This window comes from Arcobacter sp. F155, assembly GCF_004116455.1.
Taxonomy (GTDB): domain Bacteria; phylum Campylobacterota; class Campylobacteria; order Campylobacterales; family Arcobacteraceae; genus Halarcobacter.
This window is the reverse complement of record NZ_PDJU01000014.1, coordinates 1-57,671: the sequence shown is the minus strand read 5'-3', so window position 1 is coordinate 57,671 and position 57,671 is coordinate 1. Positions and strand designations below refer to the sequence as shown.

General features: G+C 28.3%; 61 protein-coding genes and 1 tRNA gene (1 of these 62 running past the window's edge). 38 read left to right on the top strand and 24 right to left on the bottom strand.

Going from position 1 to position 57,671, the window contains the following annotated elements; genetic code table 11:
* The 7 genes from nhaA to CRV03_RS13055 all read left to right on the top strand — a co-directional run.
* Positions 1-718 carry the 3' portion of a Na+/H+ antiporter NhaA gene (gene nhaA / locus CRV03_RS13085; protein ID WP_129085585.1) on the top strand. The gene continues 563 nt to the left of window position 1, outside the view, so 718 of the gene's 1,281 nt are visible here — the last part of the coding sequence; the start codon falls outside the window, past its left edge; it ends in the stop codon at positions 716-718.
* A gap of 55 nt (positions 719-773) precedes the next feature.
* On the top strand, positions 774-1,238 hold the full coding sequence (locus tag CRV03_RS13080; RefSeq protein WP_129085584.1) for a copper chaperone PCu(A)C: 465 nt from the start codon (positions 774-776) through the stop codon (positions 1,236-1,238).
* Positions 1,239-1,242: 4 nt separating this feature from the next.
* Positions 1,243-1,731, top strand: a complete 489-nt coding sequence (locus tag CRV03_RS13075; protein ID WP_129085583.1) for a hypothetical protein — start codon at positions 1,243-1,245, stop codon at positions 1,729-1,731.
* Complete coding sequence (locus CRV03_RS13070; RefSeq protein ID WP_129085582.1) at positions 1,731-2,303, top strand: SCO family protein; 573 nt, start codon at positions 1,731-1,733, stop codon at positions 2,301-2,303. The genes CRV03_RS13075 and CRV03_RS13070 overlap by 1 nt, the downstream gene beginning before the upstream one ends.
* Positions 2,304-2,348: 45 nt before the next feature.
* Positions 2,349-3,122: an AraC family transcriptional regulator gene (locus CRV03_RS13065; protein WP_129085581.1), complete on the top strand. Its 774-nt coding sequence runs from the start codon at positions 2,349-2,351 to the stop codon at positions 3,120-3,122.
* Between the two features lie 75 nt (positions 3,123-3,197).
* Positions 3,198-4,097 (top strand): DMT family transporter, encoded by a 900-nt coding sequence (locus CRV03_RS13060; RefSeq protein WP_129085580.1) that lies wholly within the window; start codon positions 3,198-3,200, stop codon positions 4,095-4,097.
* Positions 4,087-5,289: an APC family permease gene (locus CRV03_RS13055; protein WP_164968665.1), complete on the top strand. Its 1,203-nt coding sequence runs from the start codon at positions 4,087-4,089 to the stop codon at positions 5,287-5,289. The genes CRV03_RS13060 and CRV03_RS13055 overlap by 11 nt, the downstream gene beginning before the upstream one ends.
* Before the next feature lie 9 nt (positions 5,290-5,298).
* Here CRV03_RS13055 and CRV03_RS13050 read toward each other — a convergent pair whose 3' ends face one another.
* Complete coding sequence (locus CRV03_RS13050) at positions 5,299-6,591, bottom strand: dicarboxylate/amino acid:cation symporter (RefSeq protein ID WP_129085578.1); 1,293 nt, start codon at positions 6,589-6,591, stop codon at positions 5,299-5,301.
* Positions 6,592-6,721: 130 nt separating this feature from the next.
* Here CRV03_RS13050 and CRV03_RS13045 point away from each other — a divergent pair, with 130 nt between their 5' ends.
* Positions 6,722-7,408, top strand: a complete 687-nt coding sequence (locus CRV03_RS13045; RefSeq protein WP_129085577.1) for a hypothetical protein — start codon at positions 6,722-6,724, stop codon at positions 7,406-7,408.
* Between the two features lie 22 nt (positions 7,409-7,430).
* On the opposite strand, the gene CRV03_RS13040 is transcribed toward CRV03_RS13045, so the two are convergent.
* Positions 7,431-8,135: an SDR family NAD(P)-dependent oxidoreductase gene (locus CRV03_RS13040; protein ID WP_129085576.1), complete on the bottom strand. Its 705-nt coding sequence runs from the start codon at positions 8,133-8,135 to the stop codon at positions 7,431-7,433.
* Positions 8,136-8,221: 86 nt separating this feature from the next.
* On the opposite strand from CRV03_RS13040, the gene CRV03_RS13035 reads away from it, so the two are divergent.
* Positions 8,222-8,917 carry a rhodanese-like domain-containing protein gene (locus CRV03_RS13035; protein WP_129085575.1) on the top strand — a complete coding sequence of 232 codons (696 nt, stop codon included), beginning with the start codon at positions 8,222-8,224 and terminating at the stop codon, positions 8,915-8,917.
* Positions 8,918-8,922: 5 nt separating this feature from the next.
* Here the strand turns inward: CRV03_RS13035 and CRV03_RS13030 are convergent, their stop codons facing one another.
* Positions 8,923-11,040 (bottom strand): hypothetical protein, encoded by a 2,118-nt coding sequence (locus CRV03_RS13030; protein ID WP_129085574.1) that lies wholly within the window; start codon positions 11,038-11,040, stop codon positions 8,923-8,925.
* A gap of 207 nt (positions 11,041-11,247) precedes the next feature.
* On the opposite strand from CRV03_RS13030, the gene CRV03_RS13025 reads away from it, so the two are divergent.
* The 4 genes from CRV03_RS13025 to CRV03_RS13010 all read left to right on the top strand — a co-directional run bounded on the left by CRV03_RS13025 (position 11,248) and on the right by CRV03_RS13010 (position 16,101).
* The gene (locus CRV03_RS13025; RefSeq protein WP_079579822.1) at positions 11,248-11,562 is read left to right on the top strand and encodes a F0F1 ATP synthase subunit C; all 315 of its coding nucleotides are present in this window, start codon (positions 11,248-11,250) and stop codon (positions 11,560-11,562) included.
* A 182-nt stretch (positions 11,563-11,744) separates the two neighbouring features.
* On the top strand, positions 11,745-13,865 hold the full coding sequence (locus tag CRV03_RS13020; RefSeq protein ID WP_129085573.1) for a methyl-accepting chemotaxis protein: 2,121 nt from the start codon (positions 11,745-11,747) through the stop codon (positions 13,863-13,865).
* Positions 13,866-13,961: 96 nt separating this feature from the next.
* Positions 13,962-14,046: transfer RNA gene (locus tag CRV03_RS13015), tRNA-Leu, on the top strand.
* Between the two features lie 102 nt (positions 14,047-14,148).
* Positions 14,149-16,101, top strand: coding sequence for a diguanylate cyclase (locus CRV03_RS13010; protein WP_129085572.1), 1,953 nt, complete (start codon positions 14,149-14,151; stop codon positions 16,099-16,101).
* 20 nt (positions 16,102-16,121) lie between these two features.
* On the opposite strand, the gene katG is transcribed toward CRV03_RS13010, so the two are convergent.
* The 4 genes from katG to CRV03_RS12990 all read right to left on the bottom strand — a co-directional run bounded on the left by katG (position 16,122) and on the right by CRV03_RS12990 (position 21,960).
* Positions 16,122-18,332, bottom strand: coding sequence for a catalase/peroxidase HPI (gene katG, locus CRV03_RS13005; RefSeq protein WP_129085571.1), 2,211 nt, complete (start codon positions 18,330-18,332; stop codon positions 16,122-16,124).
* 99 nt (positions 18,333-18,431) lie between these two features.
* Positions 18,432-19,595, bottom strand: a complete 1,164-nt coding sequence (locus tag CRV03_RS13000; protein WP_129085570.1) for a GGDEF domain-containing protein — start codon at positions 19,593-19,595, stop codon at positions 18,432-18,434.
* On the bottom strand, positions 19,592-20,053 hold the full coding sequence (locus tag CRV03_RS12995) for a hypothetical protein (protein WP_258239097.1): 462 nt from the start codon (positions 20,051-20,053) through the stop codon (positions 19,592-19,594). Before CRV03_RS12995 ends, CRV03_RS13000 begins: the two co-directional genes overlap by 4 nt.
* Positions 20,050-21,960 carry a TonB-dependent siderophore receptor gene (locus CRV03_RS12990; RefSeq protein WP_129085569.1) on the bottom strand — a complete coding sequence of 637 codons (1,911 nt, stop codon included), beginning with the start codon at positions 21,958-21,960 and terminating at the stop codon, positions 20,050-20,052. Before CRV03_RS12990 ends, CRV03_RS12995 begins: the two co-directional genes overlap by 4 nt.
* A 176-nt stretch (positions 21,961-22,136) precedes the next feature.
* Here CRV03_RS12990 and CRV03_RS12985 point away from each other — a divergent pair, with 176 nt between their 5' ends.
* Positions 22,137-23,147: a GGDEF domain-containing protein gene (locus CRV03_RS12985; RefSeq protein ID WP_129085568.1), complete on the top strand. Its 1,011-nt coding sequence runs from the start codon at positions 22,137-22,139 to the stop codon at positions 23,145-23,147.
* Here the strand turns inward: CRV03_RS12985 and CRV03_RS12980 are convergent.
* Complete coding sequence (locus CRV03_RS12980) at positions 23,129-24,559, bottom strand: sensor domain-containing diguanylate cyclase (RefSeq protein ID WP_129085567.1); 1,431 nt, start codon at positions 24,557-24,559, stop codon at positions 23,129-23,131. The genes CRV03_RS12985 and CRV03_RS12980 overlap by 19 nt on opposite strands.
* A gap of 131 nt (positions 24,560-24,690) precedes the next feature.
* Between CRV03_RS12980 and CRV03_RS12975 the strand changes: the two genes are divergently transcribed.
* The 3 genes from CRV03_RS12975 to CRV03_RS12965 are packed head-to-tail and all read left to right on the top strand — an operon-like array spanning position 24,691 to position 27,412.
* Positions 24,691-25,524 (top strand): ATP-binding cassette domain-containing protein, encoded by an 834-nt coding sequence (locus CRV03_RS12975; RefSeq protein WP_129085566.1) that lies wholly within the window; start codon positions 24,691-24,693, stop codon positions 25,522-25,524.
* A gap of 1 nt (position 25,525) precedes the next feature.
* Positions 25,526-27,136 carry a DUF4857 domain-containing protein gene (locus CRV03_RS12970; RefSeq protein WP_129085565.1) on the top strand — a complete coding sequence of 537 codons (1,611 nt, stop codon included), beginning with the start codon at positions 25,526-25,528 and terminating at the stop codon, positions 27,134-27,136.
* 21 nt (positions 27,137-27,157) lie between these two features.
* Positions 27,158-27,412 carry a hypothetical protein gene (locus tag CRV03_RS12965; RefSeq protein WP_258239096.1) on the top strand — a complete coding sequence of 85 codons (255 nt, stop codon included), beginning with the start codon at positions 27,158-27,160 and terminating at the stop codon, positions 27,410-27,412.
* A 22-nt stretch (positions 27,413-27,434) separates the two neighbouring features.
* On the opposite strand, the gene CRV03_RS12960 is transcribed toward CRV03_RS12965, so the two are convergent.
* The 9 genes from CRV03_RS12960 to CRV03_RS14265 all read right to left on the bottom strand — a co-directional run bounded on the left by CRV03_RS12960 (position 27,435) and on the right by CRV03_RS14265 (position 34,093).
* Positions 27,435-29,546 (bottom strand): heavy metal translocating P-type ATPase, encoded by a 2,112-nt coding sequence (locus CRV03_RS12960; RefSeq protein WP_129085564.1) that lies wholly within the window; start codon positions 29,544-29,546, stop codon positions 27,435-27,437.
* A 2-nt stretch (positions 29,547-29,548) separates the two neighbouring features.
* Positions 29,549-29,950, bottom strand: coding sequence for a YtxH domain-containing protein (locus tag CRV03_RS12955; RefSeq protein ID WP_258239095.1), 402 nt, complete (start codon positions 29,948-29,950; stop codon positions 29,549-29,551).
* The gene (locus tag CRV03_RS12950; protein ID WP_129085563.1) at positions 29,951-30,313 is read right to left on the bottom strand and encodes a hypothetical protein; all 363 of its coding nucleotides are present in this window, start codon (positions 30,311-30,313) and stop codon (positions 29,951-29,953) included.
* Positions 30,313-30,576 (bottom strand): hypothetical protein, encoded by a 264-nt coding sequence (locus CRV03_RS12945; RefSeq protein ID WP_129085562.1) that lies wholly within the window; start codon positions 30,574-30,576, stop codon positions 30,313-30,315. Before CRV03_RS12945 ends, CRV03_RS12950 begins: the two co-directional genes overlap by 1 nt.
* Before the next feature lie 3 nt (positions 30,577-30,579).
* Entirely contained in the window at positions 30,580-31,257 is a 678-nt protein-coding gene (locus tag CRV03_RS12940) for a DUF2202 domain-containing protein (RefSeq protein ID WP_129085561.1), read from the bottom strand.
* Positions 31,258-31,572: an HMA2 domain-containing protein gene (locus CRV03_RS12935; protein ID WP_129085560.1), complete on the bottom strand. Its 315-nt coding sequence runs from the start codon at positions 31,570-31,572 to the stop codon at positions 31,258-31,260.
* 84 nt (positions 31,573-31,656) lie between these two features.
* On the bottom strand, positions 31,657-33,510 hold the full coding sequence (locus tag CRV03_RS12930; RefSeq protein WP_129085559.1) for a GGDEF domain-containing protein: 1,854 nt from the start codon (positions 33,508-33,510) through the stop codon (positions 31,657-31,659).
* An 8-nt stretch (positions 33,511-33,518) separates the two neighbouring features.
* The gene (locus CRV03_RS12925; RefSeq protein ID WP_129085558.1) at positions 33,519-33,968 is read right to left on the bottom strand and encodes a Fur family transcriptional regulator; all 450 of its coding nucleotides are present in this window, start codon (positions 33,966-33,968) and stop codon (positions 33,519-33,521) included.
* A 2-nt stretch (positions 33,969-33,970) separates the two neighbouring features.
* Entirely contained in the window at positions 33,971-34,093 is a 123-nt protein-coding gene (locus CRV03_RS14265; RefSeq protein WP_258239094.1) for a hypothetical protein, read from the bottom strand.
* A gap of 142 nt (positions 34,094-34,235) precedes the next feature.
* Between CRV03_RS14265 and CRV03_RS12920 the strand changes: the two genes are divergently transcribed.
* The 9 genes from CRV03_RS12920 (at position 34,236) to CRV03_RS12880 (ending at position 43,015) form a co-directional block, all read left to right on the top strand.
* The gene (locus CRV03_RS12920; RefSeq protein WP_129085557.1) at positions 34,236-34,625 is read left to right on the top strand and encodes a hypothetical protein; all 390 of its coding nucleotides are present in this window, start codon (positions 34,236-34,238) and stop codon (positions 34,623-34,625) included.
* 105 nt (positions 34,626-34,730) lie between these two features.
* A complete protein-coding gene (locus CRV03_RS12915; protein ID WP_129085556.1) occupies positions 34,731-36,071 on the top strand; it encodes an imelysin family protein in 1,341 nt (446 codons plus the stop codon).
* The gene (locus CRV03_RS12910; RefSeq protein WP_129085555.1) at positions 36,040-37,440 is read left to right on the top strand and encodes a di-heme oxidoredictase family protein; all 1,401 of its coding nucleotides are present in this window, start codon (positions 36,040-36,042) and stop codon (positions 37,438-37,440) included. Before CRV03_RS12915 ends, CRV03_RS12910 begins: the two co-directional genes overlap by 32 nt.
* A 1-nt stretch (position 37,441) precedes the next feature.
* Entirely contained in the window at positions 37,442-38,443 is a 1,002-nt protein-coding gene (locus CRV03_RS12905) for an imelysin family protein (protein WP_129085554.1), read from the top strand.
* A 2-nt stretch (positions 38,444-38,445) separates the two neighbouring features.
* Positions 38,446-39,348: a sterol desaturase family protein gene (locus tag CRV03_RS12900; protein WP_258239093.1), complete on the top strand. Its 903-nt coding sequence runs from the start codon at positions 38,446-38,448 to the stop codon at positions 39,346-39,348.
* The gene (locus CRV03_RS12895) at positions 39,348-40,505 is read left to right on the top strand and encodes a cytochrome-c peroxidase (RefSeq protein WP_258239092.1); all 1,158 of its coding nucleotides are present in this window, start codon (positions 39,348-39,350) and stop codon (positions 40,503-40,505) included. Before CRV03_RS12900 ends, CRV03_RS12895 begins: the two co-directional genes overlap by 1 nt.
* Before the next feature lie 124 nt (positions 40,506-40,629).
* Positions 40,630-41,037 (top strand): RimK/LysX family protein, encoded by a 408-nt coding sequence (locus CRV03_RS12890; RefSeq protein WP_129085553.1) that lies wholly within the window; start codon positions 40,630-40,632, stop codon positions 41,035-41,037.
* Between the two features lie 10 nt (positions 41,038-41,047).
* Positions 41,048-41,971 (top strand): 30S ribosomal protein S6--L-glutamate ligase, encoded by a 924-nt coding sequence (gene rimK / locus CRV03_RS12885; protein WP_129085552.1) that lies wholly within the window; start codon positions 41,048-41,050, stop codon positions 41,969-41,971.
* Between the two features lie 3 nt (positions 41,972-41,974).
* Entirely contained in the window at positions 41,975-43,015 is a 1,041-nt protein-coding gene (locus tag CRV03_RS12880; protein WP_258239091.1) for a succinylglutamate desuccinylase/aspartoacylase family protein, read from the top strand.
* 56 nt (positions 43,016-43,071) lie between these two features.
* On the opposite strand, the gene CRV03_RS12875 is transcribed toward CRV03_RS12880, so the two are convergent.
* The 6 genes from CRV03_RS12875 to CRV03_RS12855 all read right to left on the bottom strand — a co-directional run bounded on the left by CRV03_RS12875 (position 43,072) and on the right by CRV03_RS12855 (position 46,253).
* Positions 43,072-44,187: an Opr family porin gene (locus tag CRV03_RS12875; protein WP_129085551.1), complete on the bottom strand. Its 1,116-nt coding sequence runs from the start codon at positions 44,185-44,187 to the stop codon at positions 43,072-43,074.
* Between the two features lie 99 nt (positions 44,188-44,286).
* Entirely contained in the window at positions 44,287-44,778 is a 492-nt protein-coding gene (locus CRV03_RS12870) for a flavodoxin (RefSeq protein ID WP_129085550.1), read from the bottom strand.
* Between the two features lie 20 nt (positions 44,779-44,798).
* Entirely contained in the window at positions 44,799-45,554 is a 756-nt protein-coding gene (locus tag CRV03_RS12865; protein ID WP_129085549.1) for a hypothetical protein, read from the bottom strand.
* On the bottom strand, positions 45,555-45,731 hold the full coding sequence (locus CRV03_RS14145; RefSeq protein WP_164968664.1) for a hypothetical protein: 177 nt from the start codon (positions 45,729-45,731) through the stop codon (positions 45,555-45,557).
* Positions 45,732-45,749: 18 nt separating this feature from the next.
* Positions 45,750-45,950, bottom strand: a complete 201-nt coding sequence (locus CRV03_RS12860; RefSeq protein ID WP_129085548.1) for a hypothetical protein — start codon at positions 45,948-45,950, stop codon at positions 45,750-45,752.
* Positions 45,951-46,253, bottom strand: a complete 303-nt coding sequence (locus CRV03_RS12855; RefSeq protein ID WP_129085547.1) for a DUF2325 domain-containing protein — start codon at positions 46,251-46,253, stop codon at positions 45,951-45,953.
* 149 nt (positions 46,254-46,402) lie between these two features.
* Between CRV03_RS12855 and CRV03_RS12850 the strand changes: the two genes are divergently transcribed.
* The 12 genes from CRV03_RS12850 (at position 46,403) to CRV03_RS12795 (ending at position 57,398) form a co-directional block, all read left to right on the top strand.
* Entirely contained in the window at positions 46,403-47,119 is a 717-nt protein-coding gene (locus tag CRV03_RS12850) for an ABC transporter substrate-binding protein (RefSeq protein ID WP_129085546.1), read from the top strand.
* 7 nt (positions 47,120-47,126) lie between these two features.
* Complete coding sequence (locus CRV03_RS12845) at positions 47,127-49,553, top strand: response regulator (RefSeq protein WP_129085545.1); 2,427 nt, start codon at positions 47,127-47,129, stop codon at positions 49,551-49,553.
* A gap of 70 nt (positions 49,554-49,623) precedes the next feature.
* On the top strand, positions 49,624-50,205 hold the full coding sequence (locus tag CRV03_RS12840; RefSeq protein WP_129085544.1) for a hypothetical protein: 582 nt from the start codon (positions 49,624-49,626) through the stop codon (positions 50,203-50,205).
* A 55-nt stretch (positions 50,206-50,260) separates the two neighbouring features.
* Complete coding sequence (locus CRV03_RS12835; RefSeq protein ID WP_129085543.1) at positions 50,261-50,872, top strand: ATP-binding cassette domain-containing protein; 612 nt, start codon at positions 50,261-50,263, stop codon at positions 50,870-50,872.
* A gap of 5 nt (positions 50,873-50,877) precedes the next feature.
* Complete coding sequence (gene hemH / locus CRV03_RS12830) at positions 50,878-51,822, top strand: ferrochelatase (RefSeq protein ID WP_129085542.1); 945 nt, start codon at positions 50,878-50,880, stop codon at positions 51,820-51,822.
* A gap of 32 nt (positions 51,823-51,854) precedes the next feature.
* Complete coding sequence (amrA, locus tag CRV03_RS12825) at positions 51,855-52,406, top strand: AmmeMemoRadiSam system protein A (RefSeq protein ID WP_258239090.1); 552 nt, start codon at positions 51,855-51,857, stop codon at positions 52,404-52,406.
* A gap of 1 nt (position 52,407) precedes the next feature.
* Entirely contained in the window at positions 52,408-53,403 is a 996-nt protein-coding gene (amrS, locus tag CRV03_RS12820; RefSeq protein ID WP_129085541.1) for an AmmeMemoRadiSam system radical SAM enzyme, read from the top strand.
* Positions 53,393-54,190, top strand: a complete 798-nt coding sequence (gene amrB, locus CRV03_RS12815; RefSeq protein ID WP_129085540.1) for an AmmeMemoRadiSam system protein B — start codon at positions 53,393-53,395, stop codon at positions 54,188-54,190. The genes amrS and amrB overlap by 11 nt, the downstream gene beginning before the upstream one ends.
* 4 nt (positions 54,191-54,194) lie before the next feature.
* Complete coding sequence (locus tag CRV03_RS12810; RefSeq protein WP_129085539.1) at positions 54,195-54,959, top strand: ElyC/SanA/YdcF family protein; 765 nt, start codon at positions 54,195-54,197, stop codon at positions 54,957-54,959.
* Positions 54,960-55,017: 58 nt separating this feature from the next.
* Positions 55,018-55,761, top strand: coding sequence for a metal ABC transporter ATP-binding protein (locus CRV03_RS12805; RefSeq protein ID WP_129085538.1), 744 nt, complete (start codon positions 55,018-55,020; stop codon positions 55,759-55,761).
* A gap of 9 nt (positions 55,762-55,770) precedes the next feature.
* Positions 55,771-56,568, top strand: a complete 798-nt coding sequence (locus CRV03_RS12800) for a metal ABC transporter permease (protein WP_129085537.1) — start codon at positions 55,771-55,773, stop codon at positions 56,566-56,568.
* Positions 56,565-57,398: a S1 RNA-binding domain-containing protein gene (locus CRV03_RS12795; RefSeq protein WP_129085536.1), complete on the top strand. Its 834-nt coding sequence runs from the start codon at positions 56,565-56,567 to the stop codon at positions 57,396-57,398. Before CRV03_RS12800 ends, CRV03_RS12795 begins: the two co-directional genes overlap by 4 nt.
* On the opposite strand, the gene CRV03_RS12790 is transcribed toward CRV03_RS12795, so the two are convergent.
* On the bottom strand, positions 57,391-57,671 hold a 281-nt coding region (locus tag CRV03_RS12790), incomplete at its 5' end, for an Hpt domain-containing protein (protein WP_164968663.1). The two genes, CRV03_RS12795 and CRV03_RS12790, sit on opposite strands and share 8 nt — an antisense overlap.

Below are 57,671 nucleotides of genomic sequence, written 5' to 3'. Positions count from 1 at the left end.
TATTATTTATGCACTTATTTGGCTTTTAAATAAAAGAGGTGTAACTAATCTTTTACCTTATCTTTTATTAGGTATTGCTCTTTGGGTTTATATTCATGCAATTGGTATTCACGCAACTATTGCTGGTGTTTTATTAGCTTTTGCTATTCCAATTAGTTCAAAGATTGATGAAAAAGAGTTTATCAATGATACAAGACAATCAGTAGATGAGTTTGAAAAAAATATGGATGAAGTTCCTGTTTTAAATCATCATCAAATTGATGCATTAGAAACTATTGGTTATGGATATGATAAAGTTCAAAATCCACTTGTAAGATTAGAGCATAACTTACATGGCTTATCAGCATTTTTTATTATGCCTTTATTCGCATTCTCAAATGCAGGGGTTTTAATTGACTTCTCAACGGTTCATGCAAACCTACCAATTGTTCTTGGTGTAGTAATTGGTCTTGTTATTGGTAAACCAGTTGGTATTTTAGGGTTCACTTATTTAGCGCACAAATTCAAAATTGTTAAGAAACCAGATACTATTTCTTGGAGTGAAATTTTAGCAGTTGGGTTTATTGCTGGTATTGGGTTTACGATGTCAATTTTTATTACTCATTTAGCCTTTGTTAGTGAAGAAGTAATTGCCGCAGTTAAACTTGGTGTATTTGCAGCTTCATTTGTTGCTGCTGTTATTGGTGTTATTTTACTACTTAGAGTTAAAAGAAATTAACAATTTTTTAACACAAGTAATATAAAATATTCCCAAAAATTATAAAAGGCATAAAATGAAAAAAACTCTACTTGGATTATTAGTAGCTGGTTCTACTTTATTTGCTTCATCTATTGAAGTAAAAGACTCTTATGTAAGAGCTACACCTCCAGGGTTACCAAACTCTGCTGCATTTATGACAGTTGTTAATACTAGTGATAAAGATGTTGCTATTGTTAAAGCATCATCAATAGTATCAAAAGTTGTTGAATTACATACTCATGATATGAAAGATGGTGTTATGAAAATGTATCAAGTTCCAAAAATTGATGTTGCTTCAAAATCTGAAACTGTTTTAAAACCAGGTGGTTTCCATATTATGTTAATTGGATTATATAATCCTTTAAAAGTGGGTGAAAATGTTGAGTTAACATTAGAACTATCTAATGGAGAAACAAAAACTATCACAGCTACTGTTAAAACTGTAATGGGTGGAATGAAACACCATGGGCACAAAATGAATCATGGAATGAAACACTAGTTTCATGGCTGATAAAAAACAAAGCAATCTTAAAAGTATAATACTACAACTTGGTGTTGTACTTTTAATTGTTGCAGGATACTTTACATTAGACTTCAATAAGATTTACCAATCTTTAAAGGGTGAAGTAAAATATATAACTCAAAACGAACAGTGTGATTTACATCAAACTTCTTGTACTGTAAAAATACAAGATGGAACAGAGTTCACTTTAAGTGTAGAACCAAAAACAATTCCACTAATGAAACCTCTTAAATTTACTATTAAAAGTAATAATAAAAAACTAGAGAATTTAACTCTAAGTATATATGCAACAAATATGTTTATGGGTGAATTTAACCTTCCAATTAAAAACTTAGGAAATGGAAACTATGAAGCTATAGGCACACTTCCTACTTGTCCAGTTGGAAATATGCAATGGAATGCAGATATAAAAATAGAAAAAGCCACTGAAAATATCGGTGCAAGATTTCAATTTAAAACGGATATATAATGAAAATATTTTTAAAACTAGGTATAACTTTTTTAGTTGCAGCAATTTTAATTTCTGTACTTAAACCTTTTGTAGATGATTATCAAGAAGAGCAAAAGTATAACTTCACAGTTAATACAATAGATGGTGAAGTATCAAAAGATGATTTTAAAGGAAAAGCCTTAGCTATCTACTTTGGATACACTTACTGCCCTGATGTTTGCCCAACTTCATTAAGCTCACTATCTCAAGCACTTAAATCTTTTGATAAAGAAAAAACAAAAGATTTTACAGGTTTATTTATAAGTGTAGACCCAGACAGAGACAAATTAGCAAACTTAAAAGAGTATGCAAAATACTTTCATCCAAACTTTATTGGTGCAACATCAAATAAAGAAAATATTGATGATATTACAAAAAGATATGAAACATATTATGAAAAAATAGATTTAGATGACTCTGCAATGGGTTATTCTGTTTCTCATACTTCTTATATCTATCTTTTTGATAAAGATGGAAAATTTAGTGCTAAAGTTGACCACTTCTCTGACCCAAGTAAAATCAAAGAGAGCTTAGAAGCTATTTTAAAATAGCAATATTATTCTAGTGTATTTCTAATAGTTTTGCTATAATGTAGCATGGGCAAACTATTAGAAAACATACTTTTTGAGAATGTAAAGTCTTCAAATGATAGCTTTACAAAACATTATCATGATACATATACAGTAGGTCTTACCTATGAAGGTGTATTAAAATCATATAATGCCTATCAATCTTATAACTCATATGAATACTCAATTAGAATCAATAACCCAGGTGAAGTTCATTGTGGTACATCTCAAGAGTGGTCTCATGTAAATTTTTATCCAACTATTGAGTTAGTTTCAAATATCTACGAACAGATATTTTATGAAAAAAAGATTCCAGTATTTGAAAGACATATAGTTGAAAATCGAACACTATTTATAAAACTACATAACTTTTTTACAGCTTACTTTAAAGATAATAATTCAATGATAATAGAAACACTACTTATTGATGCTTTATCTCAATTAATACTTTCTAATACTTTATATACAAAAGAGTATAAAAAAATATTTGAAGATAAGAAAATAGTAAAAGATACATACGAGTATATAAAAGACTCAATAGACACAAACTTTTCCCTTGATACCCTTGCTTCCAATGTAAACCTAAGTAAGTATCATTTCCTAAGGCTTTTTAAAAATGAGTTTGGATTAACTCCCCATGCTTTTATAGTAAATGAAAGACTAAATCAAGCAAATAGTCTCATAAAACAAGGTTTATCTATAAGTGAAGCAAGCGTTAAAGTAGGATTTAATGACCAATCTCATTTTGGAAGAAACTTCAAAAAATATTTTGGATACTCACCTTCATATTTGAAAAAGTAATTTTTACATTTCGCAATTTTATTCTAGACAAATAGTTTGACTAAATAGTATAATCCAATCAAAAAAGATTATACAATGACAGATTCGAATAAAAATATATTTTATATCCTAATGTTCTTTGCCATGATTGGATGGGGTGGCTCTTGGGTAAATGTAAAAGTATTAAGCTCTTATATAAACGAATATGATGTTATGTTTTTTAGATACATTATTACAGCAGTTACTATGATTCCTATTATGCTAGTACTTAGAAAATCTTTTAAAATTGATTTAAAAAGTTTTATTTTAGTAGTTGTAACTTCAGCAATACTTGTTGCATATATGAAATACTTTTATTTAGGTACTAAACTAGGAACTGCAAGTTTAGGTGGAGCTTTTGTAACAACGCTTATTCCTATAAATACTTTCTTAATCCTTGCAATCTTTGGAAGTAAAAAGATATTCAAAAAAGACTATTTTGCTTTAGCTCTTGGTGCATTGGGTGTTTTAACTATGCTAAATGTTTGGAGTGCAAACCTTGACGAAGTTTTTGTAATTCACAACTTATATTTTATCTTAGCTTCTATTCTTTGGCCACTTCTTACAATAACTAGTTCAAAAGCTACAAAGATATCACCAATTGTTTTTACTTTTTATATGTATATAGTAAGTAGTTTTATGGCTATTTTCTTTATGGATTTTACTACAATTGCTTATGATAAATTTGATTCAGTATTTTATATAAATCTTTTTGCAATCACTATTTTTGCTTCAACTTTTGCGAATACTATTTTCTTTTTAGGAATAGAAAAACTTGGAGCTGCTGATGTTAGTAGTTTTATATTTTTAGTTCCTTTTGCTGCAATTACACTTAGTGCAATATTTTTAAAAGAAAATATCACTATTTCAATTATTATTGGGACAATTATGACTATAATTGCAGTGAAAATATTAAATAATATAAAAATTTATAAAAAGAAAAAAGTTGAGCATTAATCTAAATACTAAAAAATTAAATACCTTTACCCTATCTGGACTAATTATTGGTCCTATTTTGGGTTCAGGAATAATCCTTCTGCCACCTCTTATTTATAATATGGTTGGTTCCTTTTCTCTTATTATTTGGGGAACTATTCTTATTTTAGGATTTATCTTTGCACTTATTTTTGGAAAACTTGCAATTCTTTTTCCAGGAGAAGGTGGAGTAAGTTTAGCTACAAAAGAAGCCATGGGAAAAAAGTATCAATTACTTACTTCCTTTTATCTTATTTGTGCAGTTTTTTTTGGTCCAGTTGCTGTACTAATTATTGCTGCAAAGTTTATACAAAATCTTTTTCCAGATGTTAGTATTGAGCTTCTAGCCTTCTTTATTTATATTATTACTTACCTCTTTTTACGTTCAAAGGTTAACTTTATTGGGAAAATGATGTTAATAGTTAGTTCAACTATTACGATTCTTTTTTTATTATCAAGTATTGTTGTTTTAGCAAATGTAGAAACCTATACTTTTTCATTACCAACTCTTAGTTTTAATGAATTTGGATATGCTTTATTAGTTGTATTTTGGTCGATAGTGGGATGGGAAGTAATTGGAAATTACTCTAAAGAAGTTGAAGATACAAAAACACTTACAAAATCAATTATTTTTTCTGCAACTATTATCTCTATAGTATATATCTTTTTAACTCTTGCAATTACACTTGGAGAGTTTCCCAAAGATGAAGAGTTTAAATTAGTTTGGCTTATTGAACCACTATTTGGAACATATTCAAGTTTTATTTTAGCTGTTATTTCAGTTATTCTTTGTATTGGTACTTTAATTTTATTTGTTGGAGCAGTTTCAAGATTAGTAGCCTCATTAAAACTAACTTCTTATACCTCAGCTCATTCAAGTAATAATGTTCCAGTAGGAGCTTTAAATGTATTGTCATCATTATATATTATCACTTTATTTTTAGTCTATTTAGACTATATAACTTTAGATGAACTTGTAGCTTATTCTGATGCATTTTTTATTGCAAATGCTCTAATAGGATTAGTTACTGCAATAATTCTTTTTGAAAAAGGTTTTTTAAGAACAGCTTCGATAGCTCTTAGTTTAGTATTTTTCTCTATATTAATCTTTTCAAATATAATTATTTTATCAGTAATATTTATTCTTTTCATTCTTGTATTTTTGAAAAAATAGTCTAAAGATTTATGCAGATTTTAAATCTTTAGATATCTTAGTTCCTACAGGATTGTAGTCCGTCAATCTTCTCATTACAATTGAAGCTGTTAAGTCTCCTGTAACATTTATAGTTGTTCTGCACATATCTAAAATCCTATCAACTCCTAAAATCAAAGCTATTCCCTCAACTGGTACACCAATTCCTTGTAAAATAGTTGCTAAGATTACAATACCAACACCAGGAGTACTTGGAGCTCCAATTGAAGCTCCAACAGTTGTAAGAGCTAAAACAACAACCTCTACTAATGATAACTCAACACCAAAAAGCTGTGTTAAAAATAGTGCTGCTATAACTTGATAAATTGCAGTTCCATCCATGTTAATTGTAGCTCCAAGAGGTATTACAAATTTTGATATTGGAGTTGGTATATTTAATTGTTCTTCTGCTGTTTTCATAGAAAGAGGCATAACAGCAGCTGATGAAGAAGTAGAAAAAGCCATAAGCTGAACTTCTCTAATTCGGCTTAAAAAATCTAAAGGTTTTACTTTCCCTACACTATAAACAATAATCAGATAAAAACATAAAAGAGAAAAAAGTCCAAGTAATACTGTAAATACATACATTGACATAGAAAAAATTGCATCAAATCCTATTTTGATAGTAATACTACATAACAAACCAAATACTGCATAAGGAGCTAATTTCATGGCCCATTGAACGATTGTCATAGAAAATGCTTGAAAAGATTTTGCTAAGTCTAGCATAGGTTTAGAGTCTTCATCTTTCATATTCATTAAAGCTATTCCTACAAAAATTGCTAAGATTACAAAGGCTAAAATATTTCCATCTAAATTTGCCTGTGCTGTATTTACAGGTATCAGTCCAACAATTAAATCAGGTAAAGATATTTCATTAAATGTAGTTACTTCTTTAATAGCAACAGTTGCAGTTGAAATAGTATTTAATATCTCTTTTGATACAAAATCACCTGGCATAATTACATATGAAATAATAATTCCTATAGTAACAGCAACCATAGTAGTAAAAACAAAATATGGGGCAATTTTTATTCCTAAGTTTTTTAAAGTATCCATATCTTGGGAACTTGTTATTCCTAAAATTATTGAACTCATAACAAGTGGAATTACAACCATTTTTATTAAAGCTAAAAAAATATTTCCTATTAATGCAACCCAAGGTGCAATATTCAGTGCAATATGTTCTGGTACTAATGCAAAAGCACTAGGTGAAAGTATAAGACCTAAAACAACACCAAATATCATTCCAAGAAGAACTTGAAACCAAAGTTTTTTCAACATAAATACTTGCCTTTTATATCTAAAATAATTATCTATTATACATAAACTTATTTTAATGACCTATATCAATAAATTAAAACTCTTTTTCTGATAAAATTTCATGAATAACTATTCAGTTAAAAGGACTAAAATGATTAAAAAATTATCACATGCATGTATTGGAACACTTTTTTTAGCAAGTAGTTTACTTGCAGCAGGAAAGCTACACAAAGGTGAAGTTTTAGAGTTACAAGACTCTGGTGCATATATTTATATTAAAGTAAAAAAACAAGATGAAGAGATTTGGGCAGCGATTCCTAAAACAGATGTAAAAGTAGGAGACAAAGTAACACTTAAAGAGTCAACATGGATGACAAACTTTAAAAGTAAAACTCTAGAAAAAACTTTTGATAAAGTTTTATTTGGTGAAATTGAAGGTCAAAAAAAGGCTATTCATGGAGTTGACAATGTACATGGAATTCATGGACAAGCTATGAAAAAAAAGCCAAATCCAAAATTTGATGATATCACTATTTCAAAAGAAAAAGCTATTAAAACTGATATTGCAACTATTCAAAAAGATATTAAAAAGTTTAAAAATAAAAATGTAACTGTTCAAGGAGAAGTAGTTCAAGTATCAAATAAAGTCATGGGAAATACTTGGATTAAAATCCAAAATAATGATAATGCAATCATTTTTAGGTCAACAAATGAAGATGAAAAAGTAAAAAAAGGTGACAAAATAAAAGTTACTGGAACAATCAATACAGATGTAGATTATGGATATGGCTTTAAATATAAAGTTATTGGAGTAAATGCAAAGGTTGAAAAAATCTAATTTCCAAAGATAGGTTTTAAACCTATCTTGGATAAAAGCAATTGTTTATATCAATTGTAATTCCATTTATATACTCTGGACAATCAGTTGCTAACCAAAAAATAGCTGCTGCTACTTCTTCAGGTTCTGCAAATCTATTTGTTACAACTGCTGCTTTAAATGCAGCTTTTCTAGCTTCATCATTATCTTTTTGCATATCTGTTTCAGCTGCACTTGGAGCAACACAATTTACAGTAATACCATCACTTCCTAAAAGCTTAGCATAAATTTTTGTAGCATTTATAAGCCCTGCTTTTGCAATCCCATACCAAACATCAGGGTGACCTATTTGTCCTGCGATTGAAGCTGTATTTACTATTCTTCCATAACCTTTTTTCTTCATACCTTCACTAAATAAGTTCATTAGCTCAACAGGAGCATGTAAATCTACATTCATAATATGCTCTTTTGCTTCTTTTGGATAGTTATTGTAAGTATATTTTGGTTGCATATAACCTGCATTGTTAATCAAAATATCAATATCCCCTACTTCTTTAGCTAAAGCACTCAGTCCATCTACATCAGATAAATCATACTCTATAGTTTTTACTTTTTCATTATCTTTATACGGAAAGTTATCATAGTTTCTAGCTAGTGTAATAACTTCATAATCAAGCTCTAAAAACTTTTCTACAACCTTTAGTCCTATTCCTTTATTTCCACCAGTTACTAATACTCTTTTAGACATAGTTTATCCTTGTAATTATTTCTTTAAATTAAATATAGATATTATTTAGCTATTAGCTTACAATAAAATAAATTTAGGAGTTCTTTATGAAAAAGCTTATTCTTGTATTTTTTCTTTCTATTTATTCATATGCAATAAATCCTATAATGCTACCTCTTAAAGGTGTAAAAGTAGAACATACATACTCAAATGGTAAAAAAGAAAACTATACAATCGAAAGACAAGACTACAAAGAGTGTTTAAATCTTGCAGTGGATGTAGAAACTTTTCAAAGTGAAAGTTTAGCTTCATCAAAAGTTCACAAAAAGTGCAAAAAGACTTTTATTACTACAAAAGGAACAATTCAACCTCTTTTTTTACATAAAGATATCAAAACATTTGCAGAGCTTGAAGTATTAGAATTTATTGAAAACAAATCAAGTAAAAAACCTGAAAACTTTATTTTAGTAGATAGTAGAACAAAGGATTGGTTTAACAAAGGAACTATTCCAAGTGCTGTAAATATTCCATATGATGAGTTAGAGTATGATGAGGATTTTGAACTTGAATATGAAAGAGCCTTTGAACTTTTAGGGGTAAAAATAGAAGATAAAAACAACTATGATTTTACAAATGCCAAAACTGCTCTATTTTTTTGTAATGGTTCATGGTGTGCTCAGTCACCAAGAGCTATAAAAACACTTATAAAAATAGGTTTTCCAAAAGAAAAAATTCTTTGGTATAGAGGAGGAATTGCTGCATGGGTAGGAGTTTCCCTACCTCTTACAGATGAATTAAAATAGAATATTTAGTTTTGACCAAACATCTCTTTAAAAGCTCTAGCTATCTCTTCATCAGTTGCTGGCTTTTTTATTTGGTCTTGAGGAGTTGGAGCTTTATTAAAAAGATCTTTTAAAATAGAGTCTTTTAATTTATCTTCTAACTTCTCTTTTACTTTATTTTTCAGTTTATCTTTTACAAACTTACTTGTATCTACATTAACTTTAGGGTTAGATAGATTTCCTTTAACTTTTGTATCAAACTCATACTTTTTGATTTTTGTTTTAACTAATGCATTAATTGTATTTGCTTTTGTATTTAATGTACTGTTTGGAACTTTGATTGTAGTATATTGACTTTCCATATTTACAATTGTATTTATGATATCTTTATTTATTTTACTATCAATATCTACTGTTTTATAAATCTCTTTTGTAATATCAAACTTAGCAAAAGTATTGATAATATTTGAGAATTCATTTTGAATAAATTGTCCGTTTATTAAACTTCCTTTGATATTACCAATTTTTGAAGTTGTATTATAGTTTACATCGATATTTGACTTAGAAGTGAAAATCTCAGGATAATACATCATATGAGTTAAGTCTTTAACTTCAACCCCATCTATTTTTGCAGTGAAGTTATCATTTACAAGGTTAAAGTTAATATCTCCACCAAATAGTTTTGTTTGACCATCTACATTTAACTCATCTTTGGCTTGTTTGATATTTCCTGTTAAACTTAGATTTCCTCTCATCTTTTGACCAGTTACATCTTTAAGTTTACTAAGGTCTGCTACTGTTAGTAAATAGTCACTTGTAAATATTAAATCTTTTAGATTGTAAACTGCTTTTTTCATATCAACATTTGCTAAAGTAGTGTTTACATCAACAATTGAACTAGCTAAAGTTTTTTCTAAAGAACTGTCAATTACAGCATCAAAATTGATTTTATCTTTTAATTTTTGTTCAAACTCTTTATTTACAATACTATTATTTACTAAACCATTTACAACTGTTGCAATAACCTTACCATCAAGATTATTTAAGTCTGCATTTTTAATATCTGCATCAATATTTAAAAGACCCGTTGCAAATTTAGGTTGGTCAACTAAATTTAAAACATATGCCAGTTGTGCATCATTCATATTCAGTTTTACTGTTTCTGGTTTATTGTTTTTAGTAGTTACTTTATATGTAGTATTTGATTTAAAAATATCAGTAGAACCTGATAAATCTAAATTATTGTTTTGAAACTTTACATCACCAATAGCTGTGAAGTTACCATTTAGTTTTTGGTTAATTAAAGGTTCTAACTTAGATAAACTCTTCACAAAAAGTTTATAATCACTCACTAATGAGTTTTCTTTTAAATTATAATCAGCTTTTTTAATATTTAAACTTGCAATTGTACTATCAAAATCAACTTGAGAAGATGCAGTTTCACTTGAAAGCTGAGTATGAGTTTTAGAACTAAAAGTTATAGGAGCATAAGCCTTTTTATTTGCTTTTGGCTGTATTGCAAGAGTATTTAAAATACCATTTGAAACAGAAGTATTTACGATACCATCAAGGTTATTTATATCTGCATTTTTAATATTTGCATCAATATTTAAAAGTCCTGTTGCATATTTTGGTTGATTTAACATATATAAAAGTTCATCAACTCTTACATTTGTCATTTCAAATAATATTTTCTTGGGTTGGAATTTTTCAAGTTTTATATCATAATCAGTTTTTCCTGAAGCAACTAAACTCTCTCCAATAACTTCTGAAAAAGCTTCATCTCCTCTTACTATACCTTTTGTAGAAAAAGAGCCATTAAGTTTTTGTTTTGTTATGTTTTGAAGTTTTGATAAATCTTTTATATTTATATTATAGTTTACGTCAATACTTTTAGCAAAAATATTTAAAGCACCAAAAACATTTATTTCTGAGTTGTCATCAATAGTTGCTTTAAATACAATTTTATCCATAGTTAGAACAAAGTTGTTTACTTTTAGATTGACATCTTTTTGCCCTTCATTTACTTTATCTTCAATAATTGAAGCAACAAATGAGTTACCTGGTGATGTAAATAATACCCCATATATAGTACCAATTGTTAAAACTATAATTAGAGTAAGAGAGAAAAAGAGTTTCTTCATATTTGATTCCTTATTAATAAAGCTCTATTATACTCCAATCAAATTGAACTTTTTATTATTTATTTTTTGTAATTTTTTTCTTAGAAATAAGCTTTTTCTAATGTAACTTTAAAGTTCATTGAGATAAAATCTTGCCAATCAAAGTGATAAGTAGGGATACGCAAGCCGAACGGACTTTGAAAACAAAAATATTATAAGGAATCTAGAATGAAAAAAATCGTTCTTTTAATGCTAGCTATTGCTGGTGCTGCATTCGCTGCTGATGGTGCAGTTGCAAACGAAACTTTAAAAGCTTACTCTGTAGTTGCTGCAGGTATCGGACTTGGTCTTGCTGCACTTGGTGGTGCTATCGGTATGGGTAACACTGCTGCTGCAACAATCGCTGGTACTGCTAGAAACCCAGGTTTAGGTGGAAAATTAATGACTACTATGTTCATTGCATTAGCGATGATCGAAGCACAAGTTATTTATGCATTAGTTATTGCGATGATCGCATTATATGCAAACCCATTCTTAGGGTAATCAGTACTTACTACAGAACTGATAACTTAAAAAGGTCAAGAGTTTTTCTCTTGGCCTTTTTTTTTGCTCTTTTTTTCTCTCCAATAATAAATTTATTATAAAGTTTATAAACTAATCATTTTTGTTACCATTTTGATATGTTTCTGTGTTATCATAACTTAATGTCATTTAAGGAAAGTCACATGAAAATAAATAGCATCAAAAGTAAAATCCTAACAGTTGTACTTTTAAGTACATTTATCTCTTTTGTAATACTTGGCTTTTATAATACCAAAAGTAGCTATACGTCCGAATATAACATGGTTAAGCAAGAAGAACTAAGTATAGCTATTGATACTTCTAATTTTATTAATAGTTATATCCAATCAAAAATTGATATTTTAGAAGCGATTGTTGATGAGCTACAAGATGTCACTATCACAGCTGACAATGATATAGTTATAGATAAACTAAGACTATCAACAAAGGCTGGTAAATTTGTTGATGTTTATATTGGTTTTGAAAATGATGGTTCACTAGTCTTATCAAATAAAGATATCTTAAATATAGAAAAAGATAATTATGATGCAAGAAAAAGACCATGGTATCAAGATGCAGTAAAAACAAGAAAATCTGGTGTATCAAACCCTTATGTAGATGTTTCTACAAAAAAATTGGTTGTTTCTGTTTATACGCCTTTACTTCAAGATGGAAAACTAATTGGTGTTGTAGGTTCTGATATTTTTATTGATACTATTGTTGATACAATTTTAAATATAAAAATTCCTGGTATTGGACTTGCATATTTAGTAAATGATGAAAATAATGTAATTATTCATAAAAATAAAGAGTTGCTAAATAAACCTGATGCCCTACTTCCTCAAGTTTTAACAAAAAACAAAGCAGATTTCAATGAAGCCCTTAGAAATGATGTAGATAAACTTGCTGCATATAGTACGATAGCAACAACAAACTGGAAACTAGTAGTTGAAGTAGAAAAAGACTCAATATATGAAGAGATAAACAATAATGTATTAAAAGAGATTATCCTTTATATTGTTTTATTACTTATTATTGTTGCTTTTATTTTCTTCTCCTTACTTAAAGTCCTTGCTCCTATAAAAAAAGTTGAAAGTGGTTTACAATTTTTCTTCAGATACTTAAAAGGAGAGGAATCAAATATCTCTAAACTAGATATAAAAACAAATGATGAGTTTGGAAACATGGCAAGCATGATTGACCAAGAAATGGTTTCTGTTGCAAGTAGTTTAGAAAAAGATAAAGAGTTAATCGAAGAAGTAAAACAAGTAGTAAATCATATAAATCATGGGAAACTAAATATCAAAGTAAACAAGAGTACTACAAACAAATCTCTTGATGAGTTAAAAGATATTTTAAACAGCATGATTAAAACTATTCAAGAAAATGTAAATGATGATATAAACCCTATTGTTCAACAACTTAAAGAGTACTCAAACTTCAACTTTGTAGATACAATTGACAATGCAAATGGTAATGTTGCAAAGGGATTAAACGACCTTTGTAATATCATCAATAAAATGCTTCAAGAAAATAAAGCAAACGGTTTAGAACTTCAACAAAGTTCAGATGTACTTTTAAGCAATGTTGATACTTTAAATAGGTCTTCAAATACAACAGCTGTATCCTTAGAAGAAACAGCTGCTTCGATTGAAGAAATCACAAGTACAGTAGTAAGTAATACAAATAGAATAGCTGAGATGACAGAACACTCAAATGAGTTATCAAACTCAATTTCTGAAGGTCAGAACTTAGCAACTTCTACTGTAAAATCAATGGATGAAATCAACGAGCAAACACAATCTATTGCAGAAGCTATTACTGTAATCGACCAAATTGCTTTCCAAACAAATATCCTTTCACTAAATGCAGCTGTTGAAGCAGCAACTGCTGGTGAAGCAGGAAAAGGTTTTGCTGTTGTTGCACAAGAAGTTAGAAACCTTGCAACAAGAAGTGCTGAAGCGGCAAGAGAGATAAAAACACTTGTAGAAAATGCAACAAGCAAAACAAACAATGGTAAACAAATAGCAGACCATATGATTGCAGGATATGAAAAACTAAATGAAAACATCGAAAAAACAACAAGAGCAATCAAAGATATTTCAGATGCTTCTAAAGAGCAAAAAACAAGTATTGAACAAATAAATGATGTAATCAATAAACTTGACCAACAGACACAAAACAATGCTTCCGTTGCAGCTCAAACACATGATATAGCTAAAAACACTTCAGATTTAGCTAACAAAATTCTCGACAATGTACACAAAAAGAAATTTAGAGAGTAAGCCCTTGGCTTCTCTTTAAATATACATCCCCTTAAAAGATATAACTAGTTAAGAAAATTTATAAGATGAACAAGCTATAATTTCACTTCTTAAATCGCGACCGTGGTGAAATTGGTAGACACGCTATCTTGAGGGGGTAGTGCCTTAGGGTGTACGAGTTCAAATCTCGTCGGTCGCACCAGATTACAAATTTAATACATTTTACTCTATCAAAGCATTTTATAATCATAGATTTTAATAACTTCTGTTAAAATAATAATATTATTATATTAAGAGAAAAATTATGTATTTTTTGTACAAATTTAAAACAAAACAAATATTCTTTACAGTGATTACATTAGAAGCAATCGCTATTTTCTTATTGATGAATACTATCTTTAAAACACTTTCATCACAAGCAAAAGAACAAGCATTAAATGATATGAATACTATGATTAGTCATGTTGCATATCAAGTTGATTCAGAATTACAAAGAATACAGAACTCCACAAAAATCATAGCTGATAGCTATATGAGAAACTACTATTTAAATAAACAAAACAAAAACTTAGATATCAATGAGTGGAAAAATAAAATGATTGAAAACAATCATGTTTTTAGTTTCTATCATGATGGAATAAACAATCCTAAAACTCCTCACTTTCAAAATATGTTAACAAGTTTTGTGGACAAAAAAACACCCTTTAACAAAGAAGTTTTATATAGTTTAGAAGCAGGTAAAAATATAAAAGAGCTAATGAGTGGTATCTATGAAAACTATAAATACTCTTTTGTCTATATTACTACAGCTAATAACATAGTTCATATTTATCCAAGTGTTAGTTTGGAGTATGAGTCTGCACCTGCAAATGCTACAACTAAACACTGGTATAAGGCAGCTGATTTTAAAAATAAAACTTATGGTTGGGAAGAACCATATAAAGACTTAGGTGGTATGGGACAAATGGTTACTGTATCCTATCCTTTTTATGACAATGAAGATATCCTAAAAGGTGTAGTTTCACACGATATAACGATACAACAAATACTTAGTAGATTTATGAAAAACATTGAGTTATACGAAAACTCAACTATTATTCTTGTTTCAAAAACAGGAAAAGCTATATCTACAAACAATCAAAAATATAATGATGAAATAGAATTAGAGAATGAAGACTCATATAGAGGAGTTCTTTATTATCTTTCAGATGAAAAGTTCAATAAACTAAAAAATAAAAATAATGAACTTACAAACTCTAAATATATAGAACTTAATGATTTATCAACAAATGCATTAAATAAGCTAAAACAACAAAATAAATATAGTTTTGAATACACAAAAAAATTAAATGACTCAGAAGAGATACTTCAAGTAGCTTCAACAAGAATTCCAACTACTGATTGGATTATTATACATGCCGTTCCTAATACACAAATATTAGGAAAACTAAGTGAAATAAATACAAAAATGCAATTTTCAATTGCTATATTATTGGCTATTCTTTATTTTATTGTAGGACTAATATATTACTTTAGATTTTTTCTTCCTATTTCAACTATCTCAAATCTTTCTGATAAAGTTGGTAAAGGTGAATTAAATCATAAGTTACCAACAAGATATGATGGAGAAATAGGACAACTTTTCTCAAACTTTTCAAAGATGATAGAAAATATAAAAAGAGCTAAGAAATTACTTGAAAAATATAATGAAAACCTAGAAAAAGAAGTTAAAAAAAGAACAAAAGAGATTGACGAAAAAAATAGACTTCTTGAAGATTTAGCTATAAAAGACAATCTAACAAAACTTTATAATAGAAATAAATTAGATGAAGTTTTAATAATTGAATCAAATAGAGCCAATAGATATAATCACTCTTTTGGTGTAATCTTAGTTGATATTGATAACTTTAAAAGTGTAAATGATGTCTATGGTCACCAAATGGGAGATAAAGTACTACAAGAGTTTGCAAACATTCTTCAATCAAACTCTAGAAAAACAGATACTGTAGGAAGATGGGGTGGTGAAGAATTCTTAATCATTTGTAGTGAAACAGAATTTGATGGTATTTTAACTCAAGCAGAAAAACTAAAAGAAAAAGTTGAAAACTTTGATTTTAGTGTAAAGGAACAAAAAACAGCTAGTTTTGGAGTTTCATTATATAATAAAAATGAGTCTGTAAAAGATATGATTAAAAGAGCAGATGATGCACTTTATGAAGCAAAAGTAGCAGGTAAAAATAGAGTTAAATATAAGTAAAAGGCAAAGCCTTTTACTTTTTATTTTATATCAAATCTATCTGCTTCCATAACTTTTACCCAAGCTGATACAAAGTCATTTACAAACTTCTCTTTTGCATCCTCTTGTGCATAAACTTCAGCAATAGCTCTTAACTGAGAATTTGAACCAAATACTAAATCAACTCTACTTGCAGTATATTTTACTTTTGTAGAACTTCTTGTTATACACTCAAACTCTTGTTCTTCATCATCTATGCTATTCCAAATATTTTCCATATCTAAAAGGTTTATGAAGAAATCATTTGTTAAAACTTCTTTTCTATATGTAAATACACCTTTTGCTGAGTTATTATAGTTGGCACCTAAAACTCTCATTCCACCAACTAAAGCTGTCATTTCAACAGCTGTTAATCCTAAAAGTTGAGCTTTATCTATAAGTAACTCTTCTTGGCTAACTGCATATTTCTTTTTTTGATAGTTTCTAAAACCATCAGCAATTGGCTCAAGATGAGAAAATGAGTCAATATGAGTTTGCTCTTGCGTTGCATCTGTTCTTCCAACATTAAAAGGTACAGTTACATCAACTCCTGCATCTTTTGCTGCTTTTTCAACTGCTGTATTACCTGATAGAACTATTAAATCAGCAAGTGAAACTTTTCTTGAAGATGAGCTATTAAATTGAGATTGTATCTTTTCAAGTTTTTCAATTACTACTTGTGTTCCTTGATTAGCTTCCCAATCTTTTTGAGGAGCAAGTCTTATTCTTGCACCATTTGCACCACCTCTTTTATCAGAGTCTCTATATGTTGAAGCCGATGCCCAAGCTGTATATACTAATTGTGAGATAGAAAGATTTGTATCAAATATCTCATTTTTTAAAGTTTGAATATCTTCTTCATTTATTGCTTCATAATCTGCAACAGGAACAGGGTCTTGCCAAATTAAATCTTCATTTGGTATTTCTGGTCCTAAATATTTAGATTTAGGGCCTAAGTCTCTATGTGTTAATTTAAACCAAGCTCTTGCAAATGCATCGGCAAACTCTTCTGGATTTTCATGGAATCTTTTTGAAATAGGTCCATAAATTGGATCCATTCTCATAGCCATATCTGCAGTTGTCATAATTGTTTTAACTTTTTTACTAGAATCATGTGCGGCTGGTGCTAAATGTTCTTCTTTTGGATCTACAGGAGTCCATTGCCAAGCTCCTGCAGGAGACTTTTCTAAGTTCCACTCATATCCAAATAATACATCAAAATAACCATTATCCCATTGAGTAGGATTTGCTGTCCATGCTCCTTCAATACCACTTGTTATAGTATCATCACCCTTACCACTTAAGAATTTACTTAACCACCCAAGACCTTGAGCAACTAAACCTTCTGCTTCTGGTTCTGGTCCTACATTTGAAGCATCCCCTGCTCCATGACATTTACCAAAGGTATGTCCCCCAGCAACAAGTGCTACAGTCTCTTCATCGCCCATTGCCATTCTTGCAAAAGTTTCTCTAATATCTTTTCCTGATTCTAAAACATTTGGTTCCCCATCAGGTCCTTCTGGGTTTACATAAATTAATCCCATCTGCACAGCAGCTAAAGGATTTTCTAAATCTCTATCACCTGAATATCTACTGTTTTCTTTATCACTTGTTGCTAACCACTCTTCTTCATTTCCCCAATAAATATCTTCTTCAGGTTCCCAAACATCTACTCTTCCACCTGCAAAACCAAATGTTTTAAAGCCCATTGATTCTAATGCAACATTTCCTGCTAAAATCATAAGATCAGCCCATGAAATTTTATTTCCATATTTTTGTTTTATAGGCCAAAGCAATCTTCGCGCTTTATCAAGGTTTCCATTATCAGGCCAAGAGTTTAAAGGTGCTAATCTTTGACTTCCTGTTGAAGCTCCACCTCTTCCATCACCTGTTCTATATGTACCTGCACTATGCCATGCCATTCTAATAAATAATGGACCATAATGACCATAATCAGCTGGCCACCACTCTTGAGAATCTGTCATAAGATTTGTTAAGTCATTTTTTAATGCTTCGTAATCAAGTTTTTCAAACTCTTTTGAATAATCAAACTCTTCACCTAAAGGATTTACCTTATTTGAGTGTTGAGATAAAATTTTTAAGTTAAGTTGATTTGGCCACCAATCTTTATTGTATGTTCCTCTATTTCCTGCTGCTGGATTTACAACTTCAGAACTTCCACCTAAACCAGTAATTGGACACTTCCCTCCCATGACATTCTCCTTAGTATTATTTATTAGATTTAAAACAATCTATATTTAAGTTTTACTAAAGTTTTATAAAGAGTTTATTAAGTGATATTTTTATTATTTTTAGTTTTGATAGATTTGGATTTGATTTCGACCTTCGTCTTTTGCTTTGTATAAAGCTGTATCAGCTAGTTTAAATGCTTCTTTGAAGTTTCTTGATTCATGGGGATGAAGATTAACTCCTATAGATACGGTTACATTAATTGTTTCACCCTTTGCACTTCTAAACTTTTTTCTTTGGATATTTTTATGAATTCTTTTTATTACACTAAGACTTTTAATATCATCACTTTGTTGCTTTTTAGCTAAGATAATAAACTCTTCTCCACCATATCTAATTACAATATCTTCTTTAGAACGTGTTGAAGCAAGCATTGTTTTTGCAACTTCTTTTAATACTAAATCCCCTGCATCATGCCCAAAAGTGTCATTTACTTTTTTAAAGTAGTCAATATCAATTGCTACTAAAATATAATCTTCAAGATTTATATCATCTTCATTTTCTTGAAGATAGTTTCTATTATATACATTTGTAAGCTTATCAACATAAGCAGTTTTCTTAACCATATAGTATTTAATAGTTTGAATAAGAAGTATTAAGATAAATATTACAACTACTATATTAATAGAGATAATAATATCTTTTACTAAAGTAATTACCTCATTTACATCTTTTGTCTTTTCAATGGAAAAATCAATCACAAGGATAAGTTCAACTTTGTCACCTTTTAAAATTGGTTCTAAGTAAGTAATTGAAAGTTGATGAAGCAAGGGTTGTTTTAATAAAATTGGTTTTTTTGTTTTGTAAATATCAAACCACTTTTCACTCTCTACATCAAACTTTTGATTTAAAAATGCTTTTTGCTCAGCTGGTGCTCCATCAGCTAAAAACCTAAACACATTGTTTTTATCTTTATAAAGTAAGTATGCATATTTAATATTTTCAGTTAAAAGAACAGATAGTTTATTTTCTAAATTTATTTGAGTCATTTCTGATTTTTTTATTGTTTCAACATAATTTTCACTTCCGTTAAGATTATCTGTAATTGAGTTTGCAGTATTTTTAATAATACCAATAATATCAGCAGTTACTACTTCTAAAACTTTATTTTCAAATTTTTGCTCAAATTTTGTTATTCCAGATAATAGAAGAAAAAGAGAAATAGAAACAAAAATTGAAAGAAAAATTAAAAAGAATCTATTAAAGAAAATGCTCTTTGTATTCACTGTAAGTCCTCAATATATCTATCATACTCTTTAGGTAAAGCTATTGATTTTTTTGTAAGTCTATTTTTTACTAAAACAATATTTGGTCTACTTTTACTCCAGAAAAATGCTCCTATAAAACTATTGTTTGATAATAGTTGTTTATAGTTGTTAGTTAAAACAAAAAGCTTTTTATTTTTTTGGCATTGAAATGATTTACTATATTTTACAAAAACAAAATTGGCTTTTTCACATGTTCTTACTATTTTTACTTTAGATGAATATACTTTATTATCAAGCTCTTTCATATTTGGAATGTATAGATTAATAGAAGCAGAACCTAAAATATCTCTCGCTATTTTTAAAACAATTTTTGCTTCTAATTCTGTCTCTTTTTGATACTCATCTAAAAGATAAGTATAGTTATTTGCATTTAAGAAACTAACAAAAAGAATGGCTGTGAATATTTTTTTAATCAAAACAGCCACCTTATAGAAAATAATACTTTTCTCTCATAGTCGTCTAAAGAGATATTGTTTCCACCTATTCCATTATTAAATAAAGAGGCAGTTGGTTCACTTAAAAGGTTTTCACCCTTTAAACTAAAGCTTAAGTTTCTTGTATGATAGTAAGTAAATCCTAGATTTAGGTTATAACTATCATCAACTTCTACATCTAAATATTCATATGAGTTTTTATATATCAATGAGGCAAAATAATCAATATTTTGATATTTACCCATATATTTCAAATACCCACCTCTATTTGAGTTTGTATAGTTTCTATTTAAATTGCTTGTGTAAAAATTTAATTTTACTTTATTGTTCTTATCGAATTTATATTCATAGTCAAAGATTATTCCACTTGTTTTTACTTGGTCTTGAATATTAATAAATCCAATAGGAGTAAGATATGCAAAATCATCTATCTTTACTTTATAGTAATCAATATTCAATTTTGAGTTACCTAAACTTAAAACCCCTTCAATATTATGATATTTATATTTTTGAGTGTTTATTGTAGAAAGTTTTTTATCTTTGAAATCTATATTATAAAAAGTTGGAGGAATATAACTTTTTGTATAAAAGGATTTAAAACCTAAATAATCAGTTGGAAGATAAATAGCACCTACTCTGTATAGACTTTGTGTTTCATCATCTAAGTCTTGTCCTGCTCTGTGGTATTTATCAATTTTATAATTTCCTATTAAATGAAAATTATCAAAAAGTTCATAATCATCTTGAATCATAAAAGAGTATATTTTTTCTTCATCATAGTCATTATATTGTCCAAGATTAGATTCTACATTAGCAAAGTTAACTCTTTTTCTGTTTTTAACTTTATATTTTTTATCTTTTAAACTTATTGCAGTAAATATTTCATGTTTACCCAAAGTAAAATCTTTTGATAATGAAGCGTTTATTTTTTCTAATTTTATATCTTCACTAAAAGACTTTGGCATTGTTCCCATTAAGTTTGGTAAATCAATTGTAGGGACAATAAATAAACCTTGGTCATTTTCTTCTTCATACTCAAAGTTATTTATATCATAAGAAAGTGTTGCTTTTAAAGAGTTATCTCTTAAAAAAGAACTACTAGCATGAATAAAAAAGTTGTCTGAGTTTAGTTTTCCATCATTTGGGACAAAATCAGAAGAGTATCCAGTGAAAATATCTTTTTTTATCTTTGAATACCCAATATCAATATTTGTTCTATGAGAGTTTAAATTTAAGAAAAAGTATTGAGAATCTAAATTATTCTCTACTTGTTGGAAATTAATTTCTTTATATGAATTATTATTGTTATTTGTAAAATGTAATAGATATCCCCACCCATTTTCTAAAATCGAAGAGTGAGTAAAACTTTGAGAGTTTGAGTTTTTATTTGAATGAATTGTTTTAATTTCATTTCCATTCTCTTTTTTTGCACTTTTTGTATAAACTCTAATAAACTGTATTCCTGTCTCATTACCTAAAGTAAAAGAACCTTCACCATAATAAACCTCAATATGATCAATCATAGACACAGGCATTTGAAGCCAAGTTAAAGAAGGAGATTGATTATATATTGAACTTACTTCATGGTCATTAATATATAATCTAAAGAACCCTGTTACATCTGTTTTACTTCCAGAAAGAGAGATAGTATTTAGACCAAACCTATTTATATTTGAATTACTTGATGGAATCTCTTTTAAAACATCAGCTAAGTTATTATATTGCATAAGTTCAAGTTCTTCTTTTGTATAAACAAGAACATATCCCATTTTTTCATTTAGTGTTTCAAGTGAATTTTTCGATGAACTTTCATACTCTTTTAACAGATTATCTAGCTCTTGAGAAAAAACTGTAACAGTAAAAAAAATAATAAATAAAAAAACTTTCATAAAACCTCGTATAACGATATTTGGAATAAAATTATTTTACCCTAAAAAACCTTTTTTATTATTAATTTAGCCAGTAAAATCATAAAATAATTAATAAAAATGAAAGTTACACTTAATTTTATTTTCATTATTTATAAGTTAATATTATTCAGATTAAATTTAAAAAGAGAATATTAATGGACACAATTTCTAAATTAGAAAAAGGGAAACTTGACCTATTTGAGCACTTTTGGAGCAATTCAAAAGACAATATGTTTCTAGCAACTTTAGATAAAGATGGAGATTTTATTGCTGAAGAAATGAATCCATCACAAATGCAAAACCTTGGACAAACTGAACAAATTATCAACAAAAAACTAAAAGAGTTTTTAGGTGAAGAAAATGCTTGTTTTTTAGAAGAAAAGTATTTAAAGTGTCTTGAAGAAAACAAACCTATCATGGAAGAAGAGACAGTAAGTATTGATGGGGAAGATAGATATTACAACACTATGATTATTCCAATAAATGATAAAGATAGTGGAGAAAAAAGAGTAATAGGTATCTCAAGGGAGATTACAGAATTAAAACTTGCAAAACAACGACTTGAAAAATTAAATCAAGACCTTGACTCTCTTTTAGTTCAAAAAAGTGAAGAACTAGAAGGTGCAAATACTAAACTTAAAACGTTAGCTTTTGATGATACTTTAACAGGTGTAGGAAATAGAAGATACCTAAATGATCACGCAAATAAAGCTATCTCTTTAGCTCATAGATATGATAGTTGCCTTACATTTATGGTATTAGACATTGATGGACTATCAAATATTAATGAGTCTTGTTCTCATACATTTGGAGATACTATTATAAAAAGTTTTGCCAACTTATTAAAAACTAGTATTAGGGATTCGGATATCTTAGCAAGATATAGTGGAGAAGAGTTTATTTTACTTCTGCCTATGACTTCACTAGAAGACTCTCAAATTCTTGCAAAAAGACTTCTTGAAGAGACAAGAGACATGAGCTTTGAGTATGAAGGTAAAGAAGTTACTATAACTACAAGTATTGGGCTTTCAACTATTGATAATCCACAAGATAACTTAGACACTTTACTTAGTAAAACTTACGATGCTTTAGCAAAAGCAAAAGAAGAAGGTAAAAATGTCTTAGTCTCTTATCTTGATAAAAACTCTTATAATATTGAAACTTGATTCTTTCCGTGATTTTTAGATAGATACATAGCTTTATCAGCTCTTGATATAGCTTCATCTATCGTATCATCTTCTTCTAGTTTTGTTACACCAAAACTTGCTGTTACATGAGTCTTAGCTATTTTATTTAACTTTGTATCACTCTCAATAAGAACTCTTAATTTTTCTGCTAAAAATTTAGTATCAGAAACACTTGAATCAATAAGAGAAATAAGAAACTCTTCTCCTCCCCATCTTGCTAATAAATCAGTTTTTCTAATCTCTGATTTTAATATCTTTGAGAATTGAACTAAGATTCTATCACCAACATGATGACCTAATTTGTCGTTTATCTCTTTAAAGTTATCTATATCTATAAAAATCAAACAAATATCATTTCTTTTTCTTTTCATCAGATTAAAATGAGTATTAAGCTTAAACTCAAAATCTCTTCTGTTTGAGATTTTCGTTAAAGCATCATTATGTGATAAAAACTCTAACTTTTTACTATAGTTTTTAATTATTAGATAAACTAAAAATGCTATTACAGATGTAATTAATAAAGAAGCAAATATATTAAAGTATAAGACATTTGTAACCTTATAGGTAAAATCTTTTAGATTTGCCTCAACGGTTAAATATAAATCTAATTCAGGAATATATCTAGAATTAAGCAGATAAGTATCGCCATCTTTTTCATACTCAATAATAGAAGACTCTTTACTTAAAAGTTTCTCTTTAAAGCTCTCCATATTATCTTTTTCGTATGATATATAGTCATAGTTTATATTTCTTTCTGATAGAACAATTTCACCATTTTTGTTATAAAAACTCACAATAAAGTGATTATGGGTTCTAAATGTTTTTAGTATGTCATTTATATAAGATGTTTTAAGAGCAACACCAGTTACTCCTAGAAGCTTTGAGTTTTCATCAAAGATTTTATAGTTTATAAACATAATTAAATTATTTGACATAAACTTATTCAAATCTAAATTTATCTCATGTTTTTTGTCACTTTTTATAAAATCAAAATACCACTCATTTAAAGGGTTTTCCTCTTTTAAAACTTCTAAAAGACCTTCTTGTGAATAATAGTTTTTTGTTTTTGCAGAAACAAGAAAAGTATTAAATAAAGCATACTCTTTTCTTGTTGTGAGTAAATATTTTTTTATCTTAGATATATCTTGTTCTTCTTTTAACCAATCCTTTAAAAAACTATTATTTGCCATAGTAGAAGAGAGTAAATGTGGTTTTATTATATATTTTTGAATATCAGAATAAATATTATCTAAAGAAAGAGGTAAAACTTGACTTTTTAATTGTTTTTGAACAGAAGAAAAAGAGATTGCATAGTTTAAAAAAGAGATGGAAATTGATAAAACAATTAATAAACTTGTGATTAAAAATACTACTTTATATTTTGATTTCATTTCTCTCTCATTTTAGTAAGTTATAAAATTATTATATCTTTATTATGTTTAATAAATAATCAATTTTTAATCTTTTTATCACTATAATTGATACCAATTATTAAAATTATAATTTATATTTAGGCTAATATTTGCAAGAAGAAATTATTAAAATAGAAAATCTATCTCATAAATATGAGAATAAAACAATTTACACTAATCTGAACCTTTCCATAAAAGAAGGTTCTGTTTATGGCATTTTAGGGAAAAATGGAGTAGGAAAGTCTACCTTAATTAATATCTTAATGGGTTATATAAAACCAAAAGAAGGAACATGCTCTATCCTTAATGAGTTTTCCCATAGTTTGTCCTCTGAAACAAAAAAGAAAATTGCCCTACTTCATGAAGGTTTTATAGCTTATGACTTTATGACTATTAAACAAAATGAAGAGTTTTATTCCTCTTTTTATGAAAACTGGGATAAAAATATATTTTATGAGTTAATTGATTTAATGAATCTATCTTATGAACAAAAAGTTTCAACTCTCTCTTTTGGTCAAAAATCTCAAGTAGTACTAGGAACTCTCTTTGCACAAAATGCAAAACTTCTAATACTTGATGACTACTCTATGGGATTAGATGCAGGATATAGAAGACTTTTTATTGATTACTTAAAAGAGTATATAAAAGAAAAAAAAGTAACTGTCTTAATAACTTCTCATGTAATGAAAGATTTAGTAGATTTAATTGATGATATTGCAATAGTACAAAAAGGTGGAGATGTTTATCAAGATAAAATGTCAAACTTTATAGATAAATTTAGATGTTATGAGATTGAAGATGAGAAGATAGATAAATCACAAATTCATAGAATAGAAGAGTTTAAAGGCAAAAAGAAAATATATAGTTTTGAAAAGTTTGAAAACCTAAAAGAGATTCAAACCAGCTTTGAGGATAAATTCTTAGGTTTTGTAGGAAAGTATTAAAATGATTTATTCCATTGTAAAAAAAGAGTGGCTAAAAATTAAATATCTAGTACTTTCTATGTTTGTCCTTAGTATATTTGTGTTGGCATACTTTTGGTTTAAAATAGACTTTCTTTTTTCAACTATAGAACCAAAGTCTATGATGTGGTATAGATTTATTACTTTAGAACAAAAGCCATATCAGTACTTTTCATACCTATTTTATGTAACTGCTATTTTAATATCTTGTTTTCAGTTTATACCTGAGAAAATGGGGAAGAAAATAAAAATTATGATTCATCTTCCTATTGATATGCATAAATCTTTATTTATGCACCTATTTGTAGGCTTTTTCTATCTCTTAGCAGTTTGCACACTTTTTACTATTTCAAGTTATTTTATTTTATTAAATTATTATCCATATGAACTGATTTTTATAGCACTAAAAGACTTAGGTTTTTATCTACTCTCTTCTATAATTTTATACCTTGGAATAAGTGCAACAATTATTGAAAGACAAACTTCTTTTAGTATGTTAAAACTATTTATTACGCTATTTATAAGTGTAATCTTTCACAAGAATATATATAACTCATTTGATTTATTTTGGCTTGTTTTACTAATTTCAATGTTCTTTATTACATTAGATAGTTTTTATAGTATAAAAGAGCAAAGAGTAAAAAGTAAGCTATTTAAACTCTTACTTCTTGTATCTTTTTTACTTGTTTCATATTTTGCATACAATACTTATATAAATAAATATAAACAAAGTTCAAATAAATACTATATCTTTTATTCTCCCATTAAAAAAGAGTTTGTTTATCAAAAAAACTTTGGAGGCCATCACTTTAAGTATGGAATAAAAAACAAAGGAAGCTTTGATAGAGAAACATATGAGTCTTATTTACCTTTTGTTTATTGGAGAAATCTTGATATTCAAAAAAAGCTTCCTATTATAATTGATAATGAAAGTTTTGATAAAAAAACTATCAAAGAATCAAGATTAAGTTTTTCATATAAACCAAAAGAGCTAAAAAAACAAGAACTAGACTTCTTTCCATTTATAAATCCAATAAGCAATATAGGAATGATTAGATTTCCTGAAGAGTTTATTTTGTTTAAAGACAAAGAGATAAGAGTATATAACTTTGAAGAAAAATTAGATTTAGCTCTTACTGATAAAATCAAAAACCTAGTAGATAAACATAATGTTTCATTTCCTATAAAAAATATTTGGGGAAAAGCAACAAATCTAAAACCATTTGATTTAGGCTACTTTTTTCTTGATGCAAAAGATAAACTTTTTAAAATAAATAAAGCTGATAATAAAATATATCTAAAAGAAGTTGTTTATCCTGAAAACATTGAAATAAAACATATAAAAATAAGTGAAAATAGACAACAAAAGCTTGCAGGATTTGCAATTTCAAAAAATAACAAATTTTATTTAATAGATTACAAAACCTTAGATTTTAGGGCATTACAGCTAGATAATTTTGATTATAAAACAATGAGATTGCAACTTATTTCAAATCCTAAATATTACCTAATAAGATATACAGATGAGAAAAGCTATCATGTCGCAATTTTTGACAAAAACTTTGAAAAAATTGATCAAGAAATTTTTAAATAAACCAAAAAAGAAAGGATATACTTGAAGAGTAAAGTTGAACCAGAAAGATATTTTGTAGTAAGTGATTTTGAAGATGGTTGGGGTATGGAAGATATCCAATGCGAAGAACAACTATTTAGTTACTGCACAGAAGCACTATTTATTCCAGAAGAATTCATTGAAGAGTTAAATGTAAATGATGCATATAATTTAGAGATAGTTCTATCAAGTATTGATTTGGAAACAGTTGATGAAGATTGGTATGTAAATTTAATGAAAATTTCTAAAGATAGTTAAAAGTAGAAGAAAACTTCTACTTTTATTTATTTACTTTTACACCTCTAATTGAGTTTAAAAGTAAACCTATAGTAGTACCATTATGAAGTACTGCTGTTTGTATTGGAGAAAATAATCCAAAAGTAGCTCCAGCTAAAATAGCTGAGTTAATCCCTACTGTTGCATTGAAGTTGTTGTTAATTAACTTCATTGTATTATTTGCTAACTCTTTTGCTTCTACAACTGCTGAAATATCATCTTTTAATAAACTTACATCAGCTGTCGCTTTTGCTATATCAGCTCCCCTACTCATAGAAATACCAACATGAGAAGAGATAAGTGCAGGAGCATCATTAATACCATCACCAACGAATGCAACTTTTTTTCCTTGATCCATAAGCTCTTTTACAATTCGTGCTTTGTCAGTTGGTAAAAGTTCTGCTCTAACTTCATCGATATCAAGTTCTTGAGCTATCATTGAAGCTTTTTTCTTAGTATCACCTGTTAGCATTACAATATTTTTAACACCAAGTTCTCTTAATCTTTTAATAGAAGATTTTGCATTTTTTCTTAAATTATCTGCTAAAGAGATTGTTCCAAGAAGTTTTCCATCAAACCCTATGTAAAGAAGTGTCTTTCCATTGTCTAGTGATTTTTGAATTCTTGATTTTGCATTTCCAAAATCAATTTTTTCATCATCTTCTAAAAAGTGTCTACTTCCAATAACAACTTGTTTTCCATCAACTTCTGTTTTTACACCATGGGCTACAATAAACTCAACCTCTTCATGGTGCATATGAACAAAACCTTTCTCTTTTGCCGCTTTTACAACAGCTTCAGCAACAGGATGGAAATAGTGTTCTTCAGTTGAAGCAGTAAGATTTAAAACATCCTCTTCAGTCCACTCATCATCATAAGACTCTACAGAGATAACTTCAAGCTCTCCTTCAGTTAAAGTTCCAGTCTTATCAAAAACAAAAGTATCTGCACTATTTAATGACTCAATAGATTTTGCACCTTTAATCATAATACCATTGTGCCCTGCTTTTGAAATCGTTGTTTTAAAAGCAACAGGAGTAGCAAGTTTTAAAGCACAAGAATAATCTGCTTGTAAAATAGATGCTGTTCTTTCAAAATCTCTTGTAAGAACATATGAAGTACCAGCAAGTCCAAGTGTTACAGGAACTAACTTATCAGCTAGTTTTGTAGCTTTTAACTGCACTGAAGACTTTTCATTTAATGAGTTTTCTATATAGTGCTTAATTCTTTGTGTTGCAGTATCAGCTCCAACATATTCAGCCCAAACTCGTAATCTACCATCTTCAATAATAGTTCCAGAGATAACTCTATCTCCTCTTCTTTTAATTACAGGTTCAGCTTCACCAGTCATAGAAACTTCATTTACACTTGCACTTCCATCTAAAATATGACCATCAACTGCAATTGTATTTCCAACTCCTACAACTACTACATCACCAGTTTTAATTTCACTACTTTTAACTAAAACTTCTGTGATTTTGCCATCAACTTCTTTTTCAATCCATGCTTCTTCAACATTTGGTTTAGCAAGTTCTTTTAATAAATCATCACTTTTATGAACAGTTGTTTCTTCGATATATTCACCAAGCTCTAACATAGCATTTGTAGAGTTAGCAGCTAAATAATCTTTTCTATATAAAGAGATACCAACTGCTGCACTTTCTAATACTTTTGAAGTAAGTCCTTCCTCAAAAAGTTCTTTACTTCCTTCAATTAATAAAGGTGCTGCAGCAACAGAAGAAACTGTAGCTTTTATTAAATCATTTTTTGTAAATCTTTCTGCCAGTAAAGCAGAACTAGCTCGTACAATTCCTTTTATGCTAGGGTCTTCATCACTAACGCAAGAAACACATACAGCTTCGTTTTTACATGATTCTAATAAATCATCAAGAGTTAAATCTTTTAATCTCTTTTCTACTGTTTCTAAAACTTTAGAATCTTCAAAGTTAACAACAACACTTTTTGCTAACTTATTAACTCTTACACTTTCTACACCTTCTAATTTCTCTAAATCTTTTTTTAATATATTTTCATCAATATATTTATCATCTAGTAAAGAGTATTTGTATCTAACCCTTGAATTAGTTTGGTGTACTATTTTAAATTTATTACTCATAACTATTGGTTTTGGTTTGCTTCCATTTGTGCTTTTGCATCTTCATATCGCTCTTTTAACTCTTCCATTCCAGCTTGAAATAGTTCAGTTCCTTTTGAAGCTGCTTTCATAATAGTCTCTTGAGCACCTTTATTTGTTAATAGAAAAGTTACAGCTGCTCCAACTAAAGCACCTTTTACAAAATCAGAGTTATTAAATAGTCCTTGATTTTGTGGGTTTTGTTGAGGGTTTCCAAACTGTTGATTTTGATTAATATATGGATTTTGATTTATATTCATAGAAGGAGTTGCTCCAACTCTTGTATTATCAATATTTGGGTCATACATATTTTGTTGATTCATATTATTCATTTGATTTTGATTTACATTCATATTTTGTGGGTTTTGATTTCCATTTTGATTCATCTATTGCTCCTTTGCAATTAATGTTGCTTCTTCACAACACTCATCTTCACTAGGTTTATTTAGTTTATCATCTAAAACTTCTAATGCATAAATTCCTGCCATTCCAATAGAAATAGTAGTCATTGCTTTAAAGAATCCACCCTTTTGAGATAAATAATCAGCAGTAGCAACAGCAGCTCCTGTTGCAATTGCTCCTTGAGAAGTTCTTTTTAAAGTATCTTTTACTGCTTCTTTTGTAGTAATTTCTTCATTTTTAACTTTTCTCATATTAATAGTACTTGATGCAACAGCTGAAGCGATTGCTCCAATTATTACACTTCTTAAAACAGGATTTGATGGATTATTAATTAAAGGTTGGTTCATTATTTAAAGTCCTCTTCTTTTTCTTTATTATTTTCTTTCTCTAACTTTTGCTGCTCTTTTTTCTCTTTAATACAAGCAGCTGTTGCGTTGATAGTATCTTTTACCTCATCAACAGTCTCTTTACTTTTTTCGATTGAAGTATTAGCTACATCCTTTGATTTTGAAAATAGTGATGTTGCTTTTTCTTTTAACTTATCTGATTTTGTAAAAGCATATACTGCCCCTGCTCCTACTGCTATTCCTAATACAAATGGTAAAGCCATGACTTACTCCTTATCTTTTTTATTCATGTAGTCATTAAAAAATGCAACCCCTGCTGCACCTAGTGCTGCTCCTGAAAGCATTGAAAGATTTAATTTAGAAAATAGGTTTGTTAATTTTGTTTCATCCATGTTTCCATTTAACATATCTTCTAATATCATTTGATACTCACCAATTTTTTCCATTACTTGTTCTTGGTTAAAACCTTGCACATCATTTGCTGTTGAGTAATGATTTAAAATACAGTTTCTAAAAGCTGGTAAATGATTGTTGTATGAGTGTGCTTGTAGTTGATAGAAAACATCTCTTATGTCTGCTTCTTGAACATGAGTTAAAAGATTATCATACATAGCGATATTTTGAATCTCACTTGCCACACCTAATTCACAAGCTTCAACAAAACTATTTGGTGCTTCAATTTTTAAATGCCAATCATTAACTGGCACTTCCACATTATACTTTTGTAATAAAAAGATTAAAGCTTGGTAATGCCTAGCTTCAGACTCTTTTATATGTACAAAAGGTTGAACTAAACCAAACTTCTCGATTATTCTTACATATGCTTCATATGCTTTACACTCATCATAAATTGCAATTCTAAGTGCTTGAGAAATTATTGGTTGAGGATCATTTACATCTATTCTTTGGCTTATTAATAAAGCCTCATCTAAATTTGCTGGCAATTACACAACCTCCTTTGCTAAACTATTTATTAACTCTGTGATTTCACTTAAGTTTCTATTTGCTATTAAATCATCCCATAGATTAGGAGGAAAAACAGTTGGGTCATAAGTGATAGTTACAGAAGCTATTATCTTCTTAACTTTTATACTGTTTATTCCATCAATCTTTTGTGGTAAGTTTTCAATATCTTCTAAAGTGATATTTCCACTTTCATTTTTAATCTTTGGATTTACTCTTACTCTTAGTCTTCCAGGAGTATGAGCTATAACAGTAAAATAGCTAGCTATTTTAATAATATCTTCAGTACTTATCATTTAATTCCTTTTTGTAATTATTGTATCTTATTCTTAATAATAACTTATTATAAATTTAGAATCACTATCAACAAATGTTATTTATTAATAGAATACAACTTTATTTCTTCCTGTTTTTTTCGCCTCATATAAAGCTTCATCTGCTCTTTTATATACAGTTTCAAACTTTTCATCGTATATACATACTGTACATCCCATTGAAATAGTAACTTGAATCTTATGTTCATCTATTTCAAAAATCTCTTTTTCTACGACTTTTCTTATTCTGTTTGCTATTTTTATAATATTTACACTTGAAGTATCGTCAATTAAAAGTAAAAACTCTTCACCACCAAATCTTCCTAAAATATCATCTTTTGATATCTCTTTAGAGATAAGTTTTGCCAGTTCTTTTAAAATGCAATCCCCAACATAGTGTCCATAAGTATCATTGATTTTTTTAAAGAAGTCAATATCAAAGATAATCATAGAGAAGTCTTTATCTTCAAGCCATCTTTTTGCATAGTTAGTTATTGTAGCTTTATTATAAACACTTGTTAGTTCATCTGTACTTGCTTTAAAAGTTAAATGATTTATTTTATGATTTAGTGTTGATACATCATTCATACAAATTAAATACTTTCTAATATCTAACTTAGAAACTTGAAAAGTAAAGTACTTCTCTTGGTCATCTATTAGTTTGAACTTCGCTGGCATATCTTTATTGTTGTACCTTTTTGCAACTGCCATAAAGTTTGCTTTTGTTTTATTATCTATTAATGCAATATTTTCTAAAAAATTGTCTGTATTAAAAAATATCTCTTTAAACTTTCTATTAACACTTTGTATCTCTTTTCCATCAGTTATCATAATAATATTTTGTTGGGTATCAAGAACAGACTGTAAGAAGTCTCTCTCTTTTTTTAAAGTTAAATCTTGTTGAGCATTTATCACACGGAACATCTCATTTATTTTTCTAATTAAATAGGAGATTTCATCATCATAGCTAACTCTTAACTGATATTTTAATGTCTCATTTAAAGATACTTTCTTTACGATATTTGCAATATAATTAATTCTATTTACAAAAAGTTTATTTATAAAAATAAAAAACACAATCATTGTTAGAAAAAACATTCCTAAAAACAAAAATAGAATATATTTTAGCTCTACAATCATATTATTGTAAACATCTCTACTATTTTGGAATCTTATATAGAAGTTTTCTTTTTCTAGAACATCATAAAACTTTAAATAGTAAAATAGCTTTTCATCATCTTGAACTTTTATCTTATAATCAATTACATCATTTTCAAAACTTATTTTACTAAAATCATCTACTTCATAATTGCTAACTAAACTTGCATAATCACCTATAGTATCACTTATTTTAGTCAAAAAAGAAGAATTAATAGCTCTACCGGTAAAGACATAACCCGCTACTTCGTTGTTTACTAAAACCTTTTCAAAACTAAATAATACTTTTTCAAAATTTAAGGTTAAATATCTATTTTTACTAGATAAAGAGAGTTCATCAAAACTTGTTTTATTTAAAAAAGAGAAAAGTTCTTCAGGAACAGCCATTTGCTCTTCTGAACTTAAATCATAATATTTTGATATTAGTGGTTTTTTATTTTCATCAAGCAAAATAAAATACGATAGATTTAGTTTTTTCATAAAGTCAGGTTTGTTTATAAAAAAACTATTTAATGATTGAGTATCATTGTTTTTTATATAGTTTAATAGTAAATCATGAGTTGAATACTCATAGCTTATATTTTCTACTTTTTCATAATAATTGTTTAATATACTTTGAACTTTTTTTACATTGTTAATAGTAATTTTCTCTTCTATACTTTCAATATTTACAACCCTACTTTTAACAATAAAAGAGATTAGAACAAAAGAGAAAATAAAGATTATTATAAAAAGAAGTGAAACTTTTTTATTTATATTCATTTTTTATTTTATTGACAATCTTCACACAGTCCATAAATTATCATTGCATGGTCTTTTAGAATAAAGTTATTATCTTTTGCAATTGATTCTTGTTTTTCTTCAATAATATCATCAGAAAACTCAATAATTTTATGGCAAGAAGTACAAACTAAATGATCATGGTGCTCTGAAATTTTAAGTTCATATCTTTTTACACTATCACCTACATCTAAACTATCAATAATATTTAAGTCCTCAAAAAACTTTACTGTTCTATAAACAGTTGCAATTCCTACATCAATGTTGTACTCTTCTTTTACCTTAAATGCTATTTGCTCAGCAGTTAAATGTTCATCTGAGTAAAAAAGAATCTTTAAAATATAATCCTTTTGAATTGAGTTTTTAAATCCTAATTTTGATACGTGTAGTTTGAAGTTCTTTAAAAATGCATCAAATGTCATTCCGTGTTTACTGTTCATTCTTATCCTCTTATATATATAATTACAAAACTAACTACTAATGCTAGTGTATAAACTTTCCAAAGCCTACCATGAATTTTGATATTTTTTTTATGTAAATTTGATTCTTGATACTCTTTTTTCATTTTCAACCTTAATAATCAGTATCAAAATACTATTCTAAATATTCTTAATTTAATATTAATGATAGTAATTATCATTTTAAACTACTTTTAAGACTTCTTCCCTTATAATTTTGATAGCTATTATCAAGTAAAGGATATAAAAATGATTGCACTACCTGCTATAAACACTCTTGCAAGCAATGCACTAGTTGGAACAATTGCTACAAAGTTAATTGATTCAGTAATTAGTTCTAAGATTTCTCAAAAACAAGATAGTAAAAAGTGGTTAAGAGAAAAGAAACTTAATACTTTTTCTGTATTAAGTGATGAGATTGTAACTATGACTTGTGAAAACTTATCAGAAAAAAAGGTAGCTATTAGGTCAATTATTTCTAAATTAGTATTGCTAACTAATGAAAAAGAATTAATTAATACATTAAACAACTATATGTTTATCTTAGAAGAGTATGAGTGCTATAAAGATGAGATTGACATGAAGTCAATTAATACTCAACTTATAAATACAATTAGAAAATCTATAAACAATTTATAATATTGATAAAGACTATCAATATTAAGTATGATTTAAGTGTAATTTTTTTAGAATACATCTTATTATTTGATAACGACTATCATTTAGAAAACTAAAAGGAAAAATATGAACAAAACAAAATTATTAGCAGCAAGTATTAGTTTTGCAGCGGCGCTAGCATTTTCTGGTTGTGCAGCATCGAATGCAGATTCTAAAGCACATTCTCACCATCATATGGAAAAAGGTGATATCTTAAGTTCTTATGCAAAAATTGCACATGATAACTACAATGATGCACTAAATGATGCAAAAGCATTACAAAATGCTATTAATAAATTTGCAGCAAATCCTACTGAAAAAACTTTACAAGCAGCAAAAGATGCTTGGTTAGTTTCAAGAGAATCTTATGGACAAACTGAAATCTTCAGACTTGCAAATGGTCCAATTGATGCAGAAGAAGGTTGGGTTGCTAATAAATATGGTGCATTAGAAGGGCAATTAAATGCTTGGCCATTAGATGAAAATATGATTGATTATACTATTGATGCTAATGGTGCTAAAACAAGTGGAAATATCATTGATACAAAAGGTAAGTTTAACCCAGGTGGTGAAGATTCATCTGTTGTTGATGTAACTTCTATTACTGTTGATGCTTTAACTGCTTTAAATGAAAATGGTGGAGAAGCAAATGTTTCTACAGGATACCATGCTGTTGAGTTCTTATTATGGGGACAAGACCAAGATTACTCAAACTTTGTAAAAGATTCAATCACAAATGGAGCTAAAACTGCTGGGCAAAGACCACTTTCTGATTTTACTTCTGATGTAAACTCTCAAAGAAGATTAGCTTACTTAAAAGCATCTGCACAAAAAATCGTTTCTGATTTAGAAGTTGTAACTTCTGCTTGGAATAAAGATGGTTTATATCAAGCTGCATTCCAAGGAAAATTAACAGGTGAAAATGCTTCTAAAAACTTAACAAGAGAAGAAGCTTTAAAACAAGTTATCGCTGGAATGGGTGTATTTATTAAATCAGAACTTGCAAATGAAAGAATTGCAGTTGCTGTTTTAACTCCATCAGAAGAAGATGAGCATTCTTGCTTCTCTGACAATACTCATAGAGATATTGTAACAAACTACTTAGGTTTCAAAAATATTTTAACTTCAACTTATAATGGTAAAGCATATGGTGCTGCATTATTAGATAAAGTTTCAAAAGAAGACAAAGCTAGAATTGTTGCATTAATGACTTCTATTGAAGAAAAAATTGCAAAAGTTGATGAAACTGCAAAGACAAAAGAGCACTTTGATTATCAAATTCAGCCAGATAACCCAATGGCAAAAGTTATTGTAAAACTTAAAAATGAAATGAGAAAACTTGGTGATGAAATGGTTACAGTTGCAAAAGCAAATGGAATTTCTTTAAGTACAGACGATGTTACAGATCCAGAAGAAACAAAAATCTAATTTCAAATCAATTTCAAAAACCCTTATAAATAAAAGCCTCGTAGCACTTTTTGCTACTGGGCTTTTTGCGGTTTTAGCAAATGGTTCTGAAATAACTCATACGCAAGATAAAAAAACTCTACTTAAACATGTAGAAAATCTAAGTGATGAAGAGTATGATAAGTTTATATTAGGAAGAAGTTTTTTTAAAATCCCTTGGGTTGAAGCTCCAAGTGCAACAACAGCAAGAGATGGATTAGGACCCCTTTTTAATGCAAACACATGTAATAGTTGTCACCCAAGTAATGGTAGAGGAAATCTTTACAACGAAAATGGAACACTTTCACGTGCAGTAATCCCTAAACTTTCAATTCCTTCTAAAGGATTAAAAGAAGAGATAGAGTTTCTTAAAACAAATGCTTTAATACCAGAACCAAGTTATGGTGGTCAAGTTGCTATAAATGGAACAGCTAAAGTAAAATATGAAGCAAAACCAGAAATAAAGTTTGATGAGATAGAAGTTAAGTTTCCCGATGGAGAAGTTGATACTATCTTAAAACCAAACTATGTATTAAATGATTTACAATATGGAGAACTTCACAAAGATACTATTATCACTTTTAGAATTGCACCATCACTAAATGGTTTAGGTCTTATAGAAGATATTCCAAATGAACAAATCTTAGCAAATGTTGATGAATTTGATAAAAATAAAGATGGTATTTCAGGACGAGTAAACTATGCTTATTCTCCTATTACAAAGAAAAAAGAGATAGGGAAATACTCTTGGAAAGCAGCGAATACAACAATCTTACATCAAAGTGCTGATGCAGCTATAAATGATATGGGACTAACAACTTCTATTTTTCCAAAAGATAAATGTACAGATAAACAAGTAGCTTGTAAGGAAGCTCCTAAAGCTAGACATCAAATAGATTTGCCTGATTTTAGACTTCAAGCTGTAGACTTTTATATTAAAAAAAGACAAACATATAGTGCAAAAAAAGATAAAGAGTATGAAGAAGGTTTAGCCCTATTTAAACAAATCTCTTGTGCAAAATGTCATATAGATTCATTTACTACAAAAAGTGGACTTAAGATTTCACCTTTTACAGATCTTTTATTACATGATATGGGTGAAGGTTTAGCAGATGGAAGAACAGAGTTTGATGCAAGTGGAAGTGAATGGAGAACTCCTGCTTTATGGGGTTTAAGTTTACATCAAAAAATCAATAATAAAAAGCCAAGACTACTACATGATGGAAGAGCAAGAAATTTCCAAGAAGCAATTCTTTGGCATGGTGGTGAGGCACAAGCTTCTAAAGAAGCTTTCATGCACTTAGACAAACAAAAAAGAGAAAAACTACTAAAATTTTTAGAGAGGTTATAAAATGAAAATATTTAAAATAGTTCTAACAATACTTTGTTTAACTTCTATATCTTTTGCAAATGAAAAAGTTGAAAATATAGATATTAAAAATAAAGAAATGTTAAATACAATCTATGAGCAAGTGATTTTAAAAGATTCACAAAAAGCCGTAGAGGATATTAAAGCTTTAGAAAAAGAAGTTAGAAATAGCAAAACTGAAGAGGCAAAACAAGAGTTTAAAAATCTTGTTAAGTCATGGAAAAGTGTGCAATCGACATATATTTTAGGTGAATTAAATGAAGACTATATTGACACTCCAAGATTAATTGATATTTATCACCACGGAAATGAAGATATCAAAGTTCAGTTAGACCGTGCAATAGAGAGTAAAGATGCAGCAAAAATTGCTCTATTTAAGAATTCACTTAAATCAATCAATGCTTTAGAGTACGTATTACATACAAAAGATATTAAAGACAAAAGAGTAAATGAAATCACACTTACTATTATAAAAAGAATTAAGTCTCATCTTGAAGATATTAATAATGAATATAAAGCCCTACACAAAACTTTTTTAAGTGATTTAAAAAAGGCAAATGGAATTCTAATCAATAAACTTATTCAAAACACTTATAAACTAAAAGAGTGGAGAATTGGAGATGTAGTTGGTTTAAGTAAAAAATACAAAGACAGTTTTGATAATAAAAGAGGAGAATATTTTATTAGTAAAAACTCTTCATTCGCTATTGATTCTATTTTAAATACTTACAAAAATGTTTTCAATAATAAAGCTTACTATGATTATGGAAACTACCTTGTGGACTTAACACATAATGAACAAGTTAATGTTTTAAGAAACTCAATTACTAAGGCAATCTCTTTAAATAAAAAAATTAAAAATGATAATTTTAAAGATGCAAAAGAGCTTTATGAAGTAACAAATACTATTCATGTTGTTCTATTTTTAGATTTAATTGAAGAGTTATCAATCAATGCAAAAATCATTGATGCAGATGGTGACTAAAATTGAACGACCTTTTACTCTTTGAGTATTTAATAAACCCAGATAAAAGAACTTTCTGGGTTTATATTATCTCATCAGTTGCTATTGCAATGGTTTATTTATACTTTAATAAGAAGTATATTAGAACAAATTTATCTAAAGCTTTGTGGCTTCATCCTAGTGCAAAACTTGATTATTACTACTTTGTTCTTTCATACTTTATTAAAATCGCAATAATTTTTCCAATAGTAATTAGTGCAAATAGTGTTGCTTTGTATATAAGAAAGCTTCTTTATTTAGAGTTTGGATTTAATCACATAAATTCTCTTTCTTATGAAGCGGTAATTATTTTATATACAGTAACCCTTTTTGTAATAAGTGACTTTACTAGATACTGGCTACATAGATTTTTACATACTATTCCTTTTCTTTGGGAGTTCCATAAGATACATCATAGTGCAAAAGTTTTAAACCCTTTAACTTTTTACAGAGTTCATCCAGTTGAAAATATTCTTTTTGGATTTCGATACTCATTAAGTATAGGTCTTACAACAGGTGTATTTTTATACTTTTTTGGTTCAAAAATTGGAATTATAGAAATAGTTGGAGCTAATATGTTTGTATTTGTTTTCTCTTTTTTAGGTTCAAATTTAAGACACTCACATATCCCCCTTGCTTATTTTAGCTTCTTAGAAAAGTGGCTTATTTCACCAAAACAACATCAAATTCACCATAGTAAAAAGTCTTTTGATAAAAACTATGGTGGATACTTAAGCATTTGGGATAGAGTTTTTGGAACGCTAAAACTATCCAATGAAGTTCAAGTATTAAAATTTGGACTTAGAAAAGAGCAAATGAAAGAGTACAGGTCAATAAAAAACTTATTACTATTACCATTTATAAATATTTTAAGAAGGAGAAGTTAGTGAAATATTTAAATTTAGTTGCCCTTGCAACTACTGCTTTACTTGTAACTGGTTGTACAAACTCTACTTTATCTAAAGAAGAAATTCAAAAGCAAATAAAACAAAAAGAACAATTAGGAAAGGTTTTATTTTTTGATAAAAATCTTTCAAAAAATAGAACTCAAGCTTGTGCTACTTGCCATAATCCAGAGAGAGGTTTTGCAGATGACAGAGACAATGGAGTAAAAGCTATGGCATCACTGGGTGATGATGGGAAGTCATTAGGTGATAGACAAGCTCCAAGTGCAGCATATGCTATGTTTAGTCCAAAGTTTCATTATGATAAAAAAAGTAAGCAATATATTGGTGGACAGTTTTGGGATGGAAGAGAAGATACTTTAGCAGGTCAAGCAGGAGGTCCTCCAACAAACCCTATTGAAATGGGAATGCCATCAAAAAAGGCTGTTGTAGATAGACTAAAAGAAAACCCTTATTATATAGAGACTTTCAAAACTATCTATGGAAAAGATATTTTCTCTTCAAATGAAAAAGCATACACAGCGATGACTGATTCAATTGAAAAATTTGAACAAACAAAAGAGTTTGCTCCCTTTGATTCAAAATATGATAGATTTTTAAGAGGAGAGTATGACTTAACACCCCTTGAAGACTTAGGTAGATCACTATTTTTCTCAAATGCAAACAACTCTTGTGCAAATTGTCACCTTAGTAAAGCAGAAGATTCAGAAGGTGAAACTTTTACAAACTTTGAGTATCACAATATTGGAACACCTATAAACCATGAGTTAAGAGCTAAAAATGGTGTAAAAGATATTGATAAAGGTTTATTAGCAAACCCAAAAGTTACTGATGAAAAACATTTAGGGAAACATAAAGTTCCAACACTTAGAAATGTAGCAGTAACTGGTCCATATATGCACAATGGTGTATTTAAAGATTTAAGAACTGTAGTTTTATTTTATGATAAATATAACAATAAAGAAAGAACTATTAATCCAGAGACTGGTAAGGCTTGGGATAAACCAGAAGTTGAAGGAACAATCTCTTTAGAAGACTTAAAAGCAAAAAAACAAAACGAAAGAAAAATAGATGCTTTAGTAGCATTTATGAAACTTTTAACTGACAAAAGATACGAACACTTATTAGAAGAGGAATAATCCTCTTCTTTTAATCTTATAAAATAAAAACTATATAGATTTTTGATTTACTTTTTTAATAATTTTATGATAGCATAATGTAATAAATTAAATTTATTACATCTTAATATGAGAGTATTTACTTGTGAAAATCGTAGGGAAAAAAGAGTTAATTTCCATAATTGATTTAGAACTTTTTGAATTAGATGCTAAAGTTGACACAGGAGCAGATTCTAATGCTTTACACTGTGATGATATTAAGATTGAAAACGATGTAGTACACTTTACACTACTTGATGATATTCATCCTTCTTATCATGGCAAAAGAATGAAAATGCCACTTTATAAACTAAAAAAAGTTAGAAGTTCAAATGGACAACTACAAACTAGACCATCTATAAAAGTTACTGTAGAGTTTATGGGTAAAAAGTACAAGAGTGTAATTACTCTTACAAATAGAGCTGATATGAAACTACCTATGCTAATAGGCAGAAGGTTTTTAAGTGAAAAATTTCTAGTTGATGTATCAAAAGAGTATTTATCTAAACAATAAGTGAGAAAAAATGAAAGTATATATTTTATCAAGAAATTCTAGTCTTTACTCAACACAAAGATTAGTAGAAGCTGGGGAACAAAGAGGTTGGGAGATAAGAGTAATCGACTATCTTAAATGTACAATTGAGATTATCAAAGGTGAACTTTTAATCAACTACTTAGGTAAAAAACTTCCTGTTCCAGATGCTATCATTCCAAGAATTGGTGCAAGTAGAACATTCTATGGAACTGCAATGGTTAGACACTTTGAGATGATGGATGTTTTTAGTACATCTGGAAACCTTGCTATTGCTAGAAGTAGAGATAAACTTAGAAGTTTACAAGTTTTATCAAAAAATAGTGTTGATATGCCAAGAACTGTTTTTGCCTCAAATAAATCTAGTGCAAAAGATGTTATTGCTTTAAGTGGTGGAGCACCTTTAGTTTTAAAAATTTTAGAAGGAACTCAAGGGGTTGGAGTAGTTTTAGTTGATAGTGAAAAAGCTGCAAAATCAGTTCTTGATGCCTTTTATGGAATGGATGTAAACTTATTAGTTCAAGAGTTTATTGAAGAAGCTGGAGGAGCTGATATTAGAGCTTTAGTTGTTGGTGGTGAAGTTGTTGGAGCAATGAGAAGACAAGGTGCAGAAGGTGACTTTAGATCAAACTTACACCAAGGTGGAAGTGCAACTTCTTATAAACTAAATAGAAAAGAGAAATCAACGGCTTTAGCAGCTGCAAAAGCTATGGGTCTTGGGGTTTGTGGAGTTGATATGATTCCATCTAGTCGTGGTCCTCTTGTGATGGAAGTGAATTCAAGTCCAGGATTAGAAGGAATAGAAAAATCAACTGGTATTGATATTGCTGGAAAAATTATGGACTATATTGAAAAAAGTGTACCAAACCCTGGAGATAAAAAAAGAAGAATTAAAAGAGATAGTATCGGAGCATAAACTATGAAGAAGCTAATAATAGCTGATACTGAAATAGAAGCAAATTCAAATATAACTTTGGATTTAAAGCTTCCAAAACTTTATCATTCTCCCATGAAACTACCCATTAGAATCATAAGAGGAAGAAAAGATGGTCCAACTATTTTTGTAAGTGCTGCAATTCATGGGGATGAATTAAATGGTATTGAAATTATTAGAAGACTAAGAAAATTAACTATTCTTAAAAAACTAAAAGGGACTTTGATTTTAATACCTATTGTAAATACCTATGGGGTTACAACCTTATCAAGATATATGCCAGATAGAAGAGACTTAAATCGCTCTTTTCCTGGTTCAAAAAAAGGTTCACTAGCTAGTAGAATTGCAAAAATATTTTTTGATGAAATCGTTACAAAATGTGATTTTGGAATAGATTTACATACAGCTTCTATTCATAAATCAAACTTACCACAAGTACGTACAGACTTGAATAATCCTTTTACATATAATCTTGCAAAAGCTTTTGAAGCACCTGTTGTTTTACACTCAGAGCTAAGAGATGGTTCTTTAAGAGAAGAAGCCCAAAATAAAGGAATTCCTGTTTTACTTTATGAAGCAGGAGAAGCCCTAAGATTTGATGAAAAATCAATTAGAATTGGAGTAAAAGGCATAGTAAATGTCTTAAGGGAGACTCAAATGCTTCCTAATACAACAAAGAGAAAAAAGTTTTCTCTTCCTATTATTGCAAGAACAAGCCAATGGATTAGGTCAACTGAAAGTGGAATTATAAGAACTATTAAAGGCTTAGGTGAAACAGTTAAAGAAGATGAAGTTATAGCTTATGTTGATGAACCTTTGGATGATATGAGTTATGAGATAAAAGCTGCCTTTGATGGAATAATAATTGGAAAATCAGAAATTCCTTTAATACAAGAAGGGGATGCTATTTTTCATATTGCAAAGTTTAAAAACTTAGAAACAGCAGAAAATAAAATTGAATACTTCCATGAAGATGCTATTGTAGATAATGAATTTTCAGAATTAGGAAAAGAAGAGATTATATAAAATAATCTTACAAGGAAGAGCTTAGGAGTCTCTTCCTTGTTTATTAATCATTTAGATTAGAATGAATACTCAACTGTTAAAGTTAATTTATCGTAATCATTGTCACTATCTTCAGCATCAAGATTTACATATAATGCACCAATAGATAAGTTATCAGTAATACCATAATCTACAGTAAAATCAAACTCTTTATCTTTGTCACTACCATATTCCATCTCACCATACATAGCTCCTAGTTCAACACCAGAAATCTCATAGTTTACATTTAAATAAGTTGTTTGTGCATCTGCTTCATAAACTTTTTCACCATCTCCACCTCTTAAGGCATCAAATGGATTAATGTTATCACCTAGTGCAGCCATAGAACCAACTCCACCATTATTGTCTGTAGTTACATATCCAAGGTTAAATCCAAATCCTGCAATATTTAATCTACCTTCAATGTGAGCGATATCTCCATCTTTAGTTCCAGAAACATCTTCATTTGAACTTGCACCATGTACAGTTACACCAAACATATCAGTATCATAATCAACTTTTAAACCATACCAGTTAGCTAAATTATCTGCATCATAATAGTAAGGGTTTACAACTAAACCTTTTACACCTTCATATTTTGCATCTAATACAGCAGCAAAGTCAATCTCTTTACCTTCTGATGTTTCACCAAAGTCAGCAAAGTCTTCTAAAGGAGCATCTACATCTGCAACTGCATTTCTATTTGTATATCCTAAAACAACTGTTGTATCAGGAATTGCTGTAACTCCAAGAACTGCTGCTTCATGGTAATCACCTAACCACTCTAAATCAATCTCTTGTCTACCAAGAGTTAATCCTAAATACTCATTTGCATATGAGATATTAGCAGTATGAACAATTGCTTCTTTTTCACTTCCATCAGAATAATCATCTTCTTCTACTTCTGAAAAATCATGATTTCCTCTAAATCCAACTGCTGCTTTAAAACCATTTAACTCACCAGTCTCATAAGAAAGTCCAATAGAACCCATTGAAAAACCAGAATCTTTGTTTCCACCACTATTATCTTGTTTTTCACCATATAATGTGATATCACCACTTACAGTTCCAGCTTTAAAAGCCTCATCAAAACTATTTGCAACTAAATTACTTGTTAATAGTAACGATGCTGCAATTAAACTTATTTTTTTCATTAAATTTCTCCTTGTGTGTAATTCAACCAGCTTGAATTGAATTAGAATAGTAACAAAATAAACTTTAATCTTTCTTGATTATAAGAACAATTATCAATACTATATTAAACTTTTTATTTCATTACACCAGTTTTCAACTCTTTCATCTGTTAAATCTTCTTGATTATCTTCATCAATTACTAATCCAACAAACTCTCCATCTACCTCAGCTTTTGAATAATCATACTCATAACCATCAGTTGATGTTTTTCCTATAATCTTTGCATTTTGTTCAATTAAAGTTTCATACATAATTCCTAAAGCATCTACAAACTCATGCCCATAACTCTCTTGATCACCTAAACCAAAAAGTGCTACTTTCTTATCTTTGAAATCAATTTCTTGAATATCATCAAAACAATCTTCCCAATCATCTTGTAGCTCACCCTCACCCCAAGTTGATACACCTAAAACAATTGATTCACAATCCTTCATCTTTTCTACACCATCACTTGAAATATCTATTAATTCAAATCCATCTAGTTTTTCATGTATTTTATTTGCAACCTCTTCTGTATTTCCTGTACTTGTTGCATAGAATATTGCTTTCATATTTTTCCTTTTTTATAAAATTATCTTAAAGTTGAACGCATAGAGTATGGAACTAACTTTATGTTGTACTCGCTGCTACTAATATCATTACATCTAACACTTACGTGTTTACAAAAATCATCATTTTTGGGATATACTAAATAAACTTGTTTGAAATCACTCTCTTTTATACATTTAATTGCTTTTTTAATATGTTTATCAATATCAAGTTTTTTGCTATTTATAAACTCCCAAAAAGTGAATATTTTTGTTTGAAACATCTGTTCATGAGAAATAATGTCAATTGAATCATCACTAACATTTACTTCTCTATTATGGGCAGAGTTAAGAATTTTATTAGATACAAATCTTTTAAAACAACTATTTCCATCTAAAAAGAAAGAGAAATCATTCTCTAAAAGAATTATTATTAAGTCAGTTGATTTTTTTAAATTATTAATGTTTTTGGTAAAAATAGAGTATTTTGTAGGAATAGATTCTGTTCTTAATCTAACTTTTTTTAGAAATTTATTTATTAATACTGTTTTTTCAATATCAATCTTAATATTTGAAGAGTAAGAAAAATTACATTGTAAATTAAAATATACTTTACTAATAAAAGTTTCAAATAAAGAGATTTTATTACATAAAGAGATTTCCTCTTTTGAAAATTTCAGTGAGCAAGGTACTTGTTCATTAAAAAGTTTTAAAAACATTAATCTTTGATTTACACTACTTTGAAATTTATCAAAAGAAGGAAGAAATTCATTCTTACTATTAAAGCCAAATCTTTTCATTTATGCTCTTGACTCAAAAAGTAATTCATTTGTTAATGTAACAACTCTTTGTTTATCTAAATCTTTATACCTCATATTCATTAGCTTTACAATTGAACATAGCATTTTTGAGTTTGCCTCTTGTCCTGAGTTTCTAATAACACTTCTTATCTCTTTTCTTAAAATTAAATTTGACATCTCTTCTCCTTTTGTCTTTTACTTTTTACCTAAGATTCTAATATCTATATTTGTTGTAAATTTATACTTAATATAATTTCTATCTAATATATGAGTTATAGCCAAGAACTCATCTAAATCAGCATCAGAAATATCCTTTAAGTTTACAACTCTACTTGTTGTTGACTCATACTTATAGTTTTTAAAACCATTAAGTTCATTTATTACTAATTCACTCATCTAAGCCTCACATTTTTTAATATTTAAAAACTTACAAACCTCACAATACACTGAGCTAGCACTTCTTTTTGTACAAATAACTGGAATATTTTTCTTCTTTGCTTCTTTTCTATATTTGTACATTGCATTATGATTTACAAAGTCTGTTAACATTAATACATAATCTGTATTTTGTGGAATATCTTTTCTACAAGCACTTGATTTTTTTCTTGTGTCCCAATGAGTTATTGAAAAGTTTCCTAACTGATCTAAAATACCTTTTATAGTATCTATCTTGTCTCCACCGATAATTAAAACTGACATCTCTCTATCCTTTAAATGATAATGAATATCAGTATATTAACAGCACTAAACTTAATCTTTCATTATATTGATAACCATTATCATAAATTATTTGAAAACTTTTATTACTTTTTTTATATAATTAAAAATATCCATATTTGAGGTCAATAATGAAACTTTTATTTACACTTTTATTATTTATAAACACAACACTACTTGCTAGTGAAATACAACCTCTTACTGAGCCATGGGTTCCATATCAAATAGAAAATAAAGATGGTTTATCTGGAATTAGTATAGACTTAGTAAAAGAGATACAAAAAAGAATAGGAAATAAAAAAGAGATAAAAGTCTTTCCATGGAAAAGAGCATATAATATAACATTGAGAAAAAAAGGTTATGCCCTATTTTTAACAACTAAATCAAAAGAAAGAGAAAATCTTTTTAAATGGGTTGGACCTGTTTCTTCTGTTAAAATCAGATTTTTCAAAAATGCCTCAAGAGAAGATTTAGATATAAAAACCCTTGAAGATGCAAAAAAAGTAAACTCTATTATTGTAGAAAGTGATACGGTTACAACAGAAGTACTTCAAAAGTTTGGTTTCACAAATCTTGATTTAAATACACTAACTAATCATAGACTAAATAAACTTTTAGAAAATAAAACAGATCTTTTTCCCACAGATGAAGTATCTTTTATCTATAATCTTAAACAACAAGGTTTAGATAAAAAAATCATTCCTGTAAAAATGGAAGCCTTTTTTGAATCAAAACTATACATTGCATTCAATAAAGAGACAAGTGATGATATAATAAATCGATGGAAAACAGCTTTTGAAGAGATTAAAGCTGATGGAACATACGACAAAATTTTAGAAAGATATTAATAATATTGTGAATAGAAGAAGTTTAAAAAGGTTTTCTTATACTTTTATCCCTGCCCTACTTATAGTATTAATTTACTTATTTGTAGATTTTGCTTTAAAAAAATATTTCTTAGAAACAAAACAACAATCTTCAGAAGATATAAAAACAAGAATAAACACTAGTCAAAACATAGATAAAACAGCAAAAATAATTGCAAAATCAAGTGTAATTTACCTTTCAAACTTTGCCATAGATGGCTTAAAAGATAAGATTGAATTAGACTTCCAAAATAACTTTATAGAAGCAATTGAAATAAAAGACATCTATTTAAATGAAAACCTTATATCTGCTTATAGAAATGAAAACAATCAAGTAGTTTTTACAAATAGACTTCCTGAAAAATACAAACTTTTTGACTCAATTAAAAAAGATATTATCGAAAAAAAAGAGTATACCTATAACAACCTAGGTGAATTAACAATATACTTTAAAGATAGCTCTTATTATAAACAAGTTATTCAATTCTCAGAACAAGAAAAAGAGTTTTTAGAAAAAAACAATAGTTTTAAAATATGTGTTGCTCCTAATTGGGCACCTTTTGAAAAAATTGAAGATGGCAAATATATAGGTATTGCCTCAGATATTTTAGATGTGATGGCAAAACAACTTAGTATTGAAATAAAACTAGTACATACAAACTCGTGGGCAGAATCATTAGAAAAAATAGAAGATAAAAGGTGTGATATTTTACCCCTTGCTTTTCCTTTAAAAGCAAGAGAAAAGTTTTTGAACTTTACAACTCCATATATTAGATCAAATATTGTTGTTGCAACAAAAGTAAATGTTCCTTTCTTTGATAATATTGCTCAGGTTAAAAATAGAAGTTTTGCTGTTTTAAAAGGACACTACTTATTTGAAATGCTTAAACAAAAATATCCAAAAGTAGATATTATCAAAGTTGATACTGTTGAAGAGGGATTAATTAAAGTTGAAACAGAAGAAGTTTTTGGCTTTATTGATAACTCTGTTGTTATTAATCATATTATTCAAAAAAACTTCATTGGTTCTGTTGCTGTATCAGGTAAACTAAATGGAGAAATGAACCTCTCTCTTGCTACTAGAAAAGACCTTCCTATTTTAAATAGTATTTTTGAAAAAGCACTAACAATCGTCTCAACAGAAACAAAAGAAGAGATACTTAATAAGTGGGTTAAAACAACTTATCAGATAAAAACAGACTATACTTTAGTTTGGCAACTTGCTTTAGTTTCTTTATTTATTATTCTAATAACTTTATACTGGAATAGAAAACTAACTCTTTTAAATAGACAACTACAAAAAGAGAGAAATAAAGCTTATGAAGCAACAAAAGCAAAGGCTAAATTTCTAGCAAATATGAGTCATGAAATTAGAACACCTATGAACTCTATAATAGGAATGAGCCACTTAGTTTTAGAAACTGATTTAAAAAATGAACAAAGAGAATATATAGAAAAAATTGATAAAGGTGCAAACTCTTTACTTCGAATCATCAATGATATTTTAGACTTTTCTAAAATTGAAGCAGGGAAAATCGAGTTCCATAATGCTCCTTTTAGATTACGAGAAGTAATTAGTGATTGTATTGACTATATTGATATTGACCTAGAAGAAAAAAATTTAGAATTTATTTTAGAGTATGATGAGAACTTAAGTGAATACTATTATGGAGATAAATTAAGAGTATCACAAGTCTTTACAAATATTTTACACAATGCAGTAAAGTTTACAAAAGAAGGTTTTATTAGGTTAAAAATTGAGCAAAAGGAAAATAGTATTATCTATATTGAAATAGAAGATAGTGGTATTGGACTTAATAAATATGAAGAAAAAAAGATATTTGAATCCTTTTCACAAGGGGATTTAAGTACCTCAAAAAAATATGAAGGTACAGGCTTAGGTCTTGCAATCTCTAAAGATTTAGTTCATCTAATGAATGGAAAAATTTGGCTAAAATCAAAAAAATCTGAAGGTACTACTTTCTTTGTAGAATTAGAATTAAGAGCTTGTTCAAAAGAAGATGAAAAGATAGAAAAAAGTATAAAGCCAGATTTCTCAAATAAAACAATTCTACTTGTTGAAGACAATAAACTAAACCAGCAAATTATTGCAGGTATCTTAAAAGGTACAAATGTAAATTTAGAGATTGTTTCTACAGGAAAAAGTGCAATAAAACTAGTAAGAAAACCTACTTTTATTGATTTAATTCTTATGGATATTCAAATGCCTGATTTAGATGGCTATGAAACAACTCAAATTATTAGAAAGAAAAATAAAAAGATTCCAATAATCGCACTTACAGCAAATAGTCAAGATGAAGATATTAAAAAATCTCATGAAAGTGGAATGAATGACCACTTAAAAAAACCAATTGAGATTCAAAAACTTTATGATACTATAAAAAAATATATATAAAAAATATCTTTTTTATATATTTTTTCTCAAAATGAGACACTTTTGAGACACTCTTTTAGTACAATACCCTATGAGAATTCTAATTTATGATAATAATAGACAAGACTTAGAAAAGTTTTGTAATATGATTAATCTTTACCCTATTGAAATTATAGTAGATAAGGCATCTGACTATAAAGATATTCTTTATTTTTTTGATAATCACTATTATGACAAAATATTTATAGACTACAACGATGATATAGGTAAAAAGCTTGTAAATAAAATTATAGAAAAGAATCCTTTACAAAAAATATTTCTTTTAAGTGATAAAGATGATTGTCCCTTAGAAAAAAACTGTGAACTCTGCAAAAATAAATTTAAAAAAAATATCATAATAAAACCTTTATCTCAAAATCAATTAACAAAAATCATAAGTAGAAAATTTACTTGTGAAAATGAGTTTTTATCTACAAAAGAGTTTAATTTAGAAAAAATAAAAAAAAGAGTACAACTTGAATATCCCTATTTAAAGTTCGAGTATTGTAAAGATAGAGACTCTTTTTTATCTGATAATATTCCAACCTCAGCTTTAGTTTTTGTAACAGACCTTTTAAATCAACATGAAATTCCTTTTCAAGTAACCCATAAAAACCAAATTGTTATTCAATAAAAATAAATCTTAATGATTTTTTTTATATAGTTACCTTCTAAAAATAGGATAGAAAATGAATAGTCAAGAAGCTGTATTAACTATAAAAAACTTATCTTTTGGATATTCAAAGGATAATCTTATATATAAAGACTTTAATTTAGAAGTTAAAAACAATGAGTTGATTTCAATTGTAGGAACAAGTGGAAGTGGTAAAAGTACTCTATTTGAACTTATATCAAAAAACTTAAAACCTATAAAAGGAACTATAACTTCAAAAAAAGTATCTTGTATTTACCAAGACCCCTACAGCTCTTTTCATCCATCATTTAAAGTTATTGATCAAATAAAAGATGTAATTGATACTTCAAAAAATTTAGAAGAAAAATTACAAACTCTTTTAGAAAAGTTAGACTTATCTGTAGAATTAATCAATAAAAAACCTCACGAACTAAGTGGTGGACAACTTCAAAGATGTTCTATTTTAAGAGCACTCCTTATGGAACCTAATTTATTATTAGTAGATGAACCTACCTCAGCTTTAGACAATATAGTTGCTATTGAAGTGATGAAACTATTAATAAATAATTTAGATAAATGTGGTATGCTTCTAATTACTCACGATAACAGTCTTGCCAACTGGAGCAGCGATAAAATTATTAATTTAAACGAATTACAAAAGGATTAAAACAAATGAACAAAACTCCTACAAAAGCACTAGTACTTTTAAATATGGGTGGGGCAAGAAATAAAAACGAATTAAAAATGTTTTTAACAAACATGTTCAATGACAAAAATATTTTAACTGTAAAAAGCAATTTACTTAGGTCATTTATTGCAAAGTTTATTGTTACTACAAGATTAAATTCAGCATGGGAAAACTATGAAGAGATAGGTGGATATTCACCGTTAAACCCTTTGACTGAACAACTTGTTGATAAATTAAATAAACAATTGCAAGAAGTAGAAACTTTCCAAGTTATGAGATATACACCTCCTTTTGCAAGTGAGTGTATAAAACAATTAAAAGAAAAAGGTATTAAAGATGTAGTATTACTGCCTTTATATCCTCAATACTCAACTACTACAACTAAGTCATCATTGGAAGATTTTGAAGAAGTAGCAAAAAATGAGTTTAATCTTACAGTTATAGAACCATTTTATGAAAATGAAATTTATAATGATGCAATTATTAACTCTATCACAAAAGAAGTATCAAATGCTAGAAGTGAAGATTTTAATTTAATTTTCTCAGCCCATGGTTTACCTCAAAAAATAGTTGATGCAGGTGACCCGTATGAGAAACAAGTAAATGACCATGTAGAAATACTATCAAAAAAATTAGAGCAAAAAGGTATCAAATTTAAATCTATCTCTTTAGCTTATCAATCAAAGGTTGGACCAATGAAATGGTTAGAACCCGCTTTAGATGATGAACTAAAAAAATATAAAGATGATAATGTACTAATCTACCCTATTGCCTTTATTGTTGATAACTCTGAAACAGACTTTGAATTAAGTATTGAATACAAAGAAGAAGCAGATGAAATAGGAATAGCTGATTATAGAGTTTGTAAATGTGTAAATGATGATGATATTTTCATTGAAGCAATAAAAGATATTACAAAACTTAATTGATATTTTAAGAATAAAAAAGACTAAGGGTACAAATGAAAATAGAAGATGTTCTTTTAAAACTAGCACACGATGCTATTAACTACGAGTTTGATAATACAATTTCAATTGACAACTCTTTAAAAGAACAATTTTCTATTCTTAATGAACAAAGAGCTACTTTTGTTACACTAAACCTAAACAATAATCTACGAGGTTGTATGGGCAGTTTAGTAGCCCATAGAACACTTTTTGAAGACATTATACATAATGCAAGGGCTGCAGCTTTCAGTGATTTTAGATTTAATAGATTATCACAAGAAGAGTTTCAAAATATTGAGATAGAAATTTCTATCTTAACTCCTGCACAAGTTTTAGAATATAAAAATTTAGAAGATTTAAAACAAAAACTTATTCCAAATAAACATGGTGTTATTTTAGAATTAGATGGTAAAAGAGCAACTTTTCTTCCACAAGTTTGGGAACAACTTCCTACCTTTGAAGCTTTTATTTCCAACCTTTGTAAAAAAGCAGCTCTTGACCCAAATAATCTGCCAGGCTATCCAAAAATTCAAACCTACGAAGTTGAAAAAATAAAGAAGTCTTAATATGAATTATTATGAGAGTTCAAAAAATGGAAAACTCAAATGTTTACTTTGCTCTTATTATTGTGATTTAAAAGATGGACAAATAGGTGTTTGTGGAGTTAACAAACATGTCGATGATAAGATTGAGTGTTTAGTTTATGGTCATATTAGTGCTTTTAATATTGACCCTATAGAAAAAAAACCTCTATATCACTTTTTACCAAAATCAAAATCCTTATCTTTAGGAACTGTAGGATGTAACTTTCATTGTAATTTCTGTCAAAATCATGGAATCTCACAAGAGAAGAAGATAGATAAATCAAACTATATTTCACCAAAAGATGTAGTGACTATTGCAAAACAAAGAGGATGTGAATCAATTTCATATACATATAATGAACCAACTATCTTTTATCCCTTTGCAAAAGACATTGCCCTTGAAGCAAAAAAATATGATATAAAATCAGTGTTTGTTAGTAATGGTTTTGAAAGCAAAGAAGTAATTGATGATATGAAAGGTATTATTGATGCAATAAATGTAGATTTAAAATCTTTTGATGAAAGCTATTATAAAAAAAGTCTAGGTGGAAATTTAAATCAAGTTTTAGAAAATCTAATTCATCTTAAAACAAATGGTATTCATACTGAAATCACAACTTTACTAGTCCCTACAAAAAATGACTCGAAAGAAGAGATAACAAATATTGTAAAGTTTATAAAAAACAATCTTGGTGAAAATACAGTTTGGCATATTTCTGCTTTTCATCCTGATTATAAAGAAACAAATCTTCCTAGAACTTCCTTTGAAAAACTAAAAGAAGCCTATGAAATAGCAAAAGAGTATGGATTAAAGTATGTATATATTGGAAATATAGGATATGAAAATAATACATACTGTTCAAACTGTCATGAACTTCTTATATCAAGAGAGTTTTTTGATGTAAAACAATATAATCTAAAAAATGGGGCATGTCCAAAATGTAAGAAAAAACTTGAAGGAGTCTTTGATGGATATTAGAAAAACAGTTGTAAGTGGAAGTTTTTATCCAGATACTAAAGAAGAAATAAAAAGATATATTGAACACTTTAACTCTAACTTTACACTTGAAAATGAACTTGAAATGGATATTAAGGCTTTAATAGTTCCCCACGCAGGATATATCTATAGTGGTTTTACTGCAAACTTAGCTTATAATATTGCTTCACGTAAACAGTTTGATAATATCATTGTAATAGGTCCTTCACATAGACACTATTTAAAAGGTGCTTCAATTGTATCTTATAGTGAATATGAAACTCCTCTTGGAAACATTGATATCAATATTATGCTAGTAAATAAACTTAGAGCAGAGTTTGACTTTTTATGTTTTGATGAAGATGCACATTTTGAACACTCAACTGAAACTCAAGCTCCATTTATAAAAAACTATTTCCCTAATTCTAAAATCATAGAGATAGTATATGGAGAGCTTGATTTTAAAGAGTTATCACTCTTAATTGATGAGTTAATAAAAGCTAAAAATAACTTAATAGTAATAAGTACAGATTTAAGTCATTTTTATGACTTGGAAACAGCAAAACGTCTTGACAATATTTGTCTAAATGGTATAATAAATAAAGACTTGTCACTACTAGATAACCCCTGTGAAGCCTGTGGAAAAGTAGGAGTAAAGGCAATTATCAATAGTGCCATAAAAAATAGTTTTATTACTAAGCATTTACACTATTGTACAAGTTATGACAGAACAAAAGATGATAAAAGTGTTGTTGGATATACTTCATTTTTAATTGGAGAAAAAACCTAAAATAATGTTATTTACACTAAAGAAACTAATTTCTGCTTTTTTAATGCCTTTATCTATTGGTCTTACCCTATTTATTATTGGACTATTTTATTTATTAATCCAAAAACAAAATAGAGCAAACTTTTTTATAATTGTTGCTTTTTTATGGACAGCACTTATTGCTTATTCACCCTTTTCAAATGCAATGATTCAACCATTAGAAAACAAATACCCTTCATATTTAAAAGTTGATAAATCAATAAACTATGTTTTAGTTTTAGGTTCAGGTCATATAAATAATGAAAATCTTTCTGATGTTTCACAACTTTCAAGAACAGCTTTAATGAGACTTTCTGAAGGAATAAGAATCTACAAAGAACTTGATAATGCTAAACTTATACTTTCTGGATATCAGGATAATCAAAAACTATCAAATGCACAAATGATGAAAAATGTTGCACTTAAATTTGGAGTAAATGAAGAAAATATTATTTTACATGAAAAAGCAAAAGATACAAAAGAGGAGTCTAACTATACAAAAGAGACTTTAGAAAAAGAGCCTTTTATTCTTGTAACTTCAGCTGCTCATATGCCAAGAGCTATGAAAATATTTGAAGCAAACTGGCTAAATCCAATTGCTGCACCTACTGATTACTTATCAAAAAATGAAGGTTCATATCTAAGTGTACCAAAAGCTTCAAATCTTAGAAAAACAGAATCTGCAATGCATGAATATCTTGGAATTATTTGGCATACAATAACAGAAAAAACTAAATTTCTTACTGATTGACTTTTCTTTACTTAATGTTGTATAATTGCGCCCTTAATAAGGGGTAATACAAATATAAATGAATAAAATTATTGAATTAAAAAATATCTATTTTTCATATGATAAACAAACTATCTTAGAAGATATTAATTTAGATATTTTAAAAGACGACTTTCTTGCTATTATTGGTCCAAATGGAGGAGGAAAGTCTACACTATTAAAACTTATCCTAAATCTTTTAGAACCTAAAGATGGTAAAATCAAAAACTTTTTGGATAAAAACCAAATAGGATATGTTCCTCAAAATACAAATTTAAATATTGATTTTCCAATTACTGCTTTAGAAGTAGTACTTATGGGACATACTCCAAAAAAGAAAAAGCTATTTGGCTACTCAAAAGAGGATATTGCTTGTGCTATGCACTCATTAAAGCAAGTTAGTATGGATAAATTTGCAAATAGTAAGATTGGTGATTTAAGTGGAGGACAAAGACAAAGAGTTTTTATCGCACGTGCTCTTTGCTCTGACCCCAAACTAATGCTTCTAGATGAACCCACAGCAAGTATTGATGTTAAGGGACAAAAAGAAGTTTATGATTTATTAAAAGAGTTGAACAAATCTATTGCAATTGTAGTTGTAAGCCATGATATTTCCGTACTATTAAACTATGCAAAAAATGTTGCACACATAAATAAAAACTTAGTCTATCATCATCTAAAAAATATAGAAGAAAAATACGATGACCATGAACACTTATGTGAAGTAGAACTACTTTCTGCCCTTGGTAAAAAACAAGTTTGTTGTAACTCAACACATGTATAAAGAGAGAAAATGTTAGAAGTTTTACAATATGATTTTATGCAAAATGCAATAATGGCAGGGATTCTTGTTTCTATTGCAGCAGGGATTATTGGTTCATTAATTATTGTTAATAGAATCACTTTTTTAGCAGGAGGAATTGCCCATAGTGCTTATGGAGGAATTGGTCTTGCCGTATATTTAGGTTTACCTATTTTATTTGGGGCAACTGTATTTGCAATTTTAACAGCTGTAATAATTGCAGCTATTACGCTAAGAAATAGACACAGAGTTGATTCTATTATCGGTATTATGTGGGCATTAGGTATGGCTGTGGGAATTATTTTAATAGATATAACCCCTGGATACAATGTAGATTTAATGTCTTATTTATTTGGTTCTATTATTGCTGTTTCACAAGAAGATGTTTATTATCTATTAGCTTTAAACACTTTTATAATAGTATCAGTATCACTATTTTATAAACAGATACTTGCAATCTCTTATGATAGTGAATTTGCAAGTTTAAGAGGTATTTCTGTTAAGTTTTTCTATACATTAATACTAATTCTTGCTGCACTAAGTGTTGTCGCAGCAATTAAGGTTGTAGGTTTAATTCTAGTAATAGCATTACTAACTATTCCTACTTTTTTAGCAGAGTTTTTTGCCAAGAAACTCTCTTCAATGATGATTATTAGTTCACTATTTGCAACATTTTTTACAATAAGTGGATTGTTTATTTCTTATCTATATGACATTAGTTCTGGGGCAAGTATCATTATTGTTGGTGTAATTACACTCTTATTGGTTAAACTATTAGGAAAAAAATGAATAAAGAAATAAACTTAGGTGAAATAAACAACCTTAAAGTATCAAGAGTTAGTGAACCTGGACTTTACTTAAAAGCCTTAAATGATGAAGAAGTACTACTTCCAAATGCTTATATAACTAAAGAGATGCAAATAGATTCTAACTTAGATGTATTTATCTATACAGATAGTGAGGATAGACTTGTTGCTACTACTTTAACTCCTTATGGATATAAAGGTGATTTTGTAAGTCTTGAGATAGTTGATATTGCAAAGTTTGGAGCATTCTTAGATATGGGACTACCAAAAGATTTACTAGTTCCTAAAAATAAGCAAAGGTCTACATTTAATGTAGGAGATAAGAAAGTAGTTCAAATTATTGAAGATGAAAAAACTCACAGGCTTATTGGAAGTGAAAAATTTGAATTAGAAAAGCTTGATTACGATTTTAAACAAAATGATGAAGTAGAGATTATTCCATATATCAAAACACCTTTAGGATTTAAAGTTATTGTAAATAACAAATATTCAGGACTTATCTATCATAATGAGATTTTTGAAAATATTCAAGTTGGAGATAAAAAAAGAGCTTATGTTAAATTTGTTAGAGAAGATGACAAGCTTGATATTTCACTACAAAAAATTGGGGCTAAAAAAAGTGATGACAATCCACAAAGAGTTTTAGATATATTAAAAGAAAACGGTGGAGAATTAAGCTTTACATACAAAAGTGATGCAGAAGATATAAAAGATACTTTTGAAATGAGTAAAAAAGCTTTCAAAGCCTCATTAACAAAACTACTTGAAGATAAAAAAATTCTTCTTAGTGAAACTTCGATAAAAGCTATATAATAGCTTTTATCTTTTGATTTATCTGCTTATATAAATCTACACACTCTTCTATAGAGATACTATCACTTTCCAACTCTTGTAGTAATTCACAGATATCATCTAAAGCGACATTTAAACAAGAGTTTTTGATGTAATGAGCCTTTTGTGCTATTGCTTCTTTCTCTTGATTTTCAATTAAACTCTCTAAATCTTCTAAATCTTTTGTTATATCTTTTTTAAATTTATTTACTATCATATTTGCTATATTTTCTGAGATACCTAATTTATCTACTA

Coding starts and splice junctions, on each gene's coding strand:
- CRV03_RS13080 (WP_129085584.1), top strand. CDS start 774: ATGAAAAAAACTCTACTTGGATTATTAGTAGCTGGTTCTACTTTATTT.
- CRV03_RS13075 (WP_129085583.1), top strand. CDS start 1,243: ATGGCTGATAAAAAACAAAGCAATCTTAAAAGTATAATACTACAACTT.
- CRV03_RS13070 (WP_129085582.1), top strand. CDS start 1,731: ATGAAAATATTTTTAAAACTAGGTATAACTTTTTTAGTTGCAGCAATT.
- CRV03_RS13065 (WP_129085581.1), top strand. CDS start 2,349: ATGGGCAAACTATTAGAAAACATACTTTTTGAGAATGTAAAGTCTTCA.
- CRV03_RS13060 (WP_129085580.1), top strand. CDS start 3,198: ATGACAGATTCGAATAAAAATATATTTTATATCCTAATGTTCTTTGCC.
- CRV03_RS13050 (WP_129085578.1), bottom strand. CDS start 6,591: ATGTTGAAAAAACTTTGGTTTCAAGTTCTTCTTGGAATGATATTTGGT.
- CRV03_RS13045 (WP_129085577.1), top strand. CDS start 6,722: ATGATTAAAAAATTATCACATGCATGTATTGGAACACTTTTTTTAGCA.
- CRV03_RS13040 (WP_129085576.1), bottom strand. CDS start 8,135: ATGTCTAAAAGAGTATTAGTAACTGGTGGAAATAAAGGAATAGGACTA.
- CRV03_RS13035 (WP_129085575.1), top strand. CDS start 8,222: ATGAAAAAGCTTATTCTTGTATTTTTTCTTTCTATTTATTCATATGCA.
- CRV03_RS13030 (WP_129085574.1), bottom strand. CDS start 11,040: ATGAAGAAACTCTTTTTCTCTCTTACTCTAATTATAGTTTTAACAATT.
- CRV03_RS13025 (WP_079579822.1), top strand. CDS start 11,248: ATGAAAAAAATCGTTCTTTTAATGCTAGCTATTGCTGGTGCTGCATTC.
- CRV03_RS13020 (WP_129085573.1), top strand. CDS start 11,745: ATGAAAATAAATAGCATCAAAAGTAAAATCCTAACAGTTGTACTTTTA.
- CRV03_RS13010 (WP_129085572.1), top strand. CDS start 14,149: ATGTATTTTTTGTACAAATTTAAAACAAAACAAATATTCTTTACAGTG.
- katG (WP_129085571.1), bottom strand. CDS start 18,332: ATGGGAGGGAAGTGTCCAATTACTGGTTTAGGTGGAAGTTCTGAAGTT.
- CRV03_RS12990 (WP_129085569.1), bottom strand. CDS start 21,960: ATGAAAGTTTTTTTATTTATTATTTTTTTTACTGTTACAGTTTTTTCT.
- CRV03_RS12985 (WP_129085568.1), top strand. CDS start 22,137: ATGGACACAATTTCTAAATTAGAAAAAGGGAAACTTGACCTATTTGAG.
- CRV03_RS12980 (WP_129085567.1), bottom strand. CDS start 24,559: ATGAAATCAAAATATAAAGTAGTATTTTTAATCACAAGTTTATTAATT.
- CRV03_RS12970 (WP_129085565.1), top strand. CDS start 25,526: ATGATTTATTCCATTGTAAAAAAAGAGTGGCTAAAAATTAAATATCTA.
- CRV03_RS12960 (WP_129085564.1), bottom strand. CDS start 29,546: ATGAGTAATAAATTTAAAATAGTACACCAAACTAATTCAAGGGTTAGA.
- CRV03_RS12955 (WP_258239095.1), bottom strand. CDS start 29,950: ATGAATCAAAATGGAAATCAAAACCCACAAAATATGAATGTAAATCAA.
- CRV03_RS12950 (WP_129085563.1), bottom strand. CDS start 30,313: ATGAACCAACCTTTAATTAATAATCCATCAAATCCTGTTTTAAGAAGT.
- CRV03_RS12945 (WP_129085562.1), bottom strand. CDS start 30,576: ATGGCTTTACCATTTGTATTAGGAATAGCAGTAGGAGCAGGGGCAGTA.
- CRV03_RS12935 (WP_129085560.1), bottom strand. CDS start 31,572: ATGATAAGTACTGAAGATATTATTAAAATAGCTAGCTATTTTACTGTT.
- CRV03_RS12930 (WP_129085559.1), bottom strand. CDS start 33,510: ATGAATATAAATAAAAAAGTTTCACTTCTTTTTATAATAATCTTTATT.
- CRV03_RS12925 (WP_129085558.1), bottom strand. CDS start 33,968: ATGAACAGTAAACACGGAATGACATTTGATGCATTTTTAAAGAACTTC.
- CRV03_RS14265 (WP_258239094.1), bottom strand. CDS start 34,093: ATGAAAAAAGAGTATCAAGAATCAAATTTACATAAAAAAAATATCAAA.
- CRV03_RS12920 (WP_129085557.1), top strand. CDS start 34,236: ATGATTGCACTACCTGCTATAAACACTCTTGCAAGCAATGCACTAGTT.
- CRV03_RS12915 (WP_129085556.1), top strand. CDS start 34,731: ATGAACAAAACAAAATTATTAGCAGCAAGTATTAGTTTTGCAGCGGCG.
- CRV03_RS12910 (WP_129085555.1), top strand. CDS start 36,040: ATGTTACAGATCCAGAAGAAACAAAAATCTAATTTCAAATCAATTTCA.
- CRV03_RS12905 (WP_129085554.1), top strand. CDS start 37,442: ATGAAAATATTTAAAATAGTTCTAACAATACTTTGTTTAACTTCTATA.
- rimK (WP_129085552.1), top strand. CDS start 41,048: ATGAAAGTATATATTTTATCAAGAAATTCTAGTCTTTACTCAACACAA.
- CRV03_RS12880 (WP_258239091.1), top strand. CDS start 41,975: ATGAAGAAGCTAATAATAGCTGATACTGAAATAGAAGCAAATTCAAAT.
- CRV03_RS12875 (WP_129085551.1), bottom strand. CDS start 44,187: ATGAAAAAAATAAGTTTAATTGCAGCATCGTTACTATTAACAAGTAAT.
- CRV03_RS12870 (WP_129085550.1), bottom strand. CDS start 44,778: ATGAAAGCAATATTCTATGCAACAAGTACAGGAAATACAGAAGAGGTT.
- CRV03_RS12865 (WP_129085549.1), bottom strand. CDS start 45,554: ATGAAAAGATTTGGCTTTAATAGTAAGAATGAATTTCTTCCTTCTTTT.
- CRV03_RS14145 (WP_164968664.1), bottom strand. CDS start 45,731: ATGTCAAATTTAATTTTAAGAAAAGAGATAAGAAGTGTTATTAGAAAC.
- CRV03_RS12860 (WP_129085548.1), bottom strand. CDS start 45,950: ATGAGTGAATTAGTAATAAATGAACTTAATGGTTTTAAAAACTATAAG.
- CRV03_RS12855 (WP_129085547.1), bottom strand. CDS start 46,253: ATGTCAGTTTTAATTATCGGTGGAGACAAGATAGATACTATAAAAGGT.
- CRV03_RS12850 (WP_129085546.1), top strand. CDS start 46,403: ATGAAACTTTTATTTACACTTTTATTATTTATAAACACAACACTACTT.
- CRV03_RS12840 (WP_129085544.1), top strand. CDS start 49,624: ATGAGAATTCTAATTTATGATAATAATAGACAAGACTTAGAAAAGTTT.
- CRV03_RS12835 (WP_129085543.1), top strand. CDS start 50,261: ATGAATAGTCAAGAAGCTGTATTAACTATAAAAAACTTATCTTTTGGA.
- hemH (WP_129085542.1), top strand. CDS start 50,878: ATGAACAAAACTCCTACAAAAGCACTAGTACTTTTAAATATGGGTGGG.
- amrA (WP_258239090.1), top strand. CDS start 51,855: ATGAAAATAGAAGATGTTCTTTTAAAACTAGCACACGATGCTATTAAC.
- amrS (WP_129085541.1), top strand. CDS start 52,408: ATGAATTATTATGAGAGTTCAAAAAATGGAAAACTCAAATGTTTACTT.
- amrB (WP_129085540.1), top strand. CDS start 53,393: ATGGATATTAGAAAAACAGTTGTAAGTGGAAGTTTTTATCCAGATACT.
- CRV03_RS12810 (WP_129085539.1), top strand. CDS start 54,195: ATGTTATTTACACTAAAGAAACTAATTTCTGCTTTTTTAATGCCTTTA.
- CRV03_RS12805 (WP_129085538.1), top strand. CDS start 55,018: ATGAATAAAATTATTGAATTAAAAAATATCTATTTTTCATATGATAAA.
- CRV03_RS12800 (WP_129085537.1), top strand. CDS start 55,771: ATGTTAGAAGTTTTACAATATGATTTTATGCAAAATGCAATAATGGCA.
- CRV03_RS12795 (WP_129085536.1), top strand. CDS start 56,565: ATGAATAAAGAAATAAACTTAGGTGAAATAAACAACCTTAAAGTATCA.